The following is a 53541-nucleotide window of genomic DNA, read 5'->3' as shown; positions in this document are numbered from 1 at the left end:
TCGAGCGGGATCGCGTCTACATGCGCACCACCGCCGGACCGCGTCAGGTCGACGTGATTTACCGGCGGATCGACGACATTTACCTCGATCCTCTGGTGTTTCGCGCCGATTCGATGCTCGGCGTACCGGGCCTCCTGTCGGCGTACCGCAAGGGCAACGTGATCCTCGCCAATGCGGTCGGCACCGGCGTCGCCGACGACAAGTCGACCTATCCCTATGTGCCGGAGATGATCCGCTTCTACCTGAGCGAGGAACCGATCCTCAACAACGTACCGACGTGGCAATGCCGCAAACCCGACGAACTGTCTCACGTGCTGGCCCATCTGGAAGAGCTGGTCGTCAAGGAAGTCCACGGCGCCGGCGGCTACGGCATGCTGATCGGGCCGAAGGCAAGCCGCAGCGAGATCGACGACTTCCGCGCCCGGCTGCTTGCCGATCCGGCCAACTACATCGCGCAGCCGACACTGGCGCTGTCGACCTGCCCGACCTTCGTCGACGAGGGTATCGCCCCGCGGCACATCGACCTGCGGCCCTTCGTGCTGTCGGGCAAGGACGTGCGCATCGTCCCGGGCGGGCTGTCGCGCGTTGCGCTGACGCGCGGCTCGCTGGTCGTCAACTCGTCGCAGGGCGGTGGGACCAAGGACGCCTGGGTACTCGAAGCCTAGTCTGCAACAACGGGGAGAAACCATCATGATGCTCAGCCGCACCGCCGACCACCTGTACTGGATGAGCCGTTACCTCGAGCGTGCCGAGAACCTGGCCCGCCTGCTCGACGTGAGCTTCAGCCTGTCGCTGCTGCCGCAGTCGAAAGGCGCACGCGCCGAGATGAGCGCACCGCTGGTGATCACCGAAACGCTGAAGCAGTACAACGCCCGCCACGACACGCTGAGCGCGCAGACGCTGTTCGACTTCATGGCGCTCGACCGCGACAACCCGGCCAGCATCGTCTCTTGCCTGAAACTGGCGCGCGAGAACGCCCACGCGGTGCGCGGCAAGATTCCGGTCGAGATGTGGGAGAACATCAACGCCACGTGGCTTCAGGCCAAAAAGCTGCCTTCTGCGGTCAACGTCGGCGAATTTTTCGATTGGGTCAAGGAGCGCTCGCACCTGTTCCGCGGTGTCGCCTACGGCACCGTGTTGCGCGGCGACGCCTATTCCTTCGTCCGGCTCGGCACCTTCGTCGAGCGCGCCGACAACACCGCGCGGCTGCTCGACGTGAAGGCCAGCCTGATGGACAGCGGCCACGGCGTCGACGACTTCTACGCATGGAGTGCGCTGCTGCGCGCGCTGTCGGCGTACGAAGCGTATCTGGAGCTGTACCGCGAGCCGCCGAACGCACAATCGGTCACCGAGCTGCTGCTGCTGTCCCCCCGGCTGCCGCGCTCGCTGCGCGCCAGCATGGAGGCGATCTGCAAGATCCTCGCGCAGATCGAGGGCGAGGACAGCCGCGTGGCGCAGCGCGATGCCAACGCCATCCGCAACGAGCTGCACTTCGTCCGCGCCGACGAGATTCTCCGGTTCGGCCTGCACGACTACCTGAACCAGCGGCTCATCGACATCAACACCCTGGGCGAGCGGATCTATGATGCCTATCTCAAGGCAGCCTGAGCGCGCACCATGAAGCTCGCGATCCAGCACGAAACCGTCTACCGCTACGCCGAACCGGTGCAGTACAGCATGCAGCTGCTGCGCCTGACGCCGCAAAGCGACAGCGGCCAGCAGGTGCTCGACTGGCAGTTGCAGCTGCCGGCACCGGCCAGCGCCGGTCGCGACGGTTACGGCAACGTCGAGCACCTGCTGGGCCTGTCCGGCCGGCATCAGGAAATCCGCCTGCTGGCCTGCGGCACGATCGACACCGGCGGGCGCGATGCCCCGCGCCACGAAGCACGTTCGCCACTGCCCTTCCTGCGCAATACGCCGCTGACCCGGCCCGACGATGCGCTCCGCGGCTTCGCCGGGCGTTACCGCGACCACATCGGCCGCCACGGTGCGCCGGCACTGTCGGACCTGATGGCGGACCTGCTCGACCGGATGCCTTACACCTCCGGTGCCACCGACAGTACGACCACGGCTGCGCAGGGCTTCGCACTCGGCGCCGGCGTCTGCCAGGACCACGCGCATGCCTTCGTCAGCGCCTGCCGCGTACTCGGCGTACCGGCGCGCTATGTCAGCGGCTATCTGTACACCGAACACGGCCACCACATTGCCAGCCATGCCTGGGCCGAGGCCTGGTGCCGCGATGGCTGGTACGGTTACGACGTCAGCAACGCCTGCCGCCCGGACGAGCGCTACGTGCGGCTGGCGGTCGGCCTCGACTACCTCGAGGCCGGGCCGGTACGCGGGCTGCGTCGCGGCGGCGGAGCCGAAACCATGGATTCACACACGTGGATTGGCCTCGCAGCGCAAGCCCAATCCCAATAGGGACGACACCATGACTTACTGCGTCGGCATGAATCTCGCACATGGCCTGCTGTTCGCCTCGGACTCGCGCACCAACGCCGGTGTCGACCACATCGCCACCTTCTGCAAGATGCACGTCTTCGAAACCGGGGGAGAACGGCTGATCGTGCTGCTGAATGCCGGCAATCTGGCAACGACACAGAGCGTCGTCAGCCTGCTGCGGGCACGATGCAATGGCGACGGTGCCAGCCTGCAGTCGGTGCGCTCGCTGTACGAGGCCGCCGAACTCGTCGGCACAACACTGCGCGAAGTCATCACGCGCGACGCCAGCGAAGCCGGCGCCGGACAGGGCGTCGACTTCGGCGGCTCCTTCCTCGTCGGCGGGCAGATCCGCGGCGAAGCGCCACGGCTGTTCAACGTCTACCCGCAGGGCAACTTCATCGAGGCGAGCGAGGACACGCCGTACTTCCAGATCGGCGAAGCCAAGTACGGCAAGCCGATCATCGATCGCGTGATCCGGTACGACACGCCACTGGCGGATGCCGCCAAGTGCACGCTGATCTCGTTCGACTCGACGATACGCAGCAACCTGTCGGTCGGACTGCCGATCGACCTGCTCCAGCATCACCGCGACCGCTTTTCGCCCGCTGCCCCGTATCGCATCACCGCCGACGATCCGTACTTCAACCAGCTCCGTGCATCCTGGGGATGCGGGCTGCGCAGCGTCTTCGCCGAGCTGCCCGGCGCCGACTGGTTGTAGTGCAGCAGTCCGGCTTCGAGCCTTACGCCACCGAACGGTAAAGCCAGTTCAGCAATTCGCCGGGATCACCGCGCATCACCTTGCGCAGTTCGAGCCTGACATCCTCGTGCGGCATGCCCTGGGCCGTCAGCGCGTCGAGCACGTAGTCGAATTCGCCACGCAGATCGCTGTGGCTGCGGCGCTCGACCTGACAGGTCTGCATCACCTCGCCGCAGCGGCAGCGGCGCCAGTGGCAGACCGAACCGGCCAGCGCATCGACCGGTACGGGCGCTTCGGCCTCCGCGGTCTGCTCAAGGAAAGCGTCATAGCTGCCGTAGGTACGACGACAGCCCGGACACGCCTGTGGGTAGGCGAGAATCTGCTGCGGCAGCATCATCTCGCCCGAGTACCTGCTCTGCTTGCTCATCGCTCACCCCGTCTATTCGCTGACGTATTTCTGTTATACGTTGCAGTGCGGTATGCAAGCCAAAGCAAACAAAATCCACCCGATGATCGTCACGCACTGTCAAACAGGCGCTCTGGTCCCGTGACATCACGCAAGGCGGAGCGCCGATCCGTCGTCAGCAGCTCATCGATTCGCGCCTGCAGCGCCGCTTCGGCATAGCGGCTGCTGACGCGGTTGGCCCTCAGCAGCGCAGCGCGCCAGCGCTCGATCTCCGGCGGCGCCGGCCGCCATTCCACATCACCGTATGGCCACAGCCAGTACGGTGACAATGCGGCGTGGACCGCCAGCAGGCCGTCGTCGACGCTCACCCCCATCGCGACCAGCTGGCGCCGCCACAGCGCCAGCACGGCCGGGTGCGGCGCTGCCGCCGACAGCGTGGCGGTCATCTGCGCCGGGTGCAGCCGGTAGTCGACCAGCGCCTGGCCGCAATTGCCGAGCCGCCCGCATTCGGCGAGCCGGATGAAGAAATCCCAGTCCTCGGCCATGCCGGTGCCCGGCGTGCGCCAGACGTCGAGCGCCGCCCACGCGGTGCGACGCAGCATCAGTGCCGGCTGGGCCATCGCACAATAGAACAGCAGCTCGACGCGGATCGCGGCATCGTCGACCGGAAAACGCCTGCATCGCCCGCGCGTACCGTCCGGCGCCAGTTCGATCATGTCGGCCCCTACCGCGACCAGATCGGGATGCGCCAGCAGATAAGCCGCCTGCACCGCAAAGCGCTGCGGGTGCGTCAGGTCATCGCCGTCGGCAAACGCCAGCCAGTCGCCCGTCGCCTCGGCCATTGCGGTGTTCAGCGCATTGGCCAGACCGCGATTGCCATCGTGGCGCAGGTGACGCACAGTGAACGGCGCCCTGCCTGCCCACGCGTCGACCGCATCGGCCAGCGTCGGTGCCGAACCGTCGTCAACGAGTACGAGCTCCACAGCGGTAAAGCTGCGCAGGTCGGCGGCCGCGATCGAGTCGAGCTGCGCCCGCAGCAGCGGCCACGGCGTATTGAAGTAAGGCAGAAGGATGGAAAGGCGCATCGGGATTCCGGCAGCAGATACGACAACGCCCCGCTGGGCGGGGCGTTGCAGGCCAGGCGCAGTCGATCAGACCAGCGCCTTGAAGATGTCGTCACGGATCGTTTCGACCGCGCCGACACCGTCGACCTTGACGTACTTCGGCGCTTTCACGTCGCCCGATGCAGCCAGCTGACCATAGAAACCGACCAGCACCGCAGTCTGTTCGTGGTACACGGCCAGACGCTTCTTCACGGTTTCTTCGACGTCGTCGGCGCGCTGGATCAGGTCTTCGCCGGTCACGTCGTCCTTGCCTTCAACCTTGGGCGGGTTGAACTTGACGTGATAGCTACGGCCCGAGGCCGGGTGCACGCGGCGGCCGGCCATCCGTTCGACGATGGCTTCGTCCGGCACGGCGATCTCGACCACGTAGTCGATGTCGACGCCGGCTTCGCGCATCGCTTCGGCTTGCGGAATGGTGCGCGGGAAACCGTCGAACAGGAAACCGTTGGCGCAGTCCGCTTCCTTGATGCGTTCCTTCACGAGACCGATGATGATGTCGTCACGCACCAGACCGCCCGCATCCATGATCGCCTTGGCTTCAAGGCCCAGCGGCGTACCGGCCTTGACCGCCGCGCGCAGCATGTCGCCGGTGGAGATTTGCGGGATGCCGAACTTTTCCTTGATGTAGTTCGCCTGCGTGCCCTTGCCTGCGCCGGGCGCGCCGAGGAGGATCAGTTTCATCGTGGTCTCTGTTTTTAGTGGTTAGTAATTCTGTTGTGCCAGCAGTTGCCGCACGCGTTCGAGGTCTTCCGGCGTATCGACGCCGGCAGCCGGTGCGTGCGCTGCAACATGAACACCGATGCCGTAACCATGCCACAGCACCCGCAGCTGTTCCAGCGCTTCGATCCCTTCGAGCGGCGAAGGCGACAGATCGCGGTAAGTCCGCAGGAATCCGGCGCGATACGCGTAGATGCCGATATGCCGCTGCGGCACGACATCCAGCGGCAGCGCGCTGCGATCACCGGCAAACGCATCGCGCGGCCACGGAATCGGCGCACGGCTGAAGTACAGTGCCCGACCCGTCGCGCCGGTGACGACCTTGACGACGTTCGGATTGAGAAAATCGGTAACCGAACCGATCGCATGACTGGCAGTCGCCATCGGCAGTGCCGGATCGGCGGCCAGCGTTGCGGCAACGGCATCGATCAGCGCAGGATCGATCAGCGGTTCGTCGCCCTGCACGTTGACGACGATCTCGTCGTCGGCCAGACCGAGCCGGTCGACCGCTTCGGCCAGCCTGTCGGTCCCCGACGGGTGATCGGCGCGCGTCAGCACACAGGCGTAGCCCGCGAGCGCCACGGCATCCTGGATGCGCATGTCGTCGGTCGCGACCACGACCATCTTGGCATTCGCCTGCAGCGCCTGCTCGACGACCCGAACGATCATCGGCTTGCCGCCGATGTCGGCCAGCGGCTTGTCGGGCAGCCGCGTCGATTTGAGCCGGGCCGGAATGATCACCGTGTAGTTCATCACGCGCTCCGCGGCTCAGCCGCCGACTTCTTCGGTCGGATCGAGCTCGCGCGCCTCGCCTTCGAGCATCACCGGGATGCCGTCGCGGATCGGGTATGCGAGTCGGTCGCCCTTGCAGACCAGCTCCTGCTTCGTTTTGTCGAAGACGAGCGGGCCCTTGCAGACCGGGCAGACGAGGATTTCAAGCAGCTTTGCGTCCATTTTGCAGCCTTGTTGCGAGCCATTGCCCCAGATCCGGGGACAGCATGGCGTTGACCGGTAAAACCCAGATTCTAGCACCGTCGACCCTGATGTCCGGCCGTGCGGCCAGTTTGACCGCATCCTTCTCGGTGGTCACCAGCATCCCGGCCGGCAGGTCGTCCACGGCGTAGGCATGGTGATCGGCGAAGGCATGGCGGCTGAACGTCAGTCCGAGCCCGGCCAGCGTCGCGAAAAAGCGGGCCGGATTGCCGATGCCGCAGACCGCCGCCAGCGTTTCGCCGGCCAAGTCGTTGGCGTCACGAGTGATCGTCGGGTCGTCCAGCCGGTACAGCCGTCCGGGCTGCAATATCATTTTGAATTGCTGCGAAGGCAGCAGCATATCGAATTGCTGCGCATGCAGGACGTCGGCAGTGCCGCCGTTGACGACCACCGCGTCGACACCGGCCAGACGCGACCGCGGCTCGCGCAGCGGTCCGGCCGGCAATTGCCAGCCGTTGCCGAAACCACGCATGCCGTCGACAACACACAGTTCAACGTCGCGGCCGAGCCGGTAGTGCTGCAGGCCGTCGTCGCACAACAGCACGTCAACCTGCGGATGTGCGGCCAGTAACGCCCGGCCGGCGGCAGCGCGATCACGGCAGACGACGACCGGTACGCCGGCGGCGCGGGCCAGCAGCACCGGCTCGTCGCCGACCTGCGCCGGATCACTGTCGGCACCGACCGGCGTCGGGCCTTCGGCCTTGCCGCCGTAACCGCGCGACACAATGCCGGGGCGAAAGCCGCCCGCAACCAGCTCGCGAGCCAGATACGCCGTCAGCGGTGTCTTGCCGGTGCCGCCCGCGGTCAGGTTGCCGACGACGATTACCGGCACCGGCAGACGCTCGACCCGCTTGAATCCGCGCTGGAACAGCCAGCGCCGGCACACGCCAATCACGGCAAACAGCAGCGACAGTGGCGCCAGTGCCCACTTCAGCGGGTGCGTGCCGTACCAGATGCGTTCGGGCAAGCTCATGCGTGGTCCCCGTTGTGCCCTTTTCGGGCGGCGAAAAAGCAAAACGGGGCATCGGCCCCGTTCTGTCGTGTGTGTCGACCTTTTACTTCCCGGTCTGCGTGGCAAACGTCAGCTTGCTGTATCCGGCCAGCCGCGCGGCCTCCATCACGTTGACGACGGTCTGGTGCGTTGCCTGCGAATCGGCGTTGATGATGACCATCGGGTCATTGTTGCCACCGGCCGCGCGGCGCAGCTCAGCTGCGAACGCCTCCTGACCGCCGAAGGTCGTGACCTGATTGTTGATGCTGTACTGGCCGGTAGCCGAGATGGCGATCTGGATCGACTGCGGCATCTCGACGACTTTTTCGGCGTCGGCGGTGGGCAGGTTGATCTTCAGCTCGGCAAAACGCGAGTACGTCGTCGTCGCCATCAGGAAGATCAGGATCACCAGCATCACGTCGATCAACGGGATAAAGTTGATCTCCGGCTCCTCGCGGTGGCGGCCTTTGCGGAATTTCATCGTCCGGTCCTCAGCTGCGGTCGCCGTGAACGACTTCGACCAGCTTGATCGCCTGCTGCTCCATCTCGACGATGAAGTCGTCGATCTTGCCGCGGAAGTAGCGGTAGAACATCAGCGCCGGCACCGCAACCATGATGCCCGAGGCGGTGTTGTACAGCGCGACCGAAATCCCGTGCGCCAGCACTGCCGGGTTGTTGCCCCCGGTCGGCGATTGCGCGCCGAAAATCTCGATCATGCCGATGACGGTGCCCAGCAGGCCCAGCAGCGGCGTGACGGCAGCGATGGTGCCGAGCGTGTTCAGATAGCGTTCGAGCTGGTGCGCGACGGCGGCACCGGTTTCCTCGATCGATTCCTTCATGATGTCGCGCGAGCTTTTGACATTCTTGAGGCCGGCGGCCAGAACGCGGCCGAGCGGGCTTGAGGCTGCCAGTTTACCGAGCATGTCCGGCGAAACACCGTTGCTGCGATACTCCTGCACCGACTTGGCCAGCAGCCCCTCGGGCAGCACCACCGATTTGCGCAGCGACAGCAAGCGCTCGATGATGATCGTCACCGCGGTGACGGAACAGATGATAATGGTCCAGATCGGCCAACCGGCGGCCTCGATGATGGCGAGCATGTGCGAATCAACCCAGTGTAGGCATGCGGAAAACCGCGTAACTGTATCGGGATTGGCGACAACGGGAAAGCCGCAATGCGCCCTGCCGCTGCGGGCTGGCAACAACGGCCGTGCGAGCGGACATTCCAGCACCGCCGGCACCGCGATGCGGATGCCTCAACGGAGGATGTGAACCGGGGTCAGTGGTGCGGCATTAACATATTCGATCCCGGATCGCAGCGGTGATTTCTGACAGCCGACGGCTTACGTACAGGCTGTGGATAAAAATGTGCACAAAGCCTTGCGTAACGGCACCGGACTGTGCCCACTACCACCACGCCCTTGCCATCGCACCGCACAAAAACGGATAAATATCCAATATTTTCATCAAGTTAAGAAATAAACCTCAACTACACTCCCGGCAATCGGCACAAAGCCAGCCGTAGTGCGGCCTCTGTGGATTACAGGAGCAAAACGGACGATGTTTTCCCAAAAGTCAAGCGCCAATGTCATTACAGTCACCGAGCTCAACCGCCAGGTTCGGGACTTACTGGAAGGCTCATTTCCGATCCGCTGGATCGCCGGCGAGATATCCAATTTCAAACGGTACGACTCCGGTCACTGCTACTTCAGCCTGAAGGACGCCGGTGCCCAGGTGCGCTGCGTGATGTTCCGCAACCGCGCCGCCCTGCTCGATTTCCAGCCCAAGGAAGGCCTGCAGGTCGAGGTGCGCGCGGTGGTGTCGCTGTACGAAGCGCGCGGCGATTATCAATTGACCATCGAAGCCATGCGGCCGGCCGGGGTCGGCAACCTGTTCGAAGCGTTCGAGGCGTTGAAAAAGAAGCTTGCCGCCGAAGGTCTGTTCGACGCGGCAACCAAGCGCGCACTGCCGGCGTTTCCGCGGGCCATCGGCATCGTCACCTCGCCCAAGGCCGCCGCGCTGCGCGATGTGCTGACCACGCTGCGTCGCCGCCATCCCGGCCTGCCGGTCATCATCTATCCGACCGCCGTGCAGGGCACCACTGCGGCCAACGACATCGCCGCGGCGATCCGCAACGCAGCCAAGCGCAACGAAGTCGACACGCTGATCGTCTGCCGTGGCGGCGGCAGCCTCGAAGACCTGTGGTCGTTCAACGAGGAAGTCGTCGCCCGTGCCATTGCCGCCAGCCCGATGCCGGTGGTGTCCGGCGTCGGCCACGAGACCGACTTCACCATCGCGGATTTTGTCGCCGACGTTCGTGCCCCGACGCCGACGGCTGCCGCCGAACTGGCCAGCCCGAATCGCGACGAATGGCTGATGCGGCTGGACCAGCAGGCCGCACGCCTGAAAAGGGAGCTCGAACGCGGCATCCACTCGCGGATGCAGCTCGTCGACCAGCTCGGCCGGCGGCTGCGTCATCCGGGCGACGCGCTGGCGCAGCGCCGCGACCGGCTGGCCTCGCTCATGCTGCGGCTGAGCCAGGCCAGTTCGCGGCAACTGGCCGACCGGCACGCCAGACTCGAACGGCTGGCCCTGCGCCTGACGCACCGCCAGCCGCAAATCGCACCGCACACCCAAAGACTCGCCGAACTGCAACGCCGACTGGCACAAGCCGCGGCACGCAGCGGCGAAACCGGCCAGCGCCGGCTGGATCCACTCGCAGCGCGGCTGGCGGCGCTGAATCCGCACGCAGTGCTGTCACGTGGCTATGTGCTGGTCGAACGGCCCGACGGCCGCGTGGTCCAGAACGCCGGCGAGCTGGCCCGTGGCGATCAGGTGGCGCTGCACTTTGCCGATGACCGCGTCGACGCGCAGATTCTTGGCCGGCCCGCGCAGCAGCAAGACCTGTTTTGAACCGAATGACAATGGCACACTCGAAGACTGACCCAACCAGCAAGGAATGTCCGATGAGTCACATCGCCCTCCCCCTGTTGTCACACGTCTCGCTCGGGACCAACGATTTCGAACGCGCGACCGCGTTCTACGACGCAGTCATGCCGGCCCTCGGCTGCAAACGCCTCGAGCAGTTTCCCGGTGCGGCCGGCTACGGCCGTGAATATCCGGAGTTCTGGATCCAGACCCCGATCAACGGGGCCGCCGCCAACGTCGGCAACGGCACCCACATCGGCTTCACCGCCGCCAATCCGGCAGCCGTTCAGGCCTTCTACGACGCAGCACTGGCTGCCGGCGCGACCGCCGATGGCGCGCCCGGTCCGCGTCCCGAGTACGGGGAGCCGTACTTCGGCTGCTTCGTCCACGATCCGGACGGCCACAAGATCGAGGCCGCGTTCTGGGATCTGTCGCTCGAGCCGCAGCAACCGCACCAGTGCTGATCCGTCGGCCATGAAAAGCCCCGCAATGCGGGGCTTTTTCAATTTCCGGTCATCGAGCCGATCAGCCGAAGCGGCGCTGGCGCATCCATTTGGTCGCGATCCACTTCTCGCCCTCGGTCACCGGTGCACCGCCGTGCAGGGTCAGCGGATCGACATCGCTGTGGCTGTTGGTGTACTCGAAATACACCGCACTGCCCTTCTTCGGCGCCACCGACACGCCAAGCTCCGGGAAAATCGTCTCGCCACCGGCGTCGACATCGTTCAGGTACATCACCATCGTCGACACGCGCTGGCCGCCGTTGGCCAGATGTGCCTGACTGCCCGGATCGGCCACCGGGAAATAATCGTAATGCGGCTTGTACTCGCCCGCGGTCTTGTAATTGAGGATCTGGATGCCCTCGCCGTTCTCGATCGGCCAGTTCATCACCGCCGCGATGCGCGCATCGAGCTTGGCGATGAAGTCGTTTTCGTTCAGCGTGAAGAACGTGCCGAAGCTGGTCCGGTCGGCGATCACCTCGTGCTTGCCGGTCTGCGGATCGACGATGGTCGAGCGCTCGAGCTTGCGTTCGGACTGGCGGATCAGTTCGTCGCACTCCTCCGGCGACAGCAGCCCGTCGAGCACCGCGATGACCGGCTGACCAATACGGCTGACGATGCGCACGTCGCGATCAGCGGTACGGATCACATTGCCGGCGTGGTTGAAGCGCGGCGTCTCGTACTGATAAGCACTGGCGGCCGGTTGCTGCACTTGCGACGTACCGCTGCTCGACAACTGGAACACCACCGCGTTGGCGAACATCGGGTCGAAATTCTTCTCGACCATCACCTCGACCAGCGACTTCGGCGTACACCCGCGCTGCAGGTTGTCGGAAATCCAGCCCTGCCAATCGGGCGTGAGGTGCGTAATCCGGTCCATGATCTCCATCCTTGTTTTTTCCGTTCTTAGCGGACCATTTTCGATGGCCCTTGTTGTGCTGTCATCCTCCGGACGCATTGCAATGCAGCATCCGCGACACCAGAGCTTGCAACAGCAGTCTGCTGCAAAGCAGCAAGCACCGACGGGCGGCCGCGACCGGAGCACGAACGGCAAACCGGCCGCTGCCTGCGTGCCACGGAGCGGTCACGCGGTCTGTGATAGAATTTCCCGTTCGATTCAACCGCTTGTGTGCTCCGCCATGGAATTGTCTGCACTGACCGCCCTTTCCCCGCTCGACGGCCGTTACGAAAAGCAACTCGCCGACCTGCGCCCGCATTTCTCCGAGTACGCGCTCGTCAAGAGCCGCGTCACCGTCGAAATCGCCTGGCTCAAGGCGCTTGCCGCCGAACCGGCGATCGCCGAAATCAAGCCGTTCTCGGCCGCGACGATCGCCGAGCTCGACTCACTCGTCAGCCGCTTCAGCCCGGAGCACGCGCTCGAGGTGAAGACGATCGAACGCACGACCAACCATGACGTCAAGGCGGTCGAGTACTGGATGAAGGAACGCCTGTCGGGCAACGCCGAAGTGTCGGCCGCCAGCGAGTTCATCCACTTCGCCTGCACCTCGGAAGACATCAACAACCTCAGCCATGCGCTGATGCTCAAGGCCGCGCGCGAAACCGTGCTGCTGCCGCGCATCGAAGAGATCGTCACCAAGTTCAAGGAACTGGCGCACGCACTCGCCGACGCCCCGATGATGAGCCGCACCCACGGTCAGCCGGCGACGCCGACGACGATGGGCAAGGAAATGGCCAACATCGCCTTCCGCCTCGAACGCCAGCTCGTGCGTCTGGAAAAGATCGAACTCCTGGGCAAGATCAACGGCGCGGTCGGCAACTACAACGCCCACCTGTCGGCGTACCCGGGCTTCGACTGGGAAGGTTTCTGTCACCGCTTCGTCGAAAGCCTCGGCATCACCTTCAATCCGTACACGATCCAGATCGAGCCGCACGATTACATGAGCGAGCTATACGACACGTTCGCACGCGTCAACACCATCCTGATCGACGCCAACCGCGACATCTGGGGCTACATCTCGCTGGGCTTCTTCAAGCAGAAGGTCAACAAGAACGAAGTCGGTTCGTCGACGATGCCGCACAAGGTCAACCCGATCGACTTCGAGAACTCCGAAGGCAACCTCGGTCTGGCCAACGCGCTGCTGACGCATCTGAGCCAGAAGCTGCCGGTTTCGCGCTGGCAGCGTGACCTGACCGACTCGACCGTGCTGCGCAATATGGGTGTCGGCCTCGGCTACGCCCTGCTCGGCTACGCTTCGGCGCTGAAGGGTCTGAACAAGCTGGAAGTGAACCGTCAGGCGATGCTCGACGACCTCGACGCCAACTGGGAAGTGCTGGCCGAGCCGATCCAGACCGTAATGCGCCGCTACGCCGTGCCGAACCCGTACGAGCAGCTGAAGGCACTGACCCGCGGCCAGCGCGGCATGACGCGCGAGACGCTGGCGGTCTTCATCGACGGCCTGGCCATCCCGGACGACGAGAAGGCCCGCCTGAAAGCCATGACCCCGGCGAGCTATCTGGGCCGCGCCGAGGAACTTGCGCGCCGAATCTGATTCACACCTAGCGTTTTTGACACCGCCCGGCTCAGCCGGGCGGACCTGGAGCGAGCCATTGAAACGTAAAGTCATCATCGCCAGTATCGGTGCAGCAGTCGCACTGGGCGGCGCCTACGTCGGCGGCACCTGGTATGCCGGGCGCGCCGCGCAAGACACGATGCAGAAACAGCATGAGTGGCTGGCGAGCCTGCCGTATTTCATCGTCAAGAATCGCGAGTACCACCGCGGCTGGTTCACCTCGACCGAAACCGCAACCCTGCAGGTCAATCCGGACTACTACCGTTTCTTCCTCGAACGCGAAGGCGAGCCGCTGCCGGTGTTCGAGCTCAAGTACGTCCAGCACATCACCCACGGCCCGCTGCCGCTGCTGACACAGTTCAACCTGCATCCGTACAAGGCCGTCGTCGACACCGAGTTCCAGTTCTCGCCGGACACGCAGAAATTCCTGTCGCGCTTTTTCGGTGAACAAAAACCGATTCAGGTCGAGAACCGCATCGGCTTCTCCGACGATGGCGTCATGAACATCAAGGTGCCGAGCTTCGAGTACGAAGAAGCGATTTCGGGCGTCAAGGCCAAGTGGCAAGGTCTGACCGCGACGCTCGACTACGGCGGCGACTTCAACAGCATCAAGCTGAATGCGCTGGCCCCGGGCCTGTCCGGCGATGCCAAGGACAAGGGCAGTTTCAGCTTCAAGAACCTCAGCGCGGCACTCGATCACAAGCGTGGCACCACCGGCATCATGATCGGCAGCTCCAGCGTCCAGCTCGAACAGCTCAATCTGAACCTGTCCGAAGGCCAGCCGCTGAAACTGCAGCTCGACAAGCTGGCGTACAACGGCCTGATTTCCGAGAAGGGCGAATTCATCGACGGTCTGGCGCGCTTTACGCTCGACAAGCTGCAACTCGACAACAAGCCCTACGGCCCGGCCGAAATGGTTGCCACCGCCAGCCATCTGCACGGTCCGACGCTGGCCAAACTGTCGGACGAGCTGACCCGGCTGCAAAAGCAGAAACTCACCCGCGACCAGTTCACCGACGCGGTGGTCAAGTTGGCCAAGACCGAAGGCATGCCGTTGCTGACCAATGATCCGCGACTCGCGATCCAGTCGTTCAACGTCAAGCTGCCCGACGGTGCGATCCGCTTCTCGGCCGAAGTCGGTCTCAAGGGCTTTGTCGCCGCCGACATCGACAAGCCGGTCGACCTCGTCAACAAGCTCGATGCACGTGCCGATTTCAACGTGCCGCGCAAGGTGATCGAAACCGTCGCCAGTTGGCAGGCACGCAACATGTTCGGTGGCAGCGATTCGGGCATCTCGAACGACGATCTCGACTATCTGGTCGGTCAGTTCGTCGAGGGGCAGATCAACCGCCTCGCCGAGCAGAAGCTGATCCGGGTCGATGGCGACCTGCTGTCGGCCGACGCCCGACTCAGCCAGGGCACGTTCACGCTGAACGGCAACAAGGTGCCGCTGCCCTGGAATCAGCCTGCGACGACGGACGAGACCGCGGCCGAACACTGAGCCTCGTCGCGATCCCGCAACACCGACAAAGCCGCCTCCGGGCTGCTTTGTCGCATTCCGGCGTAGTGCGACAACGCAAACGCCCCACTAGGGTCCAGCCCCAAATTGACGCGAGCTTGCCCGGATCGCAACCATCGACGCCAATTTAACGACCGGACTTCACCATGCGTATCGGCGTCGTCACCGATTCCTGCTGCGATCTGCCGCGCGACTTCATCGACGCGCATGGCATCGAAATCATGCCGATCGCGATTCACGGCGACAGCGAGCGCTTTGTCGATCATCGCGATCCGGAGGCAACGCGTGCGTTCTACCGCGACGGGCTGAAACAGGTCGCCGACTACACCTCGGCGCCGCTGACGTCCGGGGAAATCCGCAGCCTGTTTCTCGATCGCCTCGTCATCGACTTCGACTACGTCTTCTGCATCACCGTCATGCAGTCGCGCAGCCGGATTTTCGACCACGCCAGCCAGGCCGGACGCGCCGTCCTGACCGACTACCGGCCGATCCGCGAGGCCGCCGGCCACACCAGACCGTTTTCCTTGCGCGTGTTCGACAGCCAGAACCTGTTTCCCGGTCAGGGGCTGATCGTGGCCGAAGTCGCCCGTCTCGCTGCCGAAGGTGCGACGACAAGCAAGATCATCACCCACATCGAAAGGTTGGCGCAGAGCACGCAGGCCTTCCTGATGCCGGCCGATCTGGGCCAGCTGCGGCATCAGGCAAGGCGCAAGGGCGACAAGAGCGTCGGGCTGGCGTCCTATCTGCTCGGCAGCGCGCTCGACATCAAGCCGATCATCCGCGGTTTCCGCGGCGACACGCACCCGGTCGCCAAGGTCCGCGGCTTCGAGGCTGGTGTCGACAAGCTGTTCGCGACGGCGATCGCCCACATCGAGGCCGGACTTGACGCCCCGCTCGTCTGCGTCAGTTACGGCGGCGACACCCGCATGGTGACCACCATGAATGCCTACCAGACGATGTGCAAGGTCGCCGCGCGCCACGGTACCACGGTTCATCTTGCCGAAATGAGCGCCACTGCCGGCGTCAATATCGGCGCGGGCGGGCTGGCGATTGCCTTTGCGTCGTCACGCGAAGCCACGTTCGATTGACGACATGCTGCGCGCGCCAGTCCGCACAGCATCCGGACCATGACCGCACGCCCGCTGCGACAAAAAAAACGGACGCGGGCGCGTCCGTTTTCATTGCAGCGTCGTCGGTTACTGGATGATGCCGCCACCGAGGCAGACATCGCCCTGATACAGCACCATCGACTGTCCCGGCGTCGTCGCCCACTGCGGCTCGTCAAACACCAGCTCGACGCCGCCGTCTACGTGCCGCAAGGTGCATGCGGCATCCTGCTGCCGGTAGCGCGTCTTGGCGGTATAGCGCCCTTCCGCCGGCAGATCGCCGGAAATCCATGAGCAATCCAGCGCCAGCAGCGTCGATTTCAACAAGAGCGGATGATCATGCCCCTGGACGACGATCAGCTCGTTGCGCGGGATGTCCTTGCCGCCGACGAACCACGGTTCGCCACTGCCCGCCTTGTCGCCGCCGATGCCGAGACCCGAGCGCTGACCCAGCGTGTAATACATCAGCCCCATGTGCTCGCCCATCACCTTGCCGTCGGGCGTGACCATCTTGCCCGGCACCTTGGGCAGGTAGCGGTTGAGGAAGTCGCGGAACGGCCGCTCGCCGATGAAGCAGATGCCGGTGCTGTCCTTCTTCTTGGCATTCGGCAGGCCGATCTCCTCGGCGATGCGCCGCACTTCGGACTTCTGCAGGCCACCGAGCGGAAACACCGCCTGGCTGACCTGCGCCTGACTCAGCCGGTACAGGAAGTAGGTCTGGTCCTTGCTCTGGTCGGCGGCGCGGATCAGCTCGGTGCGGCCGTCGGCACGCACACGGTTGCCGCAGTAGTGGCCGGTCGCCATCTTCGCGCCGCCGAGTTCGATCGCGTAATCGAGGAAGCACTTGAACTTGATTTCGCTGTTGCAGAGGATGTCCGGGTTTGGCGTACGCCCCGCCGAATACTCGGCAAGGAAGTACGAGAACACCCGGTCCTTGTACTCCTTGGCGAAGTTCACCAGCTCGATGTCGATGCCCAGCAGGTCCGCGACCGCGATCGCGTCCATCGAGTCTTCCTTGATCGAACAGTACTCGTCGTTGTTGTCGTCTTCCCAGTTCTGCATGAAGACGCCGTGCACGTCGAAGCCCTGCTGTTTCAGCAGGTGCGCGGTCACGCTCGAATCGACCCCTCCCGAGAGGCCGACAACGATCTTGTCGCTCATACGGCCTCCGTCAGTGCGTCGATACGGTCCCCGGTCCGATCGAAATCGCGCAGCAGCGCGAGCGGGTAGCGTTTGCCGGCCAGATAGTCGTCGATGCAGGCAAGCAGCAGCGGGCTGCGGTGCTCGTCTGCGCGAGCGGCGATCTCGTCGCGGCTCAGCCAGACGGCGGCCTCGATGCCGTCATCGAGCGGCCGGCCCGGCTCGTGTCCGGTGATGGCACCGGCAAACGCGAAGCGCAAATAGGTCAGCTCGGGGCGCTCGGGCGGGCTCCACTGGTAAATGCCCACCAGCGCCTCGGGTGCGAAATGGTGCGCCGTTTCTTCCAGCGTCTCACGCGCCGCAGCGGCCACGATGGACTCGCCGTGCTCGACATGGCCGGCAGGCTGGTTCAGTTTGCGCTGGCCGAGAATGCGTTCCTCGACCAGCAGAAAGCGGCCGTCGCGCTCGATCACCGCGGCGACGGTGGCATTGGGCTTCCACATACGCAAGAATTCCAAGCAAAACAGGATTTTACCCGAAGCGCATCGTGCTTTCAGCGGGCTTTGTTCGGCCCGCGCCGGCCACGCTGCTTCGGCCGGCCAGGTGTGGCCACGACAACGGGCGGGTTCGGTGCGGCAACGCGCAGCTCGCGCCACTGCCCCGGCGCCAGATCCGCCAGCGTGTACTCGCCCATCGCCGCACGGACCAGCCGCAAGGTCGGAAAGCCGACTTTGGCGGTCATCCGCCGCACCTGGCGGTTCTTGCCCTCGGCAATGACCACCTCGAGCCAGGTCGTCGGGATGTTCGCGCGAAAACGTACCGGCGGCACACGCGGCCACAGCCCGGCCGGCTCGTCGATCACGCGCACCTGGGCCGGCTTGCTGACGAAATCGCCGAGATCGACGCCGCGCCGGAGCGGTTCGAGATCGGCATCGGTCGGTGCACCATCGACCTGCACCCAGTAGGTCTTGGGCAGCTTGTGCTTCGGATCGGCAATGCGCGCCTGCAGCGGCCCGGAATCGGTCAGCAGCAGCAGCCCCTCCGAATCGGTATCGAGCCGGCCGGCCGGATAGACATCGGGCACACGCACGTAGTCGGCCAGCGACTGGTGCGGCGGGCTGGGCGAGAACTGGCAGATCACGCCATACGGTTTATTGAGCAGGATCAAACGGGCCATACCGCGATTTTACCGCTTGAATTGCCAAGCCGCAGTACGGTTGCCTTTGCACGACGTGAATCTTCACGCCATAATCGTAGTTTGTCTGCTGCTGTTACAGCATTGTCATAACCCATCAGGAAGCCGCGATGAGCCACATCCAAGTCCCCGCCGAAGGCGCCAAGATCGTTCCGAACCTGGCAACGCCCGATAATCCGATCATTCCGTTCATCGAAGGCGATGGCATCGGTGTCGATATCACCCCGGTGATGAAGGACGTGGTCGACGCAGCCGTTGCCAAGAGCTACGGCGGCGCCCGCAAGATCCACTGGATGGAAATCTACTGTGGCGAGAAGGCTGCCAAGGTCTACGGCAACGACAACTACCTGCCGGAAGAAACCCTGGCCGCGCTGAAGGAATACGTCGTATCGATCAAGGGCCCGCTGGCGACCCCGGTCGGCGGCGGCATCCGCTCGCTGAACGTTGCGCTGCGCCAGCAGCTCGACCTGTACGTCTGCCTGCGCCCGGTGCGTTACTTCCAGGGCGTGCCGTCGCCGCTGAAGCGCCCGGACCTGACCGACATGGTGATCTTCCGCGAGAACACCGAAGACATCTACGCCGGTATCGAGTGGGAAGCCCAGACCGACGGCGCCAAGCAGGTCATCGACTTCCTGCAGGGCCAGATGGGCGTAAAGAAGATCCGCTTCCCGGAAAGCAGCAGCATCGGTATCAAGCCGGTCAGCAAGGAAGGCACCGAACGCCTCGTGCGCAAGGCGATCCAGTACGCGATCGACAACAACCGCAAGAGCGTGACCCTTGTCCACAAGGGCAACATCATGAAGTTCACCGAAGGCATGTTCCGCCAGTGGGGTTACGACCTCGCCAAGAACGAATTCGGTGGCGTCGAAGTGGACGGAGGCCCGTGGCTGCAACTGCCGAACGGCATCGTCATCAAGGACGTGATCGCCGACGCCTTCCTGCAACAGATCCTGCTGCGCCCGGCCGAATACGACGTGATCGCCACACTGAACCTGAACGGCGACTACGTGTCGGACGCGCTGGCAGCACAGGTCGGCGGCATCGGTATCGCTCCGGGTGCCAACCTGTCGGACAACGTCGCCTGCTTCGAAGCGACCCACGGTACCGCACCGAAGTACGCAGGCCAGGACAAGGTCAACCCGGGTTCGCTGCTGCTGTCGGCGGAAATGATGCTGCGTCACCTCGGCTGGAAGGAAGCGGCCGACCTGATCATCACCGCGACCGAAAAGACCATCAAGGACAAGGTTGTCACCTATGACTTCGCCCGCCTGATGGACGACGCAGAAGAAGTGTCGTGCTCGGCCTTCGGCAAGGCGATCATCGCCCGGATGTAATCCGCCGGCATCGTCGTAAAGAAACCCCGCTTCGGCGGGGTTTTTCTTGCGCGGAACGAAGCGCACAATGAAAAAGCCCCGCCGAAGCGGGGCTTTTTCACACCAAGGGCAATTACGCGCCCTGGATGTTGGCGGCTTGCTTGCCCTTCGGACCTTGCGCGACTTCAAAGTTCACGCGCTGGCCTTCCTTCAAGGTCTTGAAGCCCGGCATGTTGATCGCGGAGAAGTGAGCGAAGATGTCTTCGCCGCCTTCGTCCGGGGTGATGAAGCCGAAGCCCTTGGAATCATTGAACCACTTAACGGTACCCGTTGCCATTTGGCGTCTTTCTCCAAAAAAACTGTTAACGCATTGCACCCTTGCGGGAGTTCAGGTTTGACATCAAGTCCCGCACAACAGGACACCGATACGGCATGATGCTTGGCTATCAAACGCCGTTCATTTTTACGCGACATTGACGAAACAGGTCAAGCAGATTGCTGGGCAGAATATTTGAGTGTTGTTTGGCCGGCACGCTTGAAAAGCCTCCCTCACAGACCAAAATGAAAGAACGGAGACAATTGGAAAATCATGGCGACACAGCACCAACTCGACCCGGGCCTCGTCCATCAGGAACAGCGCGCCGCACCACCACCGATGTACAGGGTGGTGCTGCTCAACGATGACTACACCCCGATGGAATTCGTGGTGGACGTACTGCAGCAGTTTTTTGCACTGGGTCTTGAACAAGCAACAGTCGTGATGCTCAAAGTCCATAACGAAGGGCGTGGTATCTGCGGGGTCTACCCCAGGGATATCGCGGCAACCAAAGTCAGCCAGGTAGGCCAGTACGCCCGCCAGCACCAACACCCGCTTCAATGCATCATGGAGGTGAACGAATGATCGCCCAGGAACTGGAAGTGAGCCTCCACATGGCCTTCATGGAGGCCAGGCAAAAACGCCACGAGTACATCACGGTCGAGCATCTGCTGCTCGCACTGCTCGACAATCCGTCGGCGGCGGAAGTGCTGCGCGCGTGCAGCGCCAATATCGATGAGCTGCGCCGCCAGCTGTCGGATTTCGTCACCGAGCACACGCCCGTGGTATCGGGCACGGGTGAAGTCGAAACCCAGCCGACCATCGGCTTCCAGCGCGTCATCCAGCGCGCGATCCTGCACGTGCAGAGTTCGGGCAAGAAGGAAGTCACCGGTGCCAACGTCCTCGTCGCGATCTTCGGCGAGAAGGACAGCCACGCGGTGTATTTCCTTCACCAGCAAGGCATCACCCGGCTCGACGTCGTCAATTTCATCTCGCACGGCATCGCCAAGGCTGGTGGCAGCGCCCCGGCGACGCCCAAGCCCGAGTCGTCCGGTGAAGAGCACGAAGGCGAGGTCGCTGCCGGCGGCGCACTGGAAAACTTCACGCAAAACCTGAACCAGCAGGCGCTGGCAGGCAAGATCGATCCGTTGATCGGCCGCGACAGCGAGCTTGAGCGCGTCGTGCAGATTCTGTGCCGCCGTCGCAAGAACAACCCGCTGCTCGTCGGTGAAGCCGGCGTCGGCAAAACGGCGATCGCCGAAGGTCTGGCACGCCAGATTGTCGAGGGTGATGTGCCCGACATCTTGGCCGACGCCACGGTTTACGCACTCGATATGGGCGCCCTGCTCGCCGGTACCAAATACCGCGGCGATTTCGAGCAACGTCTCAAGGCGGTGATCAAGCAGCTCAGCGAAGAACGCAACGCGATCCTGTTCATCGACGAGATCCACACCCTCGTCGGTGCCGGTGCGGCGTCAGGCGGCACGCTCGATGCTTCCAACCTGCTCAAGCCGGCGCTGTCCAACGGTACGCTCAAATGCATCGGCGCCACGACGTACACCGAGTACCGCGGCATCTTCGAGAAAGACAACGCGCTGTCGCGTCGCTTCCAGAAGATCGACGTCGTCGAGCCGACCGTGCAGCAGACCGTTGAAATTCTCAAGGGTCTGAAAGAGAAGTTCGAATCGCACCATGGCGTGAAGTACACCCTGTCCGCCCTGACGACGGCTGCCGAGCTGTCGGCCAAGTACATCAACGATCGCCATCTGCCGGACAAGGCCATCGATGTGATCGATGAGGCCGGCGCAGCACAGAAGATCCTGCCGCGCTCGAAGCAGAAAAAAACGATCAACAAGCACGAGATCGAAGAGATCGTGTCGAAGATCGCCCGGATTCCGCCGAAGAGCGTGTCCAACGACGACAAGAGCGCGCTGAAAACGCTGGACCGCGACCTGAAGAACGTCGTGTTCGGTCAGGACAAGGCGATCGAAGCGTTGTCGACGTCGATCAAGATGGCCCGGGCCGGCCTCGGCAACCCGCAGAAGCCGATCGGTGCCTTCCTGTTCAGCGGCCCGACCGGGGTCGGCAAGACCGAAGTCGCGCGGCAGCTGGCGTACACGCTCGGCATCGAGCTGATCCGCTTCGACATGTCCGAATACATGGAGCGCCATGCGGTCAGCCGGCTGATCGGCGCGCCACCGGGCTATGTCGGGTTCGAACAGGGCGGCCTGATGACCGAAGCGGTCAACAAGCATCCGTATTCGGTCCTCTTGCTCGATGAAATCGAAAAGGCGCACCCGGATATCTTCAACGTGCTGCTGCAGGTGATGGACCACGGCACGCTGACCGACAACAACGGCCGCAAGGCAGATTTCCGCAACGTAATCTTGGTTATGACGACCAACGCCGGTGCCGAAAGCCTGAACCGGCCGGTCATGGGCTTCACGGCCAAGAAGGAAACCGGCGACGAAATGCAGGAGATCAAGCGCCTGTTCACACCGGAGTTCCGCAACCGTCTGGACGCGGTGATTCCGTTCGCCCCGCTGTCGCACGAGATCATCCTGCAGGTGGTCGACAAGTTCCTGCTGCAACTGGAAATGCAGCTGCAGGAGAAGAAGGTCGACGCACACTTCACTCCGGCGCTGAAGGACATGCTGGCACAGCAGGGCTTTGATCCGCTGATGGGCGCGCGCCCGATGGCAAGGTTGATTCAGGACACGATCCGCAAGGCGCTGGCCGACGAGTTGCTGTTCGGCAGACTGACCCATGGTGGAGACGTCACCATCGACGTCGACGATGACGACAAGGTCGTGCTCGACTTCCCGGTTACCGAGCCTGTCCCTGCCTGATCCACCACCAAAAACAAACCCCGCCGATGGCGGGGTTTGTTTTTGTGATTCGCGATTACGACTGCTGGACGATGACCGTTTGCGCCGGCATTGGCGCCGGGAAATCGGCGCCGAGCACATCCTTGATCGTCTTGTTGGTGTCGAAATACACCTGCCAGTAGTTGTCGTTGTGGCAGTAAGGCCGCACCGCCAGCACCGGACCCACGAGATTGAACTCGAGAATCTCGACGTCAACCGCCGGTTCAGCCAGCACGTTCGGGATCGCGGCAATTCGCGCCTTCAGGGCTGCAACCGCTGCCTGATAGTCGGCGGCACCGGCGAGTTGCGCCTTGAGGTCGACGCGCCGGAAGGTGTTGTGGGTGAAGTTCTGGATCGTATCGCTGAAAATCTTGTTGTTACCGACCAGCGTCAGTACGTTGTCCGGCGTGTTGATTGCAGTCGCGAACAGACCGATTTCCTTGACGGTCCCGGTCACGCCGCCGGCAGTGACAAAGTCGCCGACCTTGAACGGACGAAGCACGATGATGAACGCACCACCGGCGAAGTTGGCCAGCAGGCCCGACCACGCCATGCCGACAGCAAGACCGAGCGCAGCAATCAGTGCGGCGAATGTCGTCGTCTGGACGCCGAAGTACCCCAGGATCCCGACAACCAGAAGGATGTTGAGAGTAACGGTAATGACCGAACCGACGTAGCGCAGTACGGTCGGATCGACCTTCTGCTTCTCCAGCGACTTCTGTACCAGTCCGACCGCAAAGTTGATCAGCCAGCGGCCGATGACCCAGAACGCGATCGCGACCAGAATTTTGACGCCGAATGCTGCGGCATAATCCGTCACCAGCGTTTGCAGCTGTCCGGCTTTCTGAATACCTGCGTCGACAATACTCGAATCCGCCATGATTTCCCCTTAAGTTCGGATTGGCCTTACGTCAGGCTAGCATATGACACTTCAACCGCTGGCGTCTCTGCTTTTTCGCCTTGGAAGATGCTGATGCAGTGCTTGCAGCCGGACCCGGGCGATATGCGTATAGATCTGCGTCGTCCCGATATCCGCGTGGCCGAGCAGGCTCTGCACGATGCGCAGATCGGCGCCATGATCAAGCAGATGCGTTGCGAAGGCGTGACGCAGCACGTGCGGGCTGAGCTTGTCGGCATCGATGCCGGAGCCGGCCGCGTACTGCTTGATGATGTACCACGCACCTTGTCGGGTCATCGGTTCGCCCCGCTGATTGACGAATACCGTGGGTACAAATCGGCCGGCAACGAGCAGCCCGCGCGCCTCTTTCAGATAGCGTTTCAGCCAATCCTGGGCGACTTCACCGATCGGCACCAGACGCTGCTTGTCGCCCTTGCCATGCAGGACCGTCAGATAATCATCGCCGAGATGCAACGCGTCGCTACCGAGCGCAACCAGCTCGGATACCCGCATGCCGGTCGCGTACATAAGCTCGAGCATGGCCCGGTCGCGCAGGCCGGCGGCTTCGCCGATCTCCGGTGCAGCCAGCAAGGCCTCGACCTGCGCTTCGCTGAGCGCCTTGGGCAACGGTCGGACCCGCTTGGGTGAACGCAACGTTTCGGTGGGATCTTCCTTGATGCGGTCGCTCTGTTGCCAGTGCCGGTAGAACTTGCGCAGGCTGGCCAGCCTCCGCGCCAGTGTCGCCGCCTTGAGCGTCCGTGCCTGCCGGGCCAGAAAAGCCTGCACGTCGTCGCGTCGTGCCGCCAGCAACGCGATGCCGTTCTCCTGCAGCCAGTCGGACCAGATGCCCAGATCGAGCCGATAGCTGTTGACCGTATGCGTTGCCAGCTGTTCAGCCAGCCAGATGGCATCGACGAACTCGTCGATCAGCGCCTCGTCTTCGGGTCGTCTCAACGCAACCAACCCTCATGCCCCAACAACCGCTGCTTGATCGGCAACCAGTCGATTCCGAGCCGATTGGCATTGAAACCGCCAAGTCCATTTCCGGCGACCACGCGATGACATGGAATCAGGATCGGCAAGGGATTCGCACCGCAAGCGCCCCCGACCGCACGTGCGCTCGAACCCAGCACTGCGGCGATGTCGCCATACCGAAGCACCTCGCCGGATGGAATGGCTGCAATCGCCTGCCATACCCGCCTTTGATGCTCGGTTCCTTCAAGTCTGTATGGCAAGTCAAAACAAAAGCGCGCATCGCCAAAATAAGCGGCGAGCTGTTTCTCGGTCTCGACCAGCAAGCCGGCCGACGGCGCGCGGAGTGGCGCATCAACAGGCAGAAAATCCAGGCGCAGCAGTACGTCATCAGCGGCAAACAGGCCCAGCGGCCCGACCGGACTGGCCACGATGGCATGGTAATCGGCATACCGGATCGGATTCAGCATGAGGCCCTCGGTGTTGATACACATTGACGGCATGATACGCCGGACATAAAAAAACGCGGGACCGAAGTCCCGCGTTTTCCGCAGAAGGCGTCGCCTTACTTGGCGGCAGCCACGGTCTTGCGAGCCGGCAGCTTTTCCTTGATACGTGCGGACTTGCCCGAACGATCGCGGAGGTAGTACAGCTTGGCGCGGCGAACGTCACCACGACGCTTCACTTCGATCGAAGCGACCAGCGGCGAGAACGTCTGGAAGGTACGCTCAACGCCTTCGCCCGACGAAATCTTGCGGACGATGAACGAGCTGTTGAGGCCGCGGTTACGCTTGGCGATCACGACGCCTTCATAAGCCTGCAGACGCTCACGCGTGCCTTCCTTCACCTTGACCTGAACGATCACGGTGTCACCCGGTGCGAATTCCGGCACGGTCTTGCCCAGGCGAGCGATTTCTTCTTGTTCGAGTTGCTGAATCAGGTTCATTGCATTACTCCTTGCGAAGCTTGTTCCTTCTTCCCTAATCGGGCGATCCGGCCGGGCCGGATTCAGACTGGAATTCAGTCAGAAGACGAGCTTCCTCTTTGGAAAGCTGGCGATCCGCGAGCAAATCCGGGCGACGCAACCAAGTGCGGCCCAGCGCCTGCTTCAAACGCCAGCGACGTATGTTGGCATGATTTCCCGAAAGCAGAACCTCCGGAACCGCCATGCCGCGGTAATCCTCGGGACGGGTGTAATGCGGGCAATCCAGCAACCCATCCACAAACGAATCTTCTTCGGCGCTCGCCTGGGTATTGAGTACCCCTGGCCAGAGCCTGGCGATCGCATCGATCAGCACCATTGCCGGCAGCTCGCCGCCGGACAGCACATAATCGCCGATCGATATTTCCTCGTCGACCTGCCGCTGGATCAGCCGCTCGTCGACACCTTCGTATCGGCCGCACAACAACACCAGTCCGTCCAGCCCGGCCAGTTCGACCGCCTTGGCATGGGACAGACGCTGTCCTTGTGGCGACAGGTAAACCACCCGGCTCGCCACGCCGCGTTCGTGTTCGTGTTGCCGCACTTTGGCAGCTTCGATCGCCAGCTCGAGCGGCTCGGGCTGCATCACCATGCCGGGACCGCCACCAAAGGGACGATCGTCGACACGCCGATAGTTGTCGGAGGTGAAGTCGCGCGGGTTCCACGTCTGCAACGCGAAAACGCCGAGTTCCACCGCCCGCCGCGTCACCCCGGACCGGGTGATCGCGTCGAACATTTCCGGGAACAGCGTGACGACGTCAATCTGCCGCGTCATGCCGTTCAGTAGTCCAGGCCCCAGTCGACCGTTATGCTGCGCGCTTCGGTATCCACCTTGAGCACGACCTGCGCCACGAAAGGCAGCAGACGCTCGGTTTCACCGTCACGCACCACCAGTACGTCGTTGGCACCGGTCGCGAACAGCTTGTCGACCACACCCAGTGACTCGGCGGCGGTGTTGACCACCGTCATGCCGACCAGATCGGCCCAGTAATACTCGCCTTCTTCAGCGGCCGGCATCAGGCTGCGCGGCACTGCAACTTCGCAACTCTTGAGCGCGAAAGCGGCATCGCGGTCATCGACGCCGGCCAGCTTGACGCCGAGTTTTTTGGTATGCACCGCACCCTCTTCGAGGACGTAGGCATGCCACTCGCCGTTGCGCTTGAGCCACCAGGTCTCGTAGTCGAGCAGGCTGTCGGCGAATTCGGTATCGGCGACAACGTTCAGCCAACCACGAATGCCAAACGCCCCGCTGACGTAGCCCATGACGACCAGGTCGTCCGGGACAATCTGCGGGGCAGAAGCTGTGCGTACCACGGCGAGCTTACGCTGCGACCGGGGTGTAGCCCTTCAGCAGCTTGGCGACCGAGTCGTTCACTTGCGCGCCGACGCCGATCCAGTAGTTGACGCGATCCATAGCCAGACGCAGGCCTTCTTCGCTTTCAGCAGCCAGCGGGTTGTAGAAACCCACGCGCTCGATGAAGCGGCCGTCGCGGCGGTTGCGCGAATCGGAAACAACGACGTTGTAGAACGGGCGGTTCTTGGCGCCGCCGCGGGCAAGACGAATCACAACCATGTCAGATATCCAGTAAATCGGTTTATGCGAAACAGGCGATTGTACGAGAAAAAGTCAAGCCTGTACAAGCCCGTCGAGCGGTAGATCCCGTGATGCCGCGCTCACATGCCCGGGAGCATGCCCTTCATGCCGCGCATCATCTTCGCCATGCCGCCCTTGCTGAACTGCTTCATCATTTTTTGCGTCTGCTCGAACTGGTTGAGCAGCTTGTTCACTTCCTGCACCGTGACGCCCGCACCCGCGGCGATACGGCGCTTGCGGCTGGCCTTGATCAGCTCCGGCTTCTTGCGCTCTGTCGGCGTCATCGAATTGATGATGCCCTCGATGCGCGCCACGGCCTTGTCGGTGACCTGCTGATTGGCAACCTCGCCGAGCTGGCCCATGCCGGGCAGCTTGTCCAGCAGCGCCGACATGCCGCCCATCTTCTTCATCTGGCCGATCTGCGCCTTGAAGTCCTCGAGGTCGAAGCCCTTTCCGGACTTGACCTTCTTCATCATCTTCAGCGCTTCAGCTTCGTCGACGGTCTTCTGCACGTCTTCGATCAGGCTGAGCACGTCGCCCATGCCCAGAATCCGGCTCGCCATCCGGTCCGGATAGAACGGCTCGATCCCGGTCAGCTTTTCACCGACGCCGATGAACTTGATCGGCTTGCCGGTGATGTGTCGAACCGACAACGCGGCACCACCGCGCGAATCACCGTCCATCTTGGTCAGCACGACGCCGGTCAGCGGCAGCGTTTCGTTGAACGCCTGCGCGGTATTGACCGCATCCTGCCCCTGCATTGCATCGACGACGAACAGCGTTTCGATCGGCTTGACCGCGGCGTGAACCGCCTTGATTTCGATCATCATGGCTTCGTCGATCGCCAGACGACCGGCGGTGTCGACGATCAGGACGTCATGGAAATGCCTCTTGGCATGATCGAGCGCCGCCAGCGCGATGTCGACCGGCTTCTGGCTCACGTCGGACGGGAAGAACTCGACGTCGAGCTGACCGGCAATGGTCTTGAGCTGCTCGATTGCCGCCGGTCGGTAAACGTCGGCCGACACAACCAGCACTTTCTTCTTCTGCTCTTCCTTGAGCCGCTTGGCCAGCTTGCCGGTCGTCGTGGTCTTGCCGGCGCCCTGCAGACCGGCCATCAGCACCACGGCCGGCGGTACGGCCGCCAGATTGAGGCCGTCGTTCTGCGCGCCCATCAGCTTGGTCAGCTCTTCGTACACCACACCGACCAGCGCCTGGCCCGGCGTCAGGCTGCCGATGACCTCCTGCCCCAGCGCTCGCACCTTGATGTCGGCAATGAAGCCCTTGACCACCGGCAAGGCGACGTCGGCCTCGAGCAGGGCCATGCGCACTTCGCGCAGCGCTTCCTGGATATTGTCTTCGGTCAGACGGGCGTTGCCGCGCAGCGTCTTGACGACGCCGGAGAGGCGGCTGGACAGATTCTCAAGCATGAATACAACCCTTTGCCGGTCCGCGCAGGCGCGACCGCTGTTAAACTGTGGATTCCCGCATTCTACCCGATTTGGCTTCGTGACCTGGTTCGCAGCTTCCGCGCTCGTCGTCTACCTTGGCCTGGGGTGGCACTTCTGCCGCACCCGCCTGTCCGCCGCTGCGCCGCAGCGGCCGCTGCTCGAGCACGGCCTGCTGCTGCTTGCGCTGGCGCTGCACGGCCTGTCGCTCTGGCCGCACCTTGCCCAGAGCCCGCTGCATTTCGGCGCAGCCGAGGCCTTGTCGCTGACCGCGTGGCTGGCGCTGCTGCTGTATCTGGTCGGCCATCTCGCCTACCGGCTGGAAGGATTGCAACCTGTCCTGCTGGTCCTCGTTTGCACCCTGCTCGGGATCAGCCTGATGCTGCCCCCTGGGCACGCGCTGACCTACCCGCAAAGTGCCGTCTCCCGGCTGCACTTTCTCACCGCGATGCTGGCTTACGGCCTGTTCGTCAATGCGGCAGGCATTGCGATCCTGATGCGGGTGGCCGATCGCCGCCTGCATCACGCCGACGCACATGTACTGATCCGGCAATTACCGCCACTCCTCGCGCTCGAACGCCTGCTTTTCGCCTGCGTTGGCGTCGGGTTTGCCATGCTCAGCGTCGCGCTGATCACCGGCACCGTGTTTGCCGAGCACATCTATGGCCGTACACCGGGCATCGGCCACAAGATCGTCTTTTCGGTCGCCGCCTGGCTCTGCTTTGGCGCTCTCCTGCTCGGGCGCTCGCTGCTCGGCTGGCGTGGCCGCATCGCCACGCGCATCACGCTCGCTGGCTGCATCCTGCTGCTGCTCGGCTACGCCGGAACCCGTTTCGTACTTGAAACGCTGCTCCGTCACAGCGTCTGACCTCCTGCCCTAACCGCTCTCTATACTGATCGGGCACTCGCCCAACGACACGGATTTCCGCGTGGAAGACACCCCGATATCGGCCTTGTTCATTGCCCTGCTCGCCTGTCTCGCAAGCTCGGCGTTCTTTTCCGCAGCAGAAACCGCCATGATGGCGATCAATCGCTATCGCCTCGCCGGCAAGGTCCGCCAAGGCCACCGCGCAGCCGTGCGTACGCAAAAACTGCTGAACGAAACCGAAAAGTTGCTTGGCGTCATTCTGCTCGGCAATACGGTCATCAATACCGTGTCGGCAACGCTCGCCGCCCTGATCACCGCGCGGCTTTTCTCCGGCAACGAATTCGCGCTCGGCACCGCAACATTGCTGGTGGCGTTTGCAATTCTGGTGTTCTCCGAAGCAACGCCCAAGGTCATCGCGGCCACACACGCCGAAGCGGTTGCGTATCTGGCCAGCGGCCCGCTCGTGATCCTGCTGCGGGTGTTTTACCCGGCGGTCTGGATCGTCAACCTCATTGTCGATACGCTGCTGCGCGCACTGCGTCTGCGCAAGCCCGGCGGCGACAGCACGGCACTGTCTCCGGATGAGCTGCGCTTGCTGGTGCTGGAATCCGGGCGCTTCATGGAAAAGAAACACCACACCATCCTGCTCAACCTGTTCGAGCTGGCCAATGTTACTGTCGACGACGTCATGACGCCTCGCCACCAGATGGAGATGGTTGATCTGACGTTGCCCAGCGATCTTCTGCGGCAGGAGCTGTTCACCAGCCACCATTCCCGTCTGCCGATCTACGCGGGCAATCCGGACAACGTGCTCGGCATTCTGCCGGCCCGCAAACTGCTGTCCTTGACCGAGGCTGACACCGACGCCGATGCGGTGCGCACGCTGATGCGTCAGCCTTATTTCATCCCCTCCGGCACACCACTGTTTACGCAGCTGCAGAACTTTCAGGAAAACCATCGCCGCTTGGGACTGGTCGTCGACGAATACGGCGAGTTGCTCGGTCTGGTCACGCTTGAAGACATCCTTGAGCAGATGATCGGCGAGTTCACCACGCAATCACCGGCAAGCGGTGTCCAACTCGCGCGCCAAGCCGACGGCAGCCTGCTGCTCGATGGCTCGATCAGCCTGCGCGACCTCAACCGCAAACTCAAACTGGGTTTGCCGACCTCGGGCCCCAAAACGCTCAACGGCCTGATTCTCGAATACTTCGAGGATATTCCAGAAACCGGCACCTGCATGGTGATTGCCGGGCAACGACTGGAAGTGGTCCAGACCCAGGACCGCAGCATCCGGATGGTCCGGCTGTATCCACAATGAAACCATGATGGGCGCCAATGCCCATGCCTGAACACACAGTGCTAGACTCTGCGCGAGGAGACGTCGGCGCGCGCCGCACGTACAAGACTAGACCCGAAGAGTCCTAGCGCAGCTTATATGTCCACTACACCCTCGATTTCCGGTCTGGCCCGGCTGCTCGTTCAGCACGGCCGACTCAGTGACGGCGACGCTGAAGCGTTGCAGGGCAGCGCTGCCAGCAACAAGGCGCCGTTCATTGCCCAGCTGCTGCAAAGCGGCAAGATGAATGCCAAGGAGGTCGCCGAGTTCAGTGCCCAGGCATTCGGTTACCCCCTGCTCGACCTGGACCAGATCGACACCAGCTACATCCCCCAGGGCGTACTCGACACCAAGGTGATGCAGGCACAACGCGTGGTACCGCTATACAAACGCGGCACCCGCTTGTTCATCGGCATCTCGGACATCACCAATCTGCAAGCGGCCGAAGAAGTACGCTTTCAGACCGGCGCGCAGATCGAGCCCATCGTCGTCGAAGACAACAAGCTCATCAAGCTGCTCGACCACCTGCTCGAGGCATCCGGTGCCGGACTGAAAAACCTCGAAATGGACGAGTCCGAACTCGACATCCGTAGCGGAGACGACGAGCCGCAGCCTGATGCGCCTAATATCGATGTCGACGACGCGCCGGTCGTCAAATATCTGCAGAAAATCCTGCTCGATGCAATCAACGCCGGCGCGTCTGACGTGCATTTCGAACCTTACGAAAAATACTACCGGATCCGCTATCGGCAGGACGGCATTCTGCGCGAAATCGCCCAGCCTCCCCTAGCGATCAAGGAAAAAATCGCCTCCCGGATCAAGGTAATTTCCAAGCTCGACATCTCCGAAAAGCGCGTACCTCAAGATGGCCGAATGAAGCTGGTCCTATCGAAGAGCCGCGCCATCGACTTCCGCGTTTCAACGCTGCCAACATTGCACGGTGAAAAAATCGTCATGCGGATTCTCGATCCGACGTCGGCAACGCTGGGCATCGATGCACTCGGCTACGAGCCCGACCAAAAAGCGGCACTACTCGACGCGGTCAGTCGCCCCTACGGCATGGTGCTGGTCACGGGGCCGACCGGTTCGGGCAAGACGGTCTCGCTGTATACCTGTCTGAACATTCTTAACGAACCGGGCACGAACATTTCGACCGCCGAAGACCCGGCCGAAATCAACCTGCCCGGCGTCAACCAGGTCAACGTCAACGACAAGGCCGGTCTGACCTTTTCGGCAGCGCTGAAGGCTTTTCTGCGTCAGGATCCGGACATCATCATGGTCGGCGAAATCCGGGACTTGGAAACCGCCGACATCGCCATCAAGGCAGCGCAGACCGGCCACATGGTGTTCTCAACCTTGCACACCAACGACGCCCCCGGCACGCTGACCCGCTTGCTGAACATGGGCGTTGCACCGTTCAACGTCGCCAGCTCAGTCATCCTGATTACCGCACAACGGCTGGCAAGAAAGCTCTGCACGCATTGCAAGGCTCCGATCGACATTCCGACCGAGGCGCTGCGTCGAGCCGGCTTCACCGAAGCAGAGCTTGACGGCAGCTGGACCCCGTACAGAGCGGTTGGTTGCGATCAGTGCAAGGACACTGGGTACAAGGGTCGGGTCGGCATCTATCAGGTCATGCCGATTTCGGACGAAATGAACCGTTTGATCATGAAAAACGGCACGTCGATCGACATCGCAGACCAGGCCAGACGCGAAGGTGTGCGCGATCTGCGGCAGTCGGGACTATTGAAAGTAAGGCAAGGCATGACCTCGCTCGAGGAAATCATGGCCGTGACCAACGAATAATTCGTACAAGCAGTCGGGGGGAGAGTGCGATGGGAGTGCAAACAAAAGCCGCAGCAGCCAAGGAAATGACCTTTGTCTGGGAAGGCAAGGACCGGAGCGGCAAGGCGATCAAGGGTGAAATGCGCGCGGCGGGCGAAGCGATTCTGAAGAATCATCTTCGCCGGCAGGGCATCAACGTCGTCCGTATCAAGAAGCAGCGCAACAAGGGCGGCCGGCGCATCACCGATCAGGACATCACCATGTTTACCCGCCAACTGGCCACCATGCTCAAATCCGGTGTACCGCTGCTGACGTCGTTCGACATCGTGGCCAAGGGGCATTCGAATCCATCGGTGACCAAGCTGCTGATGGAAATCAAGAACGACATCGAAACGGGCTCGTCGCTGACGCAGGCCTTCCGCAAGCACCCGGCTCATTTCGACACCTTGTACTGCAACCTGATCCAGGCCGGCGAACAGGCCGGCATTCTCGACAGCCTGCTTGCACGACTGGCGACATACAAGGAAAAAATCCTTGGCGTCAAAAAGAAGATCAAGTCGGCGATGTTCTATCCAACTGCGGTCATCGTCGCGGCCTTTGTGATCACTGCTGTCATCATGATTTTCGTGATTCCTGCCTTCAAGGATCTGTTCTCCAGCTTTGGCGCAGATTTGCCCGGGCCAACGCTGATGGTGATCGCGTTGTCCGATATGTTCGTCAGTTACTGGTGGCTGATCTTCGGCAGCATCTTCGGTGGATTCTGGCTGTTCATGAAAACCTGGCGGCGTTCGGTGGCAATGCAAGTTTTCATGGATCGACTGATCCTGAAGCTGCCAGTGCTTGGCGAAATCGTCAAGAACGCAACCATTGCACGCTGGTCAAGAACCCTGTCGACGATGTTTGCCGCCGGCGTTCCCTTGGTTGACTCGCTTGATTCGGTCGGTGGCGCGGCAGGCAACCACCTGTACAAAATTGCCACGGCGAAAATTCAGGCCGAGGTAAGCACCGGTACCAGCCTGACACTGGCCATGCAGAACACGAATGTTTTCCCGAACATGGTCATGCAGATGGTGTCGATCGGCGAAGAGTCCGGCGCGCTTGACGCAATGCTCGGCAAGGTTGCCGATTACTATGAAGAAGAGGTCGACAATGCCGTCGAAGCGCTGTCGAGCCTGATGGAGCCGATCATCATGGTCGTGCTTGGTACACTGATCGGCGGCTTGGTCATCGCGATGTATCTACCGATTTTCAAGATGGGCGAGGCTGTTGGCTGATGGACTGGAGCTTGCTTACGACACTGCAGGAGAACCCGCCGCTATTCGGCGGGTTTCTGTTCGTGCTCGGTCTGCTGGTCGGCAGCTTCCTCAACGTGGTGATCCACCGTCTGCCGAAAATGATCGAGGCCGATTTTCGCCACGAATGCGCCGGCATCGATCTGCCGATCGACGCAGAACAGCCGCCAAAACCGCGCTACAACCTGATGACGCCGCGCTCGGCCTGTCCGCATTGCGGTCACCAGATCGGCGCTCTCGAAAACATTCCGGTCGTCAGCTGGCTTCTGCTGCGCGGCCGCTGTCGTGGCTGCAAGGCCGCGATCAGCCCACGTTATCCGCTCGTCGAATTGGCCTGCGCCGCGCTCACGACCGGGGTCGGCCTGCATCTCGGAGCCGATTTCGTTGGTGCAGCAGGCATCATGCTGACCTGGGCGCTGATCGCACTGGTACTCATTGATGCCGACACCTACCTGCTGCCCGATAGCATCACGCTACCGCTGCTTTGGCTGGGCCTGCTGGTCAACCTCCAAGCAACCTTCGCTCCGCTCTCACAGGCCGTTGTCGGCGCCGTGGCCGGCTACCTGACTCTGTGGAGCATCTTCTGGCTATTCAAGCTCCTCACCGGCAAAGAGGGCATGGGCTACGGCGACTTCAAGCTCCTTGCTGCACTGGGCGCATGGTTTGGCTGGACAGCCCTCCCCGTGATCATCCTGCTGTCGTCAGTGGCCGGTGCGGTCATCGGCATCGGCCAGGTCGTTGCCGCGAAACGCGGCTGGAGCAAGCCGATTCCATTTGGCCCCTACCTCGGCATTGCCGGCTGGCTGACACTCATGTGGGGTGGCTGGCTCGGGCAAATGCTGTTCAACGGACTCGGATAAATCATGCACCTGATCGGGCTTACCGGCGGCATCGCGAGCGGAAAATCGACGGTCAGCACGCTCTTCATGCAGCACGGCGTGCCGGTGATCGATACCGACGTCATCGCACATCGACTCTCACAGCCTCCGTCAACCGCGCTGGAAATCATTCGCGAGGTATTTGGACCGGCCGCCATTGATGCCAACGGTGCGTTAGCCCGTGATTGGATGAGACAGCACGTGTTCGAGCACGCCGATGCCCGAGTACGCCTCGAAGCCATCCTTCATCCAAGGATACTGGCTGAGCTGGACCAGGAAATCGCGGTCCTACCGGAACCTGCACCCTATGCGCTCATAGCCGTCCCGCTGCTGTTTGAGGCCGACGGCTTTCAAGCACGGGTGCAACGCACGCTGGTCGTCGACTGCAGCGAGGCGCGGCAGCGCCAGCGATTGCTGAATCGGCCAGGCATGAACGAAGCGCTAGCCGATGCCATCATTGCCAGCCAGTTGCCACGTGAACGCAGGCGCGCCTATGCCGATGACGTTATTGAAAACGACGGAACAATAGAAGCGCTCGCCGACGCCGTTGCGCGCCAGCACCAGCGTTATCTGGCCTGGACCAGCGCCGGGCAGTCTTAATCATGTCACCGGGTTTCCAAAATGATGTCCTTGCTGCAGAATTGCATATCTTTGCCGCTGAGCGCGCCGTGATCAGCTACGAATTCCCAATCAATGAGCGCATCCGGACGCTATTGCGTCTGGAGAACCTCTACAACCGCACCGCCCACTTCGTTGCCGGTGCGCATGCGCTCGACCATCACAGCGCATTGCTGGGGATATTCGAGATCATGGAAGTCGCCAGCCGGGCGGATCTCAAGTCCGATTTGCTGCAGGAGCTGGAAAGGCAAAGGCAGACGCTGACGGGCTTGCGGCACAACCCGCAGATCTCCGAGGCCGCGCTGGAGAAAATCCTCGACGACATTGAAGGCACACACGGCCGCCTGCTGAAAATGACAGGCAAATTCGGTCAGTTCCTGCGTGACAACGAATGGCTAATGGCAATCAAGCAGCGCGCCAATATTCCGGGCGGTGTCTGCGAATTCGATCTGCCGTCCTATCACTACTGGCTGCAGCAAGCCGCACCGCGCAGACAGTCCGATCTGGACCGCTGGTTCACGCCACTGCTGCCGATCAAACATGCCCTTGATATTGTGCTGCGTTTGCTGCGCGACTCGGCCAAGGTCTGTCATTACACGGCCAAGAACGGCAATTTTCAGCAAATGTCCGGCGGCAAATCGGTGCAGTTGCTCAAGGTCAGCCTGATTGCCGACCTGCCTGCCGTGCCCGAACTCTCTGCCAACCGTTACGCCATCAACATTCGATTCATGCTACCCTCAACCTCGGGCGAACGCGCCCGCTCGGTTGACGCGGATGTCGATTTTTCACTCAGTTACTGCAACCTGTGACCCAACGTACCGTCAACTGCCCGCAATGTGGCGAGCCTGCCATCTATGGCCCGGACAATCCGTTCCGGCCGTTTTGCAGCCGCCGCTGTCGACTGATCGACCTCGGTCAATGGGCTGACGAGCAGTACCGCATCCCGGCTGCCGAATCACCGCAACAGGACGTCCCTCCGCTCGACGCCTGATTTCCGCGCGTCACGGCATTTTCAAATACCGGTCATTTCTTCGTCATCTGCAGCGCTTAATTTTCCTCCATCACCCAGGAGGAATCCTTATGCTGCAGCAGTTGCAAACCGCAACCAGCAAATCCCGCAAACGCCAGCTTTCGGTATCGCTCGCCAGCAACAGCGAAACGATCCGGGCAGCACAGGCGCTGCGTCACCGCGTGTTCGCAGGCGAAATGGGCGCCCGGCTTTCCAGCCGGGAGCCCGGCATCGATCACGATCTGTTCGACCCCTATTGCGACCATCTGGTCGTTCAGGACGATGAAACGGGTGAGGTGGTCGGTACTTACCGCATTCTGCCCCCCCATCAGGCGCGCACGCTGGGCAGCTATTACTCCGACACCGAATTCGATCTGACCCGTCTGTCGCATCTGCGCAACCAGCTCGTCGAAGTCGGCCGCTCCTGTGTCCATGCAGACTATCGTACCGGCGCCACCATTTCGCTGCTCTGGTCCGGCCTGGCCGATTACATGAGCCAGCGCGGCCACAACTATCTGGTCGGCTGCGCCAGCGTCTCCCTGATCGACGGGGGACACTTCGCCGCAAGCCTTTACGCCAAGCTGGCCAAGACAGCCCTCTCGCCGGTCGAATGGCGAGTCTTCCCGCGCTGCCCCCTCCCGCTCGCGGCGCTCAATCAAAAACTCGACGCCCCGATCCCACCCCTCCTGCGCGGATACCTGCGTGCAGGTTCCTACATTTGCGGCGAACCGGCCTGGGATCCGGATTTCAACACGGCCGACTTCTTCCTCCTGCTACCGCTGCAGCAGATCGAACAACGCTATGCCAAGCACTTCTTGCGCTGACGACGTGATCGATACACATTTTTACAGTGAGGCAATAGGGACATGGCCCGAGGTTTATGAAGCGGCTACACTGCCTGAGCATTCCTCCACTCGGCCTCGGCCCGATTCGCTGTCCATGCCGCATTTGTGTACCCGTCTTTGTCGTCTGTTCCGTTTGGCACTCCACCTCGCACATGGCACTTGGGCCGTTTCCTGGCGCCTTCCCAAGCTGAGCGAAGGCGAACGTGTCGCCTACATCCATCGCTGGTCCAAACGATTGCTGACGCTGTTGCAGATCCGCGTGCAGGTACACGGCATTTCGCCGGGCATTTACCCACCCAACCACCTGCTTTTGTCCAACCACATTTCCTGGCTGGACATCTTCGTGCTGAACGCGGTCACCGTTTCGCAGTTTGTCGCCAAGTCCGAAATCCGTAACTGGCCCTTGATCGGCCGGTTATGTTGCGGTGCCCGCACCCTGTTCATCGAGCGGGAGCGCCGCCGGGACACCGCCCGAGTCAACGGCGCCATCCTGCATTCACTGCAGCAGGGCGAATGCGTCGCGATCTTCCCGGAAGGTACGACCAGCGACGGGGCAAGCATCCTGCCGTTCCGATCCTCGCTCCTGCAAGCTGCCATCGATGCCGATGCGACGATCCAGCCCGTTTACCTGCGCTACACCAATAGCAAAGGCCAGCGTTGCTGTGCTGCGGCCTACGTCGACGAAATCTCGTTTGGCGAATCGCTATGGCGCATCCTGGGCCACCGCGGCCTCACGGTAGAGCTGAGCTTCCTGGCGCCCTTTTCTGCCGGAGAGAACGATAGACGCGCCCTGACGCAGTTCGTACAGTCCCGGATACAGGCAGCGCATCAGGCGTTTGAAACCGGCCATTGCGTGCAATAGCAATAGCGGGAACGTGGATTACCGTCACTTCTCCAAACATGCCTGAACTGTTTGAGTTGGCACTTCCAACGCTGTACGACAGTCGATTTTCAAAGAGCGGCATACGTCGCCGGGCACTTTCAGGACATCGACACCTGACAGTACAGCTCATTGGCCTTGAACGAATCCCCGGCGCCCAGAAACACAGCAAAGCGATGCGTCTTCGTCGAGATGCAATGTATCGTCAGCTTTGGTGCTTTGTGAAAGTGCTGCACGTTCGAAGCTTCCATCATCCATTAGCAGTGTGCGGAAGGCGTGGACTACCCAGAACTGCCTGAAGGCGAGTCCGGCCAAGCAAACACGGCTACATCGGCAACAACGACTGATACTCACGCCTTGCCGGCACTTGGTACAGGCGACCGCAATCAAGGTCGATGCCGGTCAACGCCCCCCCCCAGATGCAGCCGGTGTCCAGTGCAATCAACTGATCGCGAACCCGAAGACCCAGCGCTGACCAGTGACCGCAGACGATCCGCGACGTTGAAATGCGTTCTGGCCAATCGAACCAAGGGTAAAGTCCGGCGGGTGCATCGGTCAGCTCGCCCTTGAACTTCAGCTGCAGCGCGCCTGCAGCGTCGACAAAGCGCATCCGGGTCAGTGCATTGACCACGAAGCGCCAACGCGGCCAGCCATCAAGCGTTTCGTCCCAACTGGCGGGCTGGTTGCCGTACATCTGCGCCAAGCCTTCCCGCCAGTTCTGCGCAGCCAACTGTACCTGAACCTCGCCGGCCAATGCGATCGCCTGCTGCTGTGTCCAGCCCGGCCAAATGCCTGCATGAACGATCAGCACATCTTCCAGCGGCAACAGCAGCGGCTGAAGCCTTAACCAATCGAGCAAAGCCGGTGAGTCGCCGGCCTCCAGCACTGCAGCCATCGTGTCCCCTTGGCGTGCTTTGCCGACCCCCGCCGACAGCGCTAACAGACTCAGGTCATGATTGCCGAGTACTACACGTACGGATTCATCGTGCCGCTTCGCCCAGCGCAACACCGCCGCAGAATCCGGCCCGCGATTGACCAGATCACCAACGAGATAAAGCGTGTCACGCCCAGGCTCGAAGCCCATGCGCTCGACCAGCAACTGCAACTCGTCGAAACACCCCTGAATATCGCCAACCGCAAAACGTGCCATAACTCGTCCGATTTTTTTTGCAACGCAACACAACAGTCTACGATCAGCGCCCGGCCAAACCAAGTCCGCGACGAGCCGTGCACAACAAAGCAAAAAGGCCAGCTGACGCTGGCCTTTTTACCGTACCGCTCCGATTACTCGGCGGCTTCAACCACTTCCGCTTCTTCCGGACGGTCGACGAGTTCGACGAATGCCATAGGAGCATTGTCGCCATCGCGGAAACCGCACTTCAGAATACGCAGGTAGCCACCGTTACGGTTCGCGTAACGCGGGCCCAGCACGTCGAACAGCTTGACCACCATCTCGCGATCGCGGGTGCGATCGAATGCGAGACGACGGTTCGCCAGCGACGGCTTCTTGCCGAGGGTGATCAGCGGTTCTGCGACGCGGCGCAGCTCCTTGGCCTTCGGCAGCGTGGTTTTGATGACTTCGTGACGCAGGAGCGCATTTGCCAGGTTGCGAAGCAAAGCCTGGCGGTGGCTCGAGGTACGATTCAGTTTGCGGTTGCCATTACCATGACGCATTTGTCAGTTCCTTTCCGTTGACCGCTCAGGGCTTTTCCAAGCCGGCCGGCGGCCAGTTTTCGAGGCGCATACCCAGCGACAGGCCCTTCGAGGCAAGCACTTCCTTGATTTCATTCAAGGACTTGCGGCCCAGATTCGGCGCCTTCAAGAGCTCAGTCTCGGTGCGCTGGATCAGATCCCCGATGTAGTAGATGTTCTCGGCCTTCAGGCAGTTTGCCGAACGGACGGTCAACTCGAGATCGTCCACCGGACGCAGCAGGATCGGATCGATCTGCGGCGCAGCGGGCTTCTCTTCCTCAACCGGCGTCCCTTCAAGGTCTGCGAACACCGACAGCTGGTCCATCAGAATGCGGGCCGCTTGGCGAACCGCATCCTCCGGCGTCAGCACGCCATTGGTCTCGATATCGAGGATCAGACGATCCAGATCGGTACGCTGCTCGACGCGAGCGCTTTCGACCTGGTAGCTGACCCGGCGGATCGGGCTGAACGATGCGTCAAGCTGGATGGTACCGATGCTGCGGTTCTCGTCCTTGTTCAGACGAGCCGGAGCAGGCTGGTAACCACGACCTTTCTCGACCTTGATTTCAACGTTCAGCTTGCCACCTGCGGACAGGTGGGCGACCACGTGATCGGGGTTCACGACTTCGACATCGTGCGGCAGCTGGATATCGCCGGCCTTGACCACGCCCTCGCCGTCCTTGACGAGCGTGAGCGTGACCGAGTCACGGCCATGCAGCTTGAGCACGACCCCTTTGAGGTTCAAGAGGATATCGACAACATCTTCCTGCACGCCATCCAAGGCGGAATATTCGTGCACGATGCCTTCGATCTTGACCTCGGTGGGGGCGTAGCCCGGCATCGACGACAACAGGATCCGGCGCAGGGCGTTACCGAGCGTATGGCCGTAACCGCGCTCGAACGGCTCCATCACCACCCGAGCCTGGGCGGAAGATTGAGCCTGCACGTCGATGATGCGCGGCTTGAGCAACTCGTTAGCGAGGTTTTGCATGTATCAGTATCCCTTGGCCTGAAAACGGTTCAGTTTTTACTTGGAGTAGAATTCCACCACCAGCGACTCATTGATGTCGCTGGAAAGATCGGAACGCTCCGGCGCGCTTTTGAACACGCCTTCCATTTTCTTGGAATCCACCTGAACCCAGCCCGGGAAGCCAATGCCTTCAGCAAGCGACAGCGCTTCCTGAATGCGAACCTGCTTCTTGGCCTTCTCGCGGATGGCGACAACGTCGCCAGCCTTGACCTGGAAGGACGGGATGTTGACGACGGTACCGTTCACGGTCAGCGCGCAGTGGGAAACCAGCTGGCGTGCTTCGGCGCGAGTCGAGCCGAAGCCCATGCGGTAAACGACGTTGTCCAGACGCGACTCAAGCAGCTTCAGCAGGTTTTCACCTGTCGAGCCCTTGCGAGCGCTGGCCTGTTCAAAATAACGACGGAACTGACGTTCCAGCACGCCGTAGATGCGGCGGATCTTTTGCTTTTCACGCAGGTGAACGCCATAGTCCGACAGACGCGGCTGTTTGCCGTTAGCGCCGTGCTGGCCTGGGGCTTGTTCCAGCTTGCACTTGCTGTCGAGCGAGCGGCGTGCGCTCTTGAGGAAAAGGTCCGTACCCTCACGGCGTGCGAGTTTGCACTTGGGTCCAATATAACGAGCCATGTCTTACTCCGGGATTAGATACGACGCTTTTTCGGCGGACGGCAGCCGTTGTGCGGCACCGGGGTCACGTCCGAAATGCTGGTGATCTTGAAGCCGAGTGCGTTCAGTGCACGCACGGCGGATTCGCGACCCGGACCAGGGCCCTTGATACGAACTTCAAGGTTCTTCACACCATATTCTTGGGCAACTTTACCAGCGTGCTCCGCAGCAACCTGTGCCGCGAAGGGTGTACTTTTCCGAGAGCCCTTAAAACCAGCACCACCCGAGGTAGCCCAAGAAAGTGCATTGCCTTGGCGATCGGTGATGGTAATGATCGTGTTGTTGAACGAAGCGTGCACGTGCACGATCCCTTCAGACACGCTCTTTTTGACTTTCTTCCGTACACGCACTGTGTTTGCTTTAGCCATTCTCTGTATTCCTTAGATTACTTCTTGCCAGCAATCGCCTTGCGCGGACCCTTGCGAGTACGAGCATTGGTGCGAGTGCGCTGGCCGCGAACAGGCAAGCCCTTGCGATGACGGAAACCGCGATAGCAGCCAAGGTCCATGAGACGCTTGATGGCCATCGTGTTTTCACGGCGAAGATCACCTTCTACGATGTACTTGCCGATTTCTTCACGCAGCTTGTCGAGCTCAGCTTCACTGAGATCCTTGACCTTCTTGGCAGTATCAATGGCAGTAGCAGCGCAGATCGCGTAGGCGCGAGTGCGGCCGATGCCGAAGATTGCCTGAAGGCCGATCACAGTATGCTGATGATTAGGGATGTTAACCCCAGCAATACGGGCCATAACTTCCTTACCCCAGGTTAAAAAAGTTGCAGATTATAACGCCTGCGACCGATTGACTCAAATCAACCTTGGCGTTGCTTGTGCCGCGGGTCAGTGCAGATCACGCGCACAACACGGTTGCGGCGGATGATTTTGCAATTGCGGCAGATTTTCTTGACCGATGCTTGAACTCTCATCGTCTTTCCTTTCAGTCAAAAATGAAATTCCGGGCGCTCACTTGGCCCGGAATACGATGCGAGCCTTGGTCAGATCGTAGGGCGTGAGCTCTACAGTAACCTTATCGCCGGGCAGAATGCGAATGTAATGCTTACGCATTTTGCCGGAAATATGACCAAGGACCACATGTCCGTTTTCGAGCTTGACCCGGAACGTTGCGTTAGGCAGCGTTTCCAGGACTTCGCCCTGCATCTGAATGACGTCTTCTTTCGACATTGTTTTTGCTCGGGCTCAGCCCTTAACCCTTGAAGTTTGCTTTCTTCAACAGGCCTTCATACTGATGCGACAACACATACGATTGCATCTGCGACATGAAGTCCATGGTCACCACCACCAGGATCAGCAGCGAAGTACCACCAAAGTAGAACGGCACGTTCCACTTGAGGATCAGGAACTCCGGAATCAGGCAAATCACGGTGATATAAACCGCACCGATAAGCGTCAGCTTGAGGATCAGCTTCTCGATATAGCGCGCCGTATGCTCGCCCGGCCGATAACCCGGGATCATCGCCCCACTCTTCTTCAGGTTATCCGCGGTTTCCTTCGGGTTGAAGACCAGCGCGGTGTAGAAGTAGCAGAAGAAGATGATCGCGGCAGCGTACAGCAGCACATACAGCGGTTGCCCCGGGTGCAGCATGTCACCGATCGACTTCAACCAGGACAGCTTGTCGCTATTACCGGTCCACGACAACACGGTCGCCGGGAACAGGATGATCGACGAGGCGAAGATCGGTGGAATCACACCGGCCATGTTCAGTTTCAGCGGCAGATGCGTGCTTTGAGCCTGCATGATGCGGTTGCCGACCTGGCGCTTGGCATAGTGCACCGGCACTTTACGCTGACCACGTTCGACAAACACCACGGCAGCCGTCAGCAACACCACGCCAACGAACAGGAACAACACCAGAATGATCGGCAGTGCGCCCTGGTTGGCAAGGGTCAGCGTCTTGCCGATCGCGCCCGGCACACCTGCGGCGATACCGCCACAGATGAGGATCGAAATCCCGTTGCCGATGCCACGCTCGGTGATCTGCTCACCCAGCCACATCAGGAACATCGTGCCGGTCACCAAGGTGATGACCGTCATGATGATGAACTGCAGCTGCGGCAACATAACCAGGTTAGGCTGCTTGAACAGCATCATGGCAATCCCGAAGCTCTGCGCGGTGGCCAGCAGCACGGTCGCATAACGCGTGTACTGCGTGATCTTGCGGCGACCAGCCTCACCTTCCTTCTTCAACTGCTTCAGCGCCGGAAAGACTTCCGATGCCAGCTGCAGAATGATCGAAGCGGAGATGTAAGGCATGATCCCGATCGCAAACACGGTGAAGCGCGACAGGGCGCCACCCGAAAACATGTTGAACATGTTCAGGAGACCGGTTTGCGAACTTTCGAAGAGACGCGCCAGCTCGGCCGGGTTGATACCCGGCACGGGGATGTGCGCACCGATGCGATAAACGATCAGTGCACCCACCAAGAACCAGATGCGTTTCTTCAGATCCGCGAACTTACTACCAGCAGAAGCCAGAGCGGGATTTGCCACGTTACTGCCCTATTCAATAGCCGAATTACTCGACGATGGAGCCACCAGCGGCTTCGATCGCAGCACGTGCACCCTTGGTGGCGCCAACGCCCTTCAGAGTGATCGCACGTTCGATCTTGCCAGCCAGAATGACCTTGGCTTGGTTCGCGCGTTGCGAGACCAGACCTGCCTGCAGCAGCGTCAGGAAGTCGATGTCGTTCACCGGCAGACGGTTCAGGTCCGCGAGGCTCACTTCAACCGACTTGCCTGCCGACAGCGACTTGAAGCCGCGCTTCGGCAGACGACGTTGCAGCGGCATTTGACCGCCTTCAAAGCCGACCTTGTGGAAACCACCGGTACGCGACTTCTGACCCTTGTGGCCACGACCCGAGGTCTTGCCCAGGCCCGAGCCGATACCGCGGCCAACACGGCGCTTGGCGTGCTTGGCGCCAACACCCGGTTTCAGGTTATTCAGTTCCATTTAGCCCTCCACCTTCAAGAGGTAGCTAATCTTGTTGATCATGCCGCGGTTTTCCGGGGTATCGATCACTTCCGACGAGCTGTTCAGCTTGCGCAGACCCAGACCACGGGCGCAGGCCTTGTGGCTTTCCAGGCGACCGATCAGGCTCTTGACGAGCGTGACCTTGATTTTCTTCGCATCAGTCATTATTCGCCCCCGAAGATTTCTTCGACGGTCTTGCCGCGCTTCGCGGCGATATCGCCAGCGGTGTGCAGTTTAGCAAGGCCGTCCAGCGTGGCGCGAACCACGTTGTACGGGTTGGTCGAGCCGTGGATCTTGGCGGTGATGTTGTGCACACCAGCCACTTCGAACACAGCGCGCATGGGGCCGCCGGCGATGATGCCGGTACCTTCCGGTGCCGGCTGCATGAACACGGTGGTTGCACCGTGCTTGCCGATGACCGAGTGCGGCACGGTGCCGTTCTTCAGCGAGGCCTTGAACAGCTTGCGACGTGCTTCGTCCAGTGCTTTTTGCACTGCGACCGGCACTTCCTTCGCCTTGCCCTTGCCCATGCCAACGCCGCCATCGCCGTCACCAACGACGGTCAGTGCGGCAAAGCCCATGATCCGGCCACCCTTCACGACCTTGGTGACGCGATTCACGCCAACCATTTTCTCGCGAAGGCCGTCCTGACGATCTTCTGCTTCGTTTCTAGCCATTTGATAACTCCAATTAGAAGACGAGGCCGCCTTCACGAGCCGCGTCGGCCAGAGCCTTCACGCGACCGTGATAGTGGAAACCGGAACGATCGAACGCAACGTTTTCGATGCCGGCAGCCTTGGCTTTCTCGGCAATACGCTTGCCGACGACTGCAGCAGCTTCGACCGAAGCGCCGTTCTTGACCTGACCACGCACATCCGCTTCAAGCGTCGAAGCAACGGCCAGCACCTTGCTACCGGTCGCGTCGATGACTTGCGCGTAGATATGGCTGTTGGTCCGGTGCACCGACAGGCGCACCGCCTTGAGCTCCGCAATCTTTGCACGGGTTTTGCGTGCGCGGCGGAGTCGAGTTTCTTTCTTGTCCATGATTCAGCCTCGATTACTTCTTCTTGGTTTCTTTACGGACAACAACTTCATCCGAATAACGAACGCCCTTACCCTTATACGGTTCCGGCGCGCGGTATGCGCGGATGTCAGCTGCGACCTGACCAATAACCTGCTTGTCGGCGCCCTTGAGCACGATCTCGGTCTGCGACGGCGTTTCCACCTTCACGCCAGCCGGCATCTTATGCGCGACCGGGTGGGAGAAGCCGAGCGTCAGGTTGAGCACGTCGCCCTGAGCCTGGGCACGATAACCCACGCCCACCAGGGTCAGCTTGCGCTCGAAGCCCTTGGAGACGCCGGTCACCATGTTATTGACCAGTGCACGCAGGGTGCCGGACATCGAACGGGATTGCTTGTCGCCGTTGCGGGCAGCAAACACCAGTGCGTTGTCTTCAACCTTGACATCGACATTGCCGGTCAGAGCCTGAGCCAGCGAGCCGTTCGGGCCCTTGATGACGATTTCTTCAGCGCCGATCTTGACTTCGACGCCAGCCGGGATGGCTACCGGATTTTTAGCTACGCGAGACATCGTTATCCCCTTAAGCCACGACGCAGAGCAGCTCGCCGCCAACACCCTGGGCGCGCGCTTTGCGGTCGGTCATCACACCCTTGGAGGTGGACAGGATCGCCACGCCGAGGCCGTTCATCACTTGCGGGATCTCGGTGGCACCCTTGTAGATGCGCAGACCCGGCTTCGAGATGCGCTCGATGCGTTCGATCACCGGACGACCGGCGTAGTATTTGAGTTCGATGGTCAGCGTCGGCTTCACATCACCTGCGACAGCGAAGGATTCGACATAACCTTCGTCCTGCAGCACTTTAGCAATCGCCACCTTCAGCTTGGAAGACGGCATCGCCACCGAAACCTTGTCCGCACGCTGCGCGTTACGGATACGGGTCAGCATATCGGCGATAGGATCATGCATTGCCATGTTTCTGTTCTCCTATTACCAGCTGGCCTTGACCATGCCCGGGATTTCACCCTTCATGGCCAATTCGCGCAGTTTGTTACGACCAAGACCGAATTTGCTGTACACGCCACGCGGACGACCGGTCAGCGCGCAACGGTTGTGCAAGCGAGTCTTGCTGGAGTTACGCGGCAGCGATTGCAGCTTCAGGCGAGCCTGGAAGCGGTCTTCGTCGCTGGCGTTGGCATCGTTAGCGATCGCGAGCAGTGCGTTGCGCTTGGCAGCGAACTTCTCGACAACGGCGCGACGCTTTTCTTCACGTTTAATCAGTGCAAGTTTTGCCATGATCGCCTCAATTCTTGAACGGGAACTTGAAGGCCGACAGCAGCGCGCGCGCTTCTTCGTCGGTCTTGGCCGTCGTGGTGATGGTGATGTTCATACCGCGGAGCGCGTCGATCTTGTCGTACTCGATTTCCGGGAAAATGATCTGTTCACGCACACCCATGTTGAAGTTGCCGCGGCCGTCGAACGACTTGGCCGGCACACCACGGAAGTCACGGACGCGCGGGAGCGCAACCGAAACCAGGCGATCAAAGAACTCGAACATGCGTTCGCGACGCAGGGTGACCTTGCAGCCAACCGGGTAACCGTCACGAATCTTGAAGCCAGCGATGGACTTCTTGGCCTTGGTGACCACAGCCTTCTGGCCGGTGATCTTTTCCATGTCGCCAACAGCGTGTTCCATCACTTTCTTGTCAGCAACCGCTTCACCGACACCCATGTTGACGGTGATCTTTTCGATGCGCGGCACTTCCATCACAGACTTGTAACCGAACTGCTCGATCAGCGCCGGCACAACCTGCTCTTTGTAAAAATCTTGCAAACGAGCCATGTTTATACCCCTTAAGCGCCAATCACTTCGCCGCTCGACTTGAACACGCGAACTTTCTTGCCGTCATCCAACAGCTTGAAGCCCACGCGATCAGCCTTGCCGGTCGCAGCATTGAAAATCGCAACGTTCGAAACGTGCAGCGGCATGGTCTTTTCGACGATGCCACCTTGCTGACCGCGCATCGGGTTCGGCTTCACGTGCTTCTTGGCAACGTTGATGCCTTCGACGATGACTTGGTCTGCGGTCGGGATCACGCGCAGCACGGTACCGCGCTTGCCCTTGTCCTTGCCGGTGATGACGATGATTTCGTCACCTTTGCGAATCTTGTTCATGCCATCTCTCCTTACAGCACTTCCGGCGCAAGCGAGACGATCTTCATGAACTTCTCGGTGCGCAGCTCACGCGTCACCGGCCCGAAGATACGGGTGCCGATCGGCTCAAGCTTGTTGTTAAGGAGAACGGCGGCATTGCCGTCGAACTTGATCAGCGAACCGTCGGCGCGACGCACGCCCTTGGCGGTGCGAACCACCACGGCGCTGTACACGTCACCCTTCTTGACGCGACCACGAGGTGCCGCATCTTTGATGGTCACCTTGATGATGTCGCCCACCGAAGCGTAGCGACGCTTGGAGCCGCCCAATACCTTGATGCACATGACGTGACGCGCACCGGTATTGTCTGCAACCTCCAACATGGATTGCATTTGGATCATGGAAAAACAACCTCCAACTTGTACCGCAAACCTCGACAAAGCCGAGACGCCCGGCAAAACCGAGCAATGCAGTCAGTTTTGGACCCCGCAAGGGGGAGAAACACGCGGCAGCAAATACACCACCGCAGATGGGAAAACGGGCATTGTACAAGACGTACAATGCCCGCGCAAGCACTAGACCGGAAAACCGGCCTGCCGTCGATCAGACGACGCGTGCTTTTTCAACCAGCGTGGTCACTACCCAGGACTTGGTCTTGGACAGCGGACGACCTTCGACGATGGTTACCAGATCACCTTCGTGATACTGGTTGGCTTCGTCGTGCGCATGGTATTTCTTGGAGCGACGAACGACCTTGCCGTACAGCGGGTGCTTGACCAGATGTTCGACCAGGACGGTAACCGTCTTGTCCATTTTGTCGCTGACGATACGGCCGGTCAGCGTACGCTTGAGTTTCGCTTCGCTCATATTAAGCAGCCTTCTCAGCCAGGATGGTGTGAACGCGCGCAATATCCTTGCGCACCCGGTTGATTTCGCTGTTTTTAGCCAGTTGGCCGGTCGCATTTTGCATGCGCAGGCTGAATTGGGCTTTGAGCAGCGCCGTCAGCTCGACCTTGAGCTCTTCGACGGATTTTTGACGCAGTTCAGCAGCTTTCATCATTGCCCCACTTGGCGAGCGACGAAGGTCGTGGCGAATGGCAGCTTGGCCGAAGCCAGGCGGAACGCTTCGCGAGCGACTTCTTCGGCAACGCCGTCGAGTTCATACAGGACCTTGCCCGGCTGGATTTCGGCAACCCAGTACTCCGGGCTACCCTTACCGTTACCCATCCGCACTTCGGCCGGCTTGGTCGAAATCGGCTTGTCCGGGAACGCACGGATCCACACGCGACCACCACGCTTGATGTAGCGGGTGATGGCACGACGGGCAGCTTCGATCTGACGCGCAGTCAGACGACCGCGGCTGACGGCCTTGAGACCAAAGGTACCGAAAGCAACGCTGTTACCGCGCGTGGCGATACCGGTGTTGCGACCCTTTTGGACTTTACGGAACTTGAGTCTAGTTGGCTGCAGCATTACGAGGCCCCTTTCGTGCTTTACGCTGGGTTTCCGGCGCCGGCTCTGCAGCCTTTTCGCCCGGCTTCACTTCGCCTTTGTAAACCCAAACCTTGATACCGATGATGCCGTACGTGGTCTTCGCTTCGCTGGTCGCGTAGTCGATGTCCGCGCGCAGGGTGTGCAGCGGCACACGGCCTTCGCGGTACCACTCGGTACGGGCGATTTCGATACCGTTCAGACGGCCCGACGACATGATCTTGATGCCCTGGGCACCCAGACGCATGGCGTTTTGCATCGCACGCTTCATGGCGCGACGGAACATCACGCGCTTTTCCAGCTGCGACGCAATGCTGTCGGCGATGATCTGCGCATCGATTTCCGGCTTGCGGACTTCTTCGATGTTGACGTGCACCGGCACCTTGAGGATGTTCTGCAGTTGCTTCTTCAGCGACTCGATATCCTCGCCCTTCTTACCGATCACGACACCCGGACGGGCGGTGTGAATGGTGATGCGGGCGTTCTTGGCCGGGCGCTCGATCACGACACGACTGACCGAGGCATTCGCCAGTTTCTTTTTCAGAAACTCGCGAACTTCGATATCGGCGGTAAGCATGCCGGCGAAGTTCTTGCTGTTGGCGTACCAACGCGAAGCCCAGTTCTTGGTGACGGCGAGACGAAAACCCGTCGGATGAATCTTCTGACCCATATTCGCTCCTTAGTCGCCGACAGTCAGCGTGATGTGGCAGGTCTGCTTCTCAATCTTGTTACCGCGGCCCTTGGCACGAGCGGTAAAGCGCTTGAGGGACGGACCCTTGTCCACAAAAATCGTCGCGACCTTGAGGCTGTCGATGTCGGCGCCTTCGTTGTGCTCTGCGTTGGCAATTGCCGACTCGAGCACCTTCTTGATCAGAACGGCACTTTTCTTCGGGCTGAAAGCCAGAATGTTCAGCGCTTGTTCCACCGATTTGCCACGAACCAGGTCTGCGACCAGGCGCGCTTTTTGGGCGGAAACACGAGCACTGCTCAGTACAGCGGATACTTGCATGTCTTCACCTTAGCGCTTGGCTTTTTTATCGGCGGCATGGCCTTTGAAAGTCCGGGTGAGTGCGAACTCGCCGAGCTTGTGGCCAACCATGTTTTCGTTCACGTAAACCGGAACGTGCTGCTTGCCGTTGTGCACGGCAATCGTCAGACCGACGAAGTCCGGCAGCACCGTGGAACGACGCGACCAGGTCTTGATCGGGCGCTTGTCGTTCGAGTTGCGCGCACTCTCGATCTTTTTGATCAGGTGCAGGTCAACGAACGGGCCCTTCTTGACAGAACGTGACATGTTCAATTACCCCTTGTTCGCAGGACGACGACGGACGATCATGCCGTCGGTGCGCTTGTTGTTGCGGGTACGGTAGCCCTTGGTCGGCTGGCCCCACGGGCTAACCGGCACACGGCCTTCACCAGTACGACCCTCACCACCACCGTGCGGGTGATCGATCGGGTTCATGGCGGTACCACGCACGGTCGGACGAATGCCCAACCAGCGCTTCGCACCGGCCTTGCCGTACGAACGGAGGCTGTGCTCTTCGTTACCGACTTCGCCGAGCGTTGCGCGGCAATCGATGTGCACCTTGCGGATTTCGCCCGAGCGCAGACGCAGCTGAGCGTAAGCACCTTCGCGAGCCAGCAGCTGAACCGAAGCACCGGCCGAACGCGCAATCTGCGCACCCTTGCCCGGCTGCATTTCAACGCAGTGGATCGTCGAACCGACCGGAATGTTGCGGATCGGCATGGCCGAGCCGACCTTGATCGGTGCTTCCGAACCCGAAACCACGGTCATGCCAGCCTTCAGACCCTTCGGGGCGATGATGTAACGGCGTTCGCCGTCGGCGTAGCACAGCAGCGCGATGTTCGCGGTGCGGTTCGGGTCGTACTCCAGACGCTCAACCTTGGCAACGATGCCATCCTTGTTGCGCTTGAAGTCGATCATGCGGTAATGCTGCTTGTGGCCACCACCCTTGTGACGGGTCGTGATCACACCGCGGTTGTTACGACCGGCGGTCTTGCTTTGCGACTCGAGCAGCGGCGCGTACGGCGCCCCCTTGTGCAGATCCGGGTTGACAACCTTGACGACAGCGCGGCGACCGGCGGACGTCGGTTTTACTTTAACCAATGCCATTTTCAGTCTCCTTATTGCGCAGCCGCGAGGTCAAGTTCCTGACCGGCCGCGAGGCTAACGTAAGCTTTCTTCCAGTCCTTGCGGCGACCGACGAAACGGCCAAAGCGCTTGCCCTTGCCCTTCACGTTGATCACGGACACGCCTTCAACCTTGACCTTGAACAGCAGCTCGACAGCAGCCTTGATCTCGGCCTTGGTCGCATCGGTCGAAACGCGGAACACGACTTGCTCGTTCTTTTCAGCAACGAGGGTGGTCTTTTCCGACACAACCGGCGCCAGCAGCACTTGCAGCAGACGATTTTCGGTGAATTGCGTCATGCGAACATCTCCTCAAAAGCGGCCAGCGCATCGCGGGTCAGCACGACTTTCTTGAAGCGCACCAGGCTTACCGGGTCAGCCTGGCTCGGCTCGAGGACGAGCACGTGCGGCAGGTTGCGCGAAGCAAGGTACAGGTTCTCGTCCAGTTCCTTGGTGATGAACAGCACGGAATCGAGATTCAGCGCGTCCAGCTTTTGCACCAGGGCCTTGGTCTTCGGGGCTTCCAGCGACAGCGAGTCAACCACGATCAGACGATCTTCACGCACGAGTTGCGACAGGATGGTCGCAATGCCGGCGCGGTACATCTTGCGGTTGACCTTCTGGCTGAAGTTTTCATCCGGGCTGTTCGGGAACGCCCGGCCACCACCACGCCACAGCGGCGACGAAGTCATACCAGCACGAGCACGACCGGTGCCCTTTTGCTTGAACGGCTTCTTGGTGGAGTGATGCACTGCATCGCGACCCAGCTGGGCGCGGTTGCCGCTACGTGCATTCGCGAAATACGCGGTCACGACTTGGTGAACCAGCGCTTCGTTGAAATCACGGGCAAACAGCGCATCCGATGCGGCGACAGCGGCTTGCGCTTCGCCGTTAGCATTGATGACTTTAAGTTCCATTACGCACCCGCCTTCACACTCGGACGAACGACCACGTCATTGCCCTTGGAGCCAGGGACTGCACCCTTGACCAGCAGCAGTTGACGCTCGGCATCGATACGCACGACTTCCAGATTCTGGACCGTCGACTTGACGTTACCCAGCTGACCCGCCATGCGCTTACCCGGGAAAATACGACCCGGATCTTGTGCCTGACCGATCGAACCCGGCGTGTTGTGCGAACGCGAGTTACCGTGCGATGCGCGGTTGGAACTGAAGTTGTGACGCTTGATGACGCCCGAGAAACCCTTACCTTGCGAGGTACCGGTGACATCGACCAGTTGACCAGCAGCGAACAGTTCGACGGACAGCGAATCACCAGCCTTCAGATCGACCAGCTTCTCAGCAGCGACGCGGAACTCGACGAGCCCCAGACCTGCTTCGACACCAGCCTTGGCAAAGTGACCGGCTTCCGCCTTGTTGACGCGGCTTGCCTTCTTGGCACCAAAGGTCACCTGGACGGCTGCGTAGCCGTCGGCTTCCACGGACTTGATTTGCGTGACGCGATTTGCGGACATGTCCAGCACCGTTACCGGAATGGATGCACCATCCTCGGCAAAGACGCGGGTCATGCCGACTTTGCGACCGACAAGACCTAAGCTCATAGTTATTTCCTTTTCAGGGCCGATTACGATTGATCGGCAAATAACCAACTAAAAATAAAAGGGCTTACCACCCTAAAGTGGTAAGCCCGCGATACTAGCACAACTTTTTCTTTTGCCGCAAGCACTTAGCGTGCTTGTGGCAAATTGCCGCAATTACTGCAGCTTGATCTCGACATCAACACCAGCCGGCAGATCCAGCTTCATCAGTGCGTCAACGGTCTTGTCGGTCGGATCGACAATGTCCATCAGGCGCAGATGAGTGCGGATTTCGAACTGGTCGCGCGAAGTCTTGTTCACGTGCGGCGAACGCAGCACGTCGAAACGCTCGATCTTGGTCGGCAGCGGAACCGGGCCCTTGACCACAGCGCCGGTGCGCTTGGCAGTGTCAACGATTTCCTGGGCCGAGCGGTCGATCAACGCGTAGTCGAAAGCCTTCAGGCGGATACGGATTTTTTGGCTTTGCATGAATCCAGTCCTTACTCGATGATCTTGGCAACGACACCAGCGCCGACGGTACGACCGCCTTCACGGATGGCGAAACGCAGACCTTGTTCCATGGCGATCGGAGCGATCAGCGACACGACGACTTCAACGTTGTCGCC

General features: G+C 61.1%; 74 protein-coding genes (1 of these 74 only partly in view). 22 read left to right on the top strand and 52 right to left on the bottom strand.

Annotated features, from left to right (window positions below; translation table 11 throughout):
* The 4 genes in view from JMJ54_RS18105 to JMJ54_RS18090 are tightly spaced (at most 25 nt apart) and all read left to right on the top strand, a layout consistent with a single transcriptional unit that may run on beyond the window.
* Positions 1–665, top strand: partial view of a circularly permuted type 2 ATP-grasp protein gene (locus tag JMJ54_RS18105; protein WP_203539940.1) — the 3' portion only. It extends 763 nt beyond the left edge of the window; 665 of the gene's 1428 nt are visible here — the last part of the coding sequence; its start codon lies beyond the left edge, outside the window; it ends in the stop codon at positions 663–665.
* A 25-nt stretch (positions 666–690) separates the two neighbouring features.
* Entirely contained in the window at positions 691–1608 is a 918-nt protein-coding gene (locus tag JMJ54_RS18100; protein WP_203539939.1) for an alpha-E domain-containing protein, read from the top strand.
* A gap of 9 nt (positions 1609–1617) precedes the next feature.
* The gene (locus JMJ54_RS18095) at positions 1618–2421 is read left to right on the top strand and encodes a transglutaminase family protein (protein ID WP_203539938.1); all 804 of its coding nucleotides are present in this window, start codon (positions 1618–1620) and stop codon (positions 2419–2421) included.
* Positions 2422–2431: 10 nt separating this feature from the next.
* Complete coding sequence (locus JMJ54_RS18090; RefSeq protein ID WP_203539937.1) at positions 2432–3160, top strand: proteasome-type protease; 729 nt, start codon at positions 2432–2434, stop codon at positions 3158–3160.
* A gap of 22 nt (positions 3161–3182) precedes the next feature.
* On the opposite strand, the gene JMJ54_RS18085 is transcribed toward JMJ54_RS18090, so the two are convergent.
* The 8 genes from JMJ54_RS18085 to JMJ54_RS18050 all read right to left on the bottom strand — a co-directional run bounded on the left by JMJ54_RS18085 (position 3183) and on the right by JMJ54_RS18050 (position 8470).
* On the bottom strand, positions 3183–3566 hold the full coding sequence (locus JMJ54_RS18085; protein WP_203539936.1) for a hypothetical protein: 384 nt from the start codon (positions 3564–3566) through the stop codon (positions 3183–3185).
* 89 nt (positions 3567–3655) lie between these two features.
* Positions 3656–4630 (bottom strand): glycosyltransferase family 2 protein, encoded by a 975-nt coding sequence (locus tag JMJ54_RS18080; RefSeq protein WP_203539935.1) that lies wholly within the window; start codon positions 4628–4630, stop codon positions 3656–3658.
* Positions 4631–4696: 66 nt separating this feature from the next.
* The gene (gene adk, locus JMJ54_RS18075) at positions 4697–5350 is read right to left on the bottom strand and encodes an adenylate kinase (RefSeq protein WP_203539934.1); all 654 of its coding nucleotides are present in this window, start codon (positions 5348–5350) and stop codon (positions 4697–4699) included.
* A gap of 21 nt (positions 5351–5371) precedes the next feature.
* Positions 5372–6139 (bottom strand): 3-deoxy-manno-octulosonate cytidylyltransferase, encoded by a 768-nt coding sequence (kdsB, locus tag JMJ54_RS18070; RefSeq protein ID WP_203539933.1) that lies wholly within the window; start codon positions 6137–6139, stop codon positions 5372–5374.
* 15 nt (positions 6140–6154) lie between these two features.
* Positions 6155–6340 carry a Trm112 family protein gene (locus JMJ54_RS18065; protein WP_203539932.1) on the bottom strand — a complete coding sequence of 62 codons (186 nt, stop codon included), beginning with the start codon at positions 6338–6340 and terminating at the stop codon, positions 6155–6157.
* Positions 6321–7352: a tetraacyldisaccharide 4'-kinase gene (gene lpxK, locus JMJ54_RS18060; RefSeq protein WP_203539931.1), complete on the bottom strand. Its 1032-nt coding sequence runs from the start codon at positions 7350–7352 to the stop codon at positions 6321–6323. The genes JMJ54_RS18065 and lpxK overlap by 20 nt, the downstream gene beginning before the upstream one ends.
* A gap of 82 nt (positions 7353–7434) precedes the next feature.
* Positions 7435–7851: an ExbD/TolR family protein gene (locus JMJ54_RS18055; protein ID WP_203539930.1), complete on the bottom strand. Its 417-nt coding sequence runs from the start codon at positions 7849–7851 to the stop codon at positions 7435–7437.
* A 10-nt stretch (positions 7852–7861) separates the two neighbouring features.
* Positions 7862–8470, bottom strand: a complete 609-nt coding sequence (locus tag JMJ54_RS18050; RefSeq protein WP_203539929.1) for a MotA/TolQ/ExbB proton channel family protein — start codon at positions 8468–8470, stop codon at positions 7862–7864.
* A 460-nt stretch (positions 8471–8930) separates the two neighbouring features.
* Here JMJ54_RS18050 and xseA point away from each other — a divergent pair, with 460 nt between their 5' ends.
* Positions 8931–10283, top strand: a complete 1353-nt coding sequence (gene xseA / locus JMJ54_RS18045; RefSeq protein WP_203539928.1) for an exodeoxyribonuclease VII large subunit — start codon at positions 8931–8933, stop codon at positions 10281–10283.
* 53 nt (positions 10284–10336) lie between these two features.
* Positions 10337–10762 carry a VOC family protein gene (locus JMJ54_RS18040; RefSeq protein WP_203539927.1) on the top strand — a complete coding sequence of 142 codons (426 nt, stop codon included), beginning with the start codon at positions 10337–10339 and terminating at the stop codon, positions 10760–10762.
* 61 nt (positions 10763–10823) lie between these two features.
* Here JMJ54_RS18040 and JMJ54_RS18035 read toward each other — a convergent pair whose 3' ends face one another.
* Positions 10824–11678: a 2OG-Fe(II) oxygenase gene (locus JMJ54_RS18035; RefSeq protein ID WP_203539926.1), complete on the bottom strand. Its 855-nt coding sequence runs from the start codon at positions 11676–11678 to the stop codon at positions 10824–10826.
* 259 nt (positions 11679–11937) lie between these two features.
* Here JMJ54_RS18035 and purB point away from each other — a divergent pair, with 259 nt between their 5' ends.
* From purB to JMJ54_RS18020, 3 genes are all read left to right on the top strand, one after another.
* Positions 11938–13308, top strand: coding sequence for an adenylosuccinate lyase (purB, locus tag JMJ54_RS18030; RefSeq protein ID WP_203539925.1), 1371 nt, complete (start codon positions 11938–11940; stop codon positions 13306–13308).
* Between the two features lie 58 nt (positions 13309–13366).
* Entirely contained in the window at positions 13367–14830 is a 1464-nt protein-coding gene (locus JMJ54_RS18025) for a YdgA family protein (protein ID WP_203539924.1), read from the top strand.
* Positions 14831–14994: 164 nt separating this feature from the next.
* Positions 14995–15936, top strand: a complete 942-nt coding sequence (locus tag JMJ54_RS18020; protein WP_203539923.1) for a DegV family protein — start codon at positions 14995–14997, stop codon at positions 15934–15936.
* A 108-nt stretch (positions 15937–16044) separates the two neighbouring features.
* On the opposite strand, the gene mnmA is transcribed toward JMJ54_RS18020, so the two are convergent.
* The 3 genes from mnmA to JMJ54_RS18005 are packed head-to-tail and all read right to left on the bottom strand — an operon-like array spanning position 16045 to position 18271.
* Complete coding sequence (gene mnmA / locus JMJ54_RS18015; protein ID WP_203539922.1) at positions 16045–17115, bottom strand: tRNA 2-thiouridine(34) synthase MnmA; 1071 nt, start codon at positions 17113–17115, stop codon at positions 16045–16047.
* Positions 17112–17597: an NUDIX hydrolase gene (locus JMJ54_RS18010; protein WP_203539921.1), complete on the bottom strand. Its 486-nt coding sequence runs from the start codon at positions 17595–17597 to the stop codon at positions 17112–17114. Before JMJ54_RS18010 ends, mnmA begins: the two co-directional genes overlap by 4 nt.
* Before the next feature lie 50 nt (positions 17598–17647).
* A complete protein-coding gene (locus JMJ54_RS18005; RefSeq protein ID WP_203539920.1) occupies positions 17648–18271 on the bottom strand; it encodes a pseudouridine synthase in 624 nt (207 codons plus the stop codon).
* Between the two features lie 128 nt (positions 18272–18399).
* On the opposite strand from JMJ54_RS18005, the gene icd reads away from it, so the two are divergent.
* The gene (gene icd / locus JMJ54_RS18000; RefSeq protein ID WP_203539919.1) at positions 18400–19623 is read left to right on the top strand and encodes an NADP-dependent isocitrate dehydrogenase; all 1224 of its coding nucleotides are present in this window, start codon (positions 18400–18402) and stop codon (positions 19621–19623) included.
* A gap of 112 nt (positions 19624–19735) precedes the next feature.
* Here icd and JMJ54_RS17995 read toward each other — a convergent pair whose 3' ends face one another.
* A complete protein-coding gene (locus JMJ54_RS17995) occupies positions 19736–19939 on the bottom strand; it encodes a cold-shock protein (protein ID WP_189462384.1) in 204 nt (67 codons plus the stop codon).
* Positions 19940–20191: 252 nt separating this feature from the next.
* Here JMJ54_RS17995 and clpS point away from each other — a divergent pair, with 252 nt between their 5' ends.
* Together clpS and clpA are read left to right on the top strand one after the other, a co-directional pair.
* Positions 20192–20503, top strand: coding sequence for an ATP-dependent Clp protease adapter ClpS (gene clpS, locus JMJ54_RS17990; protein ID WP_203539918.1), 312 nt, complete (start codon positions 20192–20194; stop codon positions 20501–20503).
* Entirely contained in the window at positions 20500–22767 is a 2268-nt protein-coding gene (gene clpA, locus JMJ54_RS17985) for an ATP-dependent Clp protease ATP-binding subunit ClpA (RefSeq protein ID WP_203539917.1), read from the top strand. Before clpS ends, clpA begins: the two co-directional genes overlap by 4 nt.
* A 55-nt stretch (positions 22768–22822) precedes the next feature.
* Here clpA and JMJ54_RS17980 read toward each other — a convergent pair whose 3' ends face one another.
* The 8 genes from JMJ54_RS17980 to ffh all read right to left on the bottom strand — a co-directional run bounded on the left by JMJ54_RS17980 (position 22823) and on the right by ffh (position 28661).
* A complete protein-coding gene (locus JMJ54_RS17980; RefSeq protein ID WP_203539916.1) occupies positions 22823–23665 on the bottom strand; it encodes a mechanosensitive ion channel family protein in 843 nt (280 codons plus the stop codon).
* 51 nt (positions 23666–23716) lie between these two features.
* Entirely contained in the window at positions 23717–24637 is a 921-nt protein-coding gene (xerD, locus tag JMJ54_RS17975) for a site-specific tyrosine recombinase XerD (RefSeq protein ID WP_239000190.1), read from the bottom strand.
* On the bottom strand, positions 24634–25125 hold the full coding sequence (locus JMJ54_RS17970; protein ID WP_203539914.1) for a methylated-DNA--[protein]-cysteine S-methyltransferase: 492 nt from the start codon (positions 25123–25125) through the stop codon (positions 24634–24636). The genes xerD and JMJ54_RS17970 overlap by 4 nt, the downstream gene beginning before the upstream one ends.
* Positions 25126–25220: 95 nt before the next feature.
* Positions 25221–25601: a 50S ribosomal protein L19 gene (gene rplS, locus JMJ54_RS17965; RefSeq protein WP_070530717.1), complete on the bottom strand. Its 381-nt coding sequence runs from the start codon at positions 25599–25601 to the stop codon at positions 25221–25223.
* Between the two features lie 34 nt (positions 25602–25635).
* On the bottom strand, positions 25636–26412 hold the full coding sequence (gene trmD / locus JMJ54_RS17960) for a tRNA (guanosine(37)-N1)-methyltransferase TrmD (RefSeq protein WP_203539913.1): 777 nt from the start codon (positions 26410–26412) through the stop codon (positions 25636–25638).
* 5 nt (positions 26413–26417) lie between these two features.
* Positions 26418–26900: a ribosome maturation factor RimM gene (rimM, locus tag JMJ54_RS17955; protein ID WP_239000189.1), complete on the bottom strand. Its 483-nt coding sequence runs from the start codon at positions 26898–26900 to the stop codon at positions 26418–26420.
* Positions 26901–26958: 58 nt separating this feature from the next.
* Entirely contained in the window at positions 26959–27210 is a 252-nt protein-coding gene (gene rpsP, locus JMJ54_RS17950) for a 30S ribosomal protein S16 (RefSeq protein ID WP_070530711.1), read from the bottom strand.
* A 101-nt stretch (positions 27211–27311) separates the two neighbouring features.
* Complete coding sequence (gene ffh / locus JMJ54_RS17945) at positions 27312–28661, bottom strand: signal recognition particle protein (RefSeq protein WP_203539912.1); 1350 nt, start codon at positions 28659–28661, stop codon at positions 27312–27314.
* Positions 28662–28740: 79 nt separating this feature from the next.
* Here ffh and JMJ54_RS17940 point away from each other — a divergent pair, with 79 nt between their 5' ends.
* The 10 genes from JMJ54_RS17940 (at position 28741) to JMJ54_RS17895 (ending at position 38172) form a co-directional block, all read left to right on the top strand.
* Positions 28741–29547: a cytochrome C assembly family protein gene (locus JMJ54_RS17940; RefSeq protein WP_203539911.1), complete on the top strand. Its 807-nt coding sequence runs from the start codon at positions 28741–28743 to the stop codon at positions 29545–29547.
* 61 nt (positions 29548–29608) lie between these two features.
* Positions 29609–30865, top strand: coding sequence for an HlyC/CorC family transporter (locus tag JMJ54_RS17935; protein WP_203539910.1), 1257 nt, complete (start codon positions 29609–29611; stop codon positions 30863–30865).
* Positions 30866–30982: 117 nt separating this feature from the next.
* Positions 30983–32689, top strand: a complete 1707-nt coding sequence (gene pilB, locus JMJ54_RS17930; RefSeq protein WP_203539909.1) for a type IV-A pilus assembly ATPase PilB — start codon at positions 30983–30985, stop codon at positions 32687–32689.
* 29 nt (positions 32690–32718) lie between these two features.
* Complete coding sequence (locus JMJ54_RS17925; RefSeq protein WP_203539908.1) at positions 32719–33942, top strand: type II secretion system F family protein; 1224 nt, start codon at positions 32719–32721, stop codon at positions 33940–33942.
* Positions 33942–34820, top strand: a complete 879-nt coding sequence (locus JMJ54_RS17920; protein WP_203539907.1) for a prepilin peptidase — start codon at positions 33942–33944, stop codon at positions 34818–34820. Before JMJ54_RS17925 ends, JMJ54_RS17920 begins: the two co-directional genes overlap by 1 nt.
* Before the next feature lie 3 nt (positions 34821–34823).
* The gene (gene coaE / locus JMJ54_RS17915; RefSeq protein ID WP_203539906.1) at positions 34824–35438 is read left to right on the top strand and encodes a dephospho-CoA kinase; all 615 of its coding nucleotides are present in this window, start codon (positions 34824–34826) and stop codon (positions 35436–35438) included.
* A gap of 2 nt (positions 35439–35440) precedes the next feature.
* Positions 35441–36265 carry a cell division protein ZapD gene (gene zapD, locus JMJ54_RS17910; protein WP_239000187.1) on the top strand — a complete coding sequence of 275 codons (825 nt, stop codon included), beginning with the start codon at positions 35441–35443 and terminating at the stop codon, positions 36263–36265.
* A complete protein-coding gene (locus tag JMJ54_RS17905) occupies positions 36262–36447 on the top strand; it encodes a DNA gyrase inhibitor YacG (protein WP_203539905.1) in 186 nt (61 codons plus the stop codon). Before zapD ends, JMJ54_RS17905 begins: the two co-directional genes overlap by 4 nt.
* Before the next feature lie 89 nt (positions 36448–36536).
* The gene (locus JMJ54_RS17900) at positions 36537–37289 is read left to right on the top strand and encodes a GNAT family N-acetyltransferase (protein ID WP_203539904.1); all 753 of its coding nucleotides are present in this window, start codon (positions 36537–36539) and stop codon (positions 37287–37289) included.
* Positions 37290–37545: 256 nt separating this feature from the next.
* Positions 37546–38172, top strand: coding sequence for a lysophospholipid acyltransferase family protein (locus JMJ54_RS17895; RefSeq protein WP_203539903.1), 627 nt, complete (start codon positions 37546–37548; stop codon positions 38170–38172).
* A 343-nt stretch (positions 38173–38515) separates the two neighbouring features.
* On the opposite strand, the gene JMJ54_RS17890 is transcribed toward JMJ54_RS17895, so the two are convergent.
* The 31 genes from JMJ54_RS17890 to JMJ54_RS17740 form a co-directional block, all read right to left on the bottom strand.
* Positions 38516–39340 carry a symmetrical bis(5'-nucleosyl)-tetraphosphatase gene (locus tag JMJ54_RS17890; protein WP_203539902.1) on the bottom strand — a complete coding sequence of 275 codons (825 nt, stop codon included), beginning with the start codon at positions 39338–39340 and terminating at the stop codon, positions 38516–38518.
* 134 nt (positions 39341–39474) lie between these two features.
* Positions 39475–39864, bottom strand: coding sequence for a 50S ribosomal protein L17 (gene rplQ / locus JMJ54_RS17885; RefSeq protein WP_203539901.1), 390 nt, complete (start codon positions 39862–39864; stop codon positions 39475–39477).
* Between the two features lie 25 nt (positions 39865–39889).
* Positions 39890–40873: a DNA-directed RNA polymerase subunit alpha gene (locus JMJ54_RS17880; RefSeq protein WP_070530689.1), complete on the bottom strand. Its 984-nt coding sequence runs from the start codon at positions 40871–40873 to the stop codon at positions 39890–39892.
* Between the two features lie 36 nt (positions 40874–40909).
* On the bottom strand, positions 40910–41536 hold the full coding sequence (gene rpsD, locus JMJ54_RS17875) for a 30S ribosomal protein S4 (RefSeq protein WP_203539900.1): 627 nt from the start codon (positions 41534–41536) through the stop codon (positions 40910–40912).
* A gap of 14 nt (positions 41537–41550) precedes the next feature.
* Positions 41551–41943: a 30S ribosomal protein S11 gene (gene rpsK, locus JMJ54_RS17870; RefSeq protein WP_018748522.1), complete on the bottom strand. Its 393-nt coding sequence runs from the start codon at positions 41941–41943 to the stop codon at positions 41551–41553.
* A gap of 17 nt (positions 41944–41960) precedes the next feature.
* A complete protein-coding gene (gene rpsM / locus JMJ54_RS17865) occupies positions 41961–42323 on the bottom strand; it encodes a 30S ribosomal protein S13 (RefSeq protein WP_070530686.1) in 363 nt (120 codons plus the stop codon).
* A gap of 62 nt (positions 42324–42385) precedes the next feature.
* Positions 42386–42499: a 50S ribosomal protein L36 gene (rpmJ, locus tag JMJ54_RS17860; protein WP_018748524.1), complete on the bottom strand. Its 114-nt coding sequence runs from the start codon at positions 42497–42499 to the stop codon at positions 42386–42388.
* A 37-nt stretch (positions 42500–42536) separates the two neighbouring features.
* Positions 42537–42755: a translation initiation factor IF-1 gene (infA, locus tag JMJ54_RS17855; protein WP_070530685.1), complete on the bottom strand. Its 219-nt coding sequence runs from the start codon at positions 42753–42755 to the stop codon at positions 42537–42539.
* Between the two features lie 22 nt (positions 42756–42777).
* On the bottom strand, positions 42778–44082 hold the full coding sequence (gene secY, locus JMJ54_RS17850) for a preprotein translocase subunit SecY (RefSeq protein WP_203539899.1): 1305 nt from the start codon (positions 44080–44082) through the stop codon (positions 42778–42780).
* 25 nt (positions 44083–44107) lie between these two features.
* A complete protein-coding gene (rplO, locus tag JMJ54_RS17845; protein ID WP_070530681.1) occupies positions 44108–44542 on the bottom strand; it encodes a 50S ribosomal protein L15 in 435 nt (144 codons plus the stop codon).
* Complete coding sequence (gene rpmD / locus JMJ54_RS17840) at positions 44543–44728, bottom strand: 50S ribosomal protein L30 (RefSeq protein ID WP_070530679.1); 186 nt, start codon at positions 44726–44728, stop codon at positions 44543–44545.
* Entirely contained in the window at positions 44728–45240 is a 513-nt protein-coding gene (rpsE, locus tag JMJ54_RS17835; RefSeq protein ID WP_070530677.1) for a 30S ribosomal protein S5, read from the bottom strand. The genes rpmD and rpsE overlap by 1 nt, the downstream gene beginning before the upstream one ends.
* A gap of 13 nt (positions 45241–45253) precedes the next feature.
* Complete coding sequence (gene rplR, locus JMJ54_RS17830) at positions 45254–45607, bottom strand: 50S ribosomal protein L18 (protein ID WP_189462404.1); 354 nt, start codon at positions 45605–45607, stop codon at positions 45254–45256.
* A gap of 13 nt (positions 45608–45620) precedes the next feature.
* On the bottom strand, positions 45621–46154 hold the full coding sequence (gene rplF / locus JMJ54_RS17825; protein WP_189462405.1) for a 50S ribosomal protein L6: 534 nt from the start codon (positions 46152–46154) through the stop codon (positions 45621–45623).
* Between the two features lie 10 nt (positions 46155–46164).
* Positions 46165–46557 carry a 30S ribosomal protein S8 gene (gene rpsH / locus JMJ54_RS17820; protein WP_070530673.1) on the bottom strand — a complete coding sequence of 131 codons (393 nt, stop codon included), beginning with the start codon at positions 46555–46557 and terminating at the stop codon, positions 46165–46167.
* Positions 46558–46572: 15 nt separating this feature from the next.
* A complete protein-coding gene (gene rpsN, locus JMJ54_RS17815; RefSeq protein WP_203539898.1) occupies positions 46573–46878 on the bottom strand; it encodes a 30S ribosomal protein S14 in 306 nt (101 codons plus the stop codon).
* A 7-nt stretch (positions 46879–46885) separates the two neighbouring features.
* The gene (rplE, locus tag JMJ54_RS17810) at positions 46886–47425 is read right to left on the bottom strand and encodes a 50S ribosomal protein L5 (protein ID WP_070530669.1); all 540 of its coding nucleotides are present in this window, start codon (positions 47423–47425) and stop codon (positions 46886–46888) included.
* Positions 47426–47436: 11 nt separating this feature from the next.
* Complete coding sequence (gene rplX / locus JMJ54_RS17805; RefSeq protein WP_070530667.1) at positions 47437–47757, bottom strand: 50S ribosomal protein L24; 321 nt, start codon at positions 47755–47757, stop codon at positions 47437–47439.
* A gap of 11 nt (positions 47758–47768) precedes the next feature.
* Complete coding sequence (gene rplN, locus JMJ54_RS17800) at positions 47769–48137, bottom strand: 50S ribosomal protein L14 (RefSeq protein ID WP_070530665.1); 369 nt, start codon at positions 48135–48137, stop codon at positions 47769–47771.
* A gap of 202 nt (positions 48138–48339) precedes the next feature.
* On the bottom strand, positions 48340–48603 hold the full coding sequence (gene rpsQ, locus JMJ54_RS17795) for a 30S ribosomal protein S17 (protein ID WP_189462408.1): 264 nt from the start codon (positions 48601–48603) through the stop codon (positions 48340–48342).
* A 1-nt stretch (position 48604) separates the two neighbouring features.
* Positions 48605–48793, bottom strand: a complete 189-nt coding sequence (gene rpmC / locus JMJ54_RS17790) for a 50S ribosomal protein L29 (protein WP_189462420.1) — start codon at positions 48791–48793, stop codon at positions 48605–48607.
* Complete coding sequence (gene rplP / locus JMJ54_RS17785) at positions 48793–49209, bottom strand: 50S ribosomal protein L16 (RefSeq protein WP_070530662.1); 417 nt, start codon at positions 49207–49209, stop codon at positions 48793–48795. The genes rpmC and rplP overlap by 1 nt, the downstream gene beginning before the upstream one ends.
* Positions 49193–49897, bottom strand: coding sequence for a 30S ribosomal protein S3 (rpsC, locus tag JMJ54_RS17780; protein ID WP_070530660.1), 705 nt, complete (start codon positions 49895–49897; stop codon positions 49193–49195). The genes rplP and rpsC overlap by 17 nt, the downstream gene beginning before the upstream one ends.
* A gap of 9 nt (positions 49898–49906) precedes the next feature.
* Complete coding sequence (gene rplV / locus JMJ54_RS17775) at positions 49907–50236, bottom strand: 50S ribosomal protein L22 (protein ID WP_200916659.1); 330 nt, start codon at positions 50234–50236, stop codon at positions 49907–49909.
* 9 nt (positions 50237–50245) lie between these two features.
* Positions 50246–50521, bottom strand: coding sequence for a 30S ribosomal protein S19 (rpsS, locus tag JMJ54_RS17770; protein ID WP_203539897.1), 276 nt, complete (start codon positions 50519–50521; stop codon positions 50246–50248).
* A gap of 6 nt (positions 50522–50527) precedes the next feature.
* Positions 50528–51361 carry a 50S ribosomal protein L2 gene (gene rplB / locus JMJ54_RS17765; RefSeq protein WP_203539896.1) on the bottom strand — a complete coding sequence of 278 codons (834 nt, stop codon included), beginning with the start codon at positions 51359–51361 and terminating at the stop codon, positions 50528–50530.
* A gap of 11 nt (positions 51362–51372) precedes the next feature.
* Entirely contained in the window at positions 51373–51678 is a 306-nt protein-coding gene (gene rplW, locus JMJ54_RS17760) for a 50S ribosomal protein L23 (protein ID WP_070530654.1), read from the bottom strand.
* The gene (rplD, locus tag JMJ54_RS17755) at positions 51675–52295 is read right to left on the bottom strand and encodes a 50S ribosomal protein L4 (protein ID WP_203539895.1); all 621 of its coding nucleotides are present in this window, start codon (positions 52293–52295) and stop codon (positions 51675–51677) included. Before rplD ends, rplW begins: the two co-directional genes overlap by 4 nt.
* Positions 52295–52939, bottom strand: a complete 645-nt coding sequence (gene rplC, locus JMJ54_RS17750; RefSeq protein ID WP_203539894.1) for a 50S ribosomal protein L3 — start codon at positions 52937–52939, stop codon at positions 52295–52297. The genes rplD and rplC overlap by 1 nt, the downstream gene beginning before the upstream one ends.
* A gap of 153 nt (positions 52940–53092) precedes the next feature.
* The gene (gene rpsJ, locus JMJ54_RS17745) at positions 53093–53404 is read right to left on the bottom strand and encodes a 30S ribosomal protein S10 (protein ID WP_070530648.1); all 312 of its coding nucleotides are present in this window, start codon (positions 53402–53404) and stop codon (positions 53093–53095) included.
* 11 nt (positions 53405–53415) lie between these two features.
* Positions 53416–53541, bottom strand: a 126-nt coding sequence (locus tag JMJ54_RS17740; protein WP_505744190.1) for an EF-Tu C-terminal domain-related protein, incomplete at its 5' end; no start/stop codon positions are given.

Origin of the sequence: Jeongeupia naejangsanensis, from assembly GCF_016865585.1 — a bacterium.
Lineage (GTDB): Bacteria > Pseudomonadota > Gammaproteobacteria > Burkholderiales > Chitinibacteraceae > Jeongeupia > Jeongeupia naejangsanensis.
The sequence above is the reverse complement of the archived record's forward strand: the minus strand, read 5'-3'. Positions and strand labels throughout refer to the sequence as shown.

Coding starts and splice junctions, on each gene's coding strand:
- JMJ54_RS18100 (WP_203539939.1), top strand. CDS start 691: ATGATGCTCAGCCGCACCGCCGACCACCTGTACTGGATGAGCCGTTAC.
- JMJ54_RS18095 (WP_203539938.1), top strand. CDS start 1,618: ATGAAGCTCGCGATCCAGCACGAAACCGTCTACCGCTACGCCGAACCG.
- JMJ54_RS18090 (WP_203539937.1), top strand. CDS start 2,432: ATGACTTACTGCGTCGGCATGAATCTCGCACATGGCCTGCTGTTCGCC.
- JMJ54_RS18085 (WP_203539936.1), bottom strand. CDS start 3,566: ATGAGCAAGCAGAGCAGGTACTCGGGCGAGATGATGCTGCCGCAGCAG.
- JMJ54_RS18080 (WP_203539935.1), bottom strand. CDS start 4,630: ATGCGCCTTTCCATCCTTCTGCCTTACTTCAATACGCCGTGGCCGCTG.
- adk (WP_203539934.1), bottom strand. CDS start 5,350: ATGAAACTGATCCTCCTCGGCGCGCCCGGCGCAGGCAAGGGCACGCAG.
- kdsB (WP_203539933.1), bottom strand. CDS start 6,139: ATGAACTACACGGTGATCATTCCGGCCCGGCTCAAATCGACGCGGCTG.
- JMJ54_RS18065 (WP_203539932.1), bottom strand. CDS start 6,340: ATGGACGCAAAGCTGCTTGAAATCCTCGTCTGCCCGGTCTGCAAGGGC.
- lpxK (WP_203539931.1), bottom strand. CDS start 7,352: ATGAGCTTGCCCGAACGCATCTGGTACGGCACGCACCCGCTGAAGTGG.
- JMJ54_RS18055 (WP_203539930.1), bottom strand. CDS start 7,851: ATGAAATTCCGCAAAGGCCGCCACCGCGAGGAGCCGGAGATCAACTTT.
- JMJ54_RS18050 (WP_203539929.1), bottom strand. CDS start 8,470: ATGCTCGCCATCATCGAGGCCGCCGGTTGGCCGATCTGGACCATTATC.
- xseA (WP_203539928.1), top strand. CDS start 8,931: ATGTTTTCCCAAAAGTCAAGCGCCAATGTCATTACAGTCACCGAGCTC.
- JMJ54_RS18040 (WP_203539927.1), top strand. CDS start 10,337: ATGAGTCACATCGCCCTCCCCCTGTTGTCACACGTCTCGCTCGGGACC.
- JMJ54_RS18035 (WP_203539926.1), bottom strand. CDS start 11,678: ATGGACCGGATTACGCACCTCACGCCCGATTGGCAGGGCTGGATTTCC.
- purB (WP_203539925.1), top strand. CDS start 11,938: ATGGAATTGTCTGCACTGACCGCCCTTTCCCCGCTCGACGGCCGTTAC.
- JMJ54_RS18020 (WP_203539923.1), top strand. CDS start 14,995: ATGCGTATCGGCGTCGTCACCGATTCCTGCTGCGATCTGCCGCGCGAC.
- mnmA (WP_203539922.1), bottom strand. CDS start 17,115: ATGAGCGACAAGATCGTTGTCGGCCTCTCGGGAGGGGTCGATTCGAGC.
- JMJ54_RS18010 (WP_203539921.1), bottom strand. CDS start 17,597: ATGTGGAAGCCCAATGCCACCGTCGCCGCGGTGATCGAGCGCGACGGC.
- JMJ54_RS18005 (WP_203539920.1), bottom strand. CDS start 18,271: ATGGCCCGTTTGATCCTGCTCAATAAACCGTATGGCGTGATCTGCCAG.
- icd (WP_203539919.1), top strand. CDS start 18,400: ATGAGCCACATCCAAGTCCCCGCCGAAGGCGCCAAGATCGTTCCGAAC.
- JMJ54_RS17995 (WP_189462384.1), bottom strand. CDS start 19,939: ATGGCAACGGGTACCGTTAAGTGGTTCAATGATTCCAAGGGCTTCGGC.
- clpS (WP_203539918.1), top strand. CDS start 20,192: ATGGCGACACAGCACCAACTCGACCCGGGCCTCGTCCATCAGGAACAG.
- clpA (WP_203539917.1), top strand. CDS start 20,500: ATGATCGCCCAGGAACTGGAAGTGAGCCTCCACATGGCCTTCATGGAG.
- JMJ54_RS17980 (WP_203539916.1), bottom strand. CDS start 23,665: ATGGCGGATTCGAGTATTGTCGACGCAGGTATTCAGAAAGCCGGACAG.
- JMJ54_RS17970 (WP_203539914.1), bottom strand. CDS start 25,125: ATGCTGAATCCGATCCGGTATGCCGATTACCATGCCATCGTGGCCAGT.
- rplS (WP_070530717.1), bottom strand. CDS start 25,601: ATGAACCTGATTCAGCAACTCGAACAAGAAGAAATCGCTCGCCTGGGC.
- trmD (WP_203539913.1), bottom strand. CDS start 26,412: ATGACGCGGCAGATTGACGTCGTCACGCTGTTCCCGGAAATGTTCGAC.
- rimM (WP_239000189.1), bottom strand. CDS start 26,900: ATGGGCTACGTCAGCGGGGCGTTTGGCATTCGTGGTTGGCTGAACGTT.
- rpsP (WP_070530711.1), bottom strand. CDS start 27,210: ATGGTTGTGATTCGTCTTGCCCGCGGCGGCGCCAAGAACCGCCCGTTC.
- ffh (WP_203539912.1), bottom strand. CDS start 28,661: ATGCTTGAGAATCTGTCCAGCCGCCTCTCCGGCGTCGTCAAGACGCTG.
- pilB (WP_203539909.1), top strand. CDS start 30,983: ATGTCCACTACACCCTCGATTTCCGGTCTGGCCCGGCTGCTCGTTCAG.
- JMJ54_RS17925 (WP_203539908.1), top strand. CDS start 32,719: ATGGGAGTGCAAACAAAAGCCGCAGCAGCCAAGGAAATGACCTTTGTC.
- JMJ54_RS17920 (WP_203539907.1), top strand. CDS start 33,942: ATGGACTGGAGCTTGCTTACGACACTGCAGGAGAACCCGCCGCTATTC.
- coaE (WP_203539906.1), top strand. CDS start 34,824: ATGCACCTGATCGGGCTTACCGGCGGCATCGCGAGCGGAAAATCGACG.
- zapD (WP_239000187.1), top strand. CDS start 35,441: ATGTCACCGGGTTTCCAAAATGATGTCCTTGCTGCAGAATTGCATATC.
- JMJ54_RS17900 (WP_203539904.1), top strand. CDS start 36,537: ATGCTGCAGCAGTTGCAAACCGCAACCAGCAAATCCCGCAAACGCCAG.
- JMJ54_RS17890 (WP_203539902.1), bottom strand. CDS start 39,340: ATGGCACGTTTTGCGGTTGGCGATATTCAGGGGTGTTTCGACGAGTTG.
- rplQ (WP_203539901.1), bottom strand. CDS start 39,864: ATGCGTCATGGTAATGGCAACCGCAAACTGAATCGTACCTCGAGCCAC.
- JMJ54_RS17880 (WP_070530689.1), bottom strand. CDS start 40,873: ATGCAAAACCTCGCTAACGAGTTGCTCAAGCCGCGCATCATCGACGTG.
- rpsD (WP_203539900.1), bottom strand. CDS start 41,536: ATGGCTCGTTATATTGGACCCAAGTGCAAACTCGCACGCCGTGAGGGT.
- rpsK (WP_018748522.1), bottom strand. CDS start 41,943: ATGGCTAAAGCAAACACAGTGCGTGTACGGAAGAAAGTCAAAAAGAGC.
- rpsM (WP_070530686.1), bottom strand. CDS start 42,323: ATGGCCCGTATTGCTGGGGTTAACATCCCTAATCATCAGCATACTGTG.
- rpmJ (WP_018748524.1), bottom strand. CDS start 42,499: ATGAGAGTTCAAGCATCGGTCAAGAAAATCTGCCGCAATTGCAAAATC.
- infA (WP_070530685.1), bottom strand. CDS start 42,755: ATGTCGAAAGAAGACGTCATTCAGATGCAGGGCGAAGTCCTGGAAACG.
- rplO (WP_070530681.1), bottom strand. CDS start 44,542: ATGGAACTGAATAACCTGAAACCGGGTGTTGGCGCCAAGCACGCCAAG.
- rpmD (WP_070530679.1), bottom strand. CDS start 44,728: ATGACTGATGCGAAGAAAATCAAGGTCACGCTCGTCAAGAGCCTGATC.
- rpsE (WP_070530677.1), bottom strand. CDS start 45,240: ATGGCTAGAAACGAAGCAGAAGATCGTCAGGACGGCCTTCGCGAGAAA.
- rplR (WP_189462404.1), bottom strand. CDS start 45,607: ATGGACAAGAAAGAAACTCGACTCCGCCGCGCACGCAAAACCCGTGCA.
- rplF (WP_189462405.1), bottom strand. CDS start 46,154: ATGTCTCGCGTAGCTAAAAATCCGGTAGCCATCCCGGCTGGCGTCGAA.
- rpsH (WP_070530673.1), bottom strand. CDS start 46,557: ATGGCAATGCATGATCCTATCGCCGATATGCTGACCCGTATCCGTAAC.
- rpsN (WP_203539898.1), bottom strand. CDS start 46,878: ATGGCAAAACTTGCACTGATTAAACGTGAAGAAAAGCGTCGCGCCGTT.
- rplE (WP_070530669.1), bottom strand. CDS start 47,425: ATGGCTCGTTTGCAAGATTTTTACAAAGAGCAGGTTGTGCCGGCGCTG.
- rplX (WP_070530667.1), bottom strand. CDS start 47,757: ATGAACAAGATTCGCAAAGGTGACGAAATCATCGTCATCACCGGCAAG.
- rplN (WP_070530665.1), bottom strand. CDS start 48,137: ATGATCCAAATGCAATCCATGTTGGAGGTTGCAGACAATACCGGTGCG.
- rpsQ (WP_189462408.1), bottom strand. CDS start 48,603: ATGAGCGAAGCGAAACTCAAGCGTACGCTGACCGGCCGTATCGTCAGC.
- rpmC (WP_189462420.1), bottom strand. CDS start 48,793: ATGAAAGCTGCTGAACTGCGTCAAAAATCCGTCGAAGAGCTCAAGGTC.
- rplP (WP_070530662.1), bottom strand. CDS start 49,209: ATGCTGCAGCCAACTAGACTCAAGTTCCGTAAAGTCCAAAAGGGTCGC.
- rpsC (WP_070530660.1), bottom strand. CDS start 49,897: ATGGGTCAGAAGATTCATCCGACGGGTTTTCGTCTCGCCGTCACCAAG.
- rplV (WP_200916659.1), bottom strand. CDS start 50,236: ATGCAAGTATCCGCTGTACTGAGCAGTGCTCGTGTTTCCGCCCAAAAA.
- rpsS (WP_203539897.1), bottom strand. CDS start 50,521: ATGTCACGTTCTGTCAAGAAGGGCCCGTTCGTTGACCTGCACCTGATC.
- rplB (WP_203539896.1), bottom strand. CDS start 51,361: ATGGCATTGGTTAAAGTAAAACCGACGTCCGCCGGTCGCCGCGCTGTC.
- rplW (WP_070530654.1), bottom strand. CDS start 51,678: ATGACGCAATTCACCGAAAATCGTCTGCTGCAAGTGCTGCTGGCGCCG.
- rplD (WP_203539895.1), bottom strand. CDS start 52,295: ATGGAACTTAAAGTCATCAATGCTAACGGCGAAGCGCAAGCCGCTGTC.
- rplC (WP_203539894.1), bottom strand. CDS start 52,939: ATGAGCTTAGGTCTTGTCGGTCGCAAAGTCGGCATGACCCGCGTCTTT.
- rpsJ (WP_070530648.1), bottom strand. CDS start 53,404: ATGCAAAGCCAAAAAATCCGTATCCGCCTGAAGGCTTTCGACTACGCG.